The following is a 57,671-nucleotide window of genomic DNA, read 5'->3' as shown; positions in this document are numbered from 1 at the left end:
AACTGGCTGCAAGACTTGCAACAGTGCCTGCTGGATCAGCCGGTCCGTCACCGTCGGGATGCCGAGCTCGCGCTCACCTCCGTCCGATTTCGGAATTGTCACCCGCCGCACCGGGCTGGGCCGGTACGTCCCCTTCAGCAGCTGTTCGCGGATCGCAGGCCACGCCGTCACCAGATGGCGAGAGGTCTGGTCAATGTCCAGACCGTCCGCGCCAGCGGCACCCTTGTTAGCCCGTACCCGTTTGAACGCCTGCTTCAGATTCTCTCTTGTCAGCGCCGCTTCCAGCAGCGCTGACCCTATGTCCCCGGATTCATGTCGCGGGCCGCAGGCTTCGTCGCTAGCAGGTGTATGACGTGCGGCTTCACCGCGCGTGACTCCCACTCGCCCCGTTTGCACGGGCATCTGACGCATTGCCTGCCGCATCGACATGACGCTGGACACTCCTTCCCGTTTGGCCCTTCGTCACCAGCCTCAGCCTCACCGGCCTGTCCCGTGACTACTACGACCTCTGCTGACTTCTCGCTCCGGCTCGACGCCGTTGCCCTTTCAGGCATGAGGCGAGATCTCCCCAGGTAAGAACGCACTCCTTCACTGCACAACCGCCAGATCTACGTCACCGCCCCTTGATCACGAGAGCTTTGCGGTTTCTTGCCCGCTCGCCCTGGTCGGCAACGCCTTCTATCCGGTTCTTGTTCATCGGCTCGCAGTTTCGCTCCACGCTTCCTCCCCACACTCGGTCACCCTCATGCAGTTGCGCTTCGCTTCGCTCGCTGTGATCAACTTACGGTGGGACTTGCACTCACAGGAGTGCGCCCATGCTGGGCGCACAAAAGAAAATGCGCGGCTATCAGCCGCGCATCGAGAAACTTAAGACCTGTCCTCAGTAAACGATTCCCTGACGAAACACCGGTTTGACGCGCGCCGGCTTTTCGACTATTTCATCGAAGTCGACACATGGCTTGAAGCGCTCCGTAAGCAGTAGATTCACGAAGACCCGGCGCAGAGCGACTCCCTCAATGTCAGATTCGGCTTGTTGCTCGAGAATACCGGTCTGAGCCAAGGTTGCCATGCCATCCCAAATATGGTGCGCTGAAGGAGCGGCCCCGTTACGGAACTGTTCGTTGCGGTAAGCGCCTTGTGGAACTCCTGGTTTGAGAAACAACGAGTGCCCCGACTCTCCCGGCTCGCCTCGAACATTGAATTGAACCAAGGCTTGCTTTGCATGCCGCCATTTATCCATCGCAGCCCACACTTCAGGGTCCGTCATGTCAGTGAGCCAATAAATCTGCACGTTGTTCACCTGCACACGGATGCTCTGAACCAGACCTTGCCGTAGTCGGATGGTCCCAAATCCAAAATTAACTTGCCCTTGCTTCATTGCAAAGCAATTGGCATCGGAAGCTGCAACTGGGCACATCAGCACTGGCATGTCATCGGGCAGACCAATTGCCTGGTTGGGCCTGGACTCGAAAGATTGGAGAAGCTCCAGACGTCCAATCGCGATGAAACTGGGATTCATATCGAATACTTCGATGCCGTTCATTGTTACCTACCATGTTTGATTGACTCTCTGGCACGCGCTGCGTGCCACCACTGCATATCCAGCGTCAGCAGTTCGGTCACTCGAGACCGGGAACTGCTTTGACGACTGACTGCTTATTCGTATAGCTCGAAGAAGCGTGAATGAAATGGCGCAAAAACATGGCTGCTCGACTGGACATTTCGGAGTTGGATAGAAATGTCCGCGTGATGATCCGAGTTTTCGGTCCGGAAAGTTTCTTCAAGTTAGCCAAAATGTTCTATCTGACGGCGTCGTGTATAGACGGTTTTAGCCTCGTAGTCGGCTGTTATCGTAATAACAGATCAGCCTGACTGATTCTCGCTCCGTCGCCTCGCCCGCTGCTATGCCCTTCGATGGGTCGCAGAGACAAACCTCAATGGTTCGTTGCAAGCGTAGCCACCGGACCGGCAGCTTTGAGGCTCGATGCGGCATTGTGTACGATGTCCGGAGCATGGTCGACAACACGATCGGAAACAAGCGCGTCAGTGAATTCTTCTTAAATTCTGTCGTACTCACGAATCTACCAATCTACGCTATACAAAACCGTGTTACCGAATCTTCATTTAACTTCAATGTATGCGAAGCTGCGGTTGATCATAGTATCATTCGAGAAGATTGATATAGCACAAATTATGCATGAAATATCAATTGCAATAGTTAAAGATCGAACTGCCTTAATGACATGCACCTATTCAATTTGTCTATCTTTCCGCGAGCTTCATTCGGTCTTCCATTCGTTTCCACGAGTTTTCGCTAGCATGCCGTCAGAACATACTTCACTTATTTCCCATAGTTCAATTTTCCTAAGTTAACTTTTTGGCGACAGACACAAGTCGTGTTTCTCAGTCGTTCTATCTACCTGCACGTATAACATGTAATTAGCGATACGAATCATCATATTTATCAATTTCGATCTCTAAAAAATTCGAAGCAATTTCGAGCCAATACTTGAACACAAATCAACTGTCTGCTAAATTGAAATCACCACGCTTTTTGTTAGTTGCCTCGATTCTCATCTAATCCCTAGCCACCGGACCCCGGTGGACTCTCTCCTATTTATGAGAGGGTACTTCGGCGAGGATGCGATGCGGCAGCCAACGGAACTAACTGTTGTAAGTGGACCTAGATGTGCTGGGACTGTTCGCGGCGGTGCTTGGCATATCGAGATGAACCGGGCTGCTGTTTCGAGTCGGATGCGCGAGTCGCGCAGGCGGCAGTTTCAACCGCAACGGTGGTTGCGGGGTCCACTCCCGGCTGGCCACCTAGCAGAATCCTTGACTCGTGTGAGGTGTTCTGGCCCGAAAAAGCGGTCAGCGCCGCTTTCCTGCAGGAACGTACGCGGCCCAGGGATCGCCCTCCTTGCTCATCTCTGGCAATTTTCGCTTCCGTTAAGCGACCCAACGTCCCACCCCAGTCGTGAGGTCAGCCTCGACCTCAATGTGCAAAAGCTGCGATCGCGCTATCCCAGCATTCTTTGGCTTGCTTACCAGAACGATTCAATCGATCTCATAACCCAACGGCGCTTATCGGACGGCTGCCGCGGGCCTCGTTTTGACGACAGCGAGCGACTGCTCGGGCAATCCCGGAAAAACGGCCGGAGTCGGAGCTTGAGCCTGCGTCGCTTTTATCGTGGCTGCTGTCGCAGCCACGTCAAACTGCTCAACTTGCAAGCACATCGAACTCATCAAGCCGTCAGTGCGCCATCTCGCGTCATTCGCCCGCGCACCGAAACGAACGACCAAACCCGGGGTGCTCAAAGTGAGATTTGAAAAGCGGGCTGATGGACAGTACATCGGTTATTACACTGAGGCGTCCGGGAAGGTTCGACGCACTTTTCTTGGGACCATTTTCGATGAACCTGGCGACACTGAGAAATTTCTCGATGCGTTGGAAGATAAAATTTACAGGAGCAGCTGTTACAGAACCCACGGGCTTGAGTTGCACAGCCTACGAAAGTTGACTACCTACTTTCGTCAAATGAATGTGCGCAAATTACCACTCGACACGACTGAATGGCGATCCCTCATCAATAGCACCTACGAGTACCATTTCAATCAATTTGAAACGATCAAGCTCGAGCGCCTGACATCAGACTGGACATGCAAGCTTAAGCCTATTTTTTTCCATCTCCGCGAGATTGCCGGCCTCATCCCATCCGACGTCAAAATTCCGCCGAAGGAAAAATTCCGACTTGCGCAACGCTTCGGCGTCAAGCGAGAGACAATGATTGATGGAGCCTGGAGCAAGATCGTCGACGAAAACGATACGCAGGTATGCGCAAAACAGTTGCTCAATCTGGACACGAGCCGAACCGATGCAGAATACTTGGAGGGGTACCGAAACGCCTTAACTAGGGGGCGAGCTGCGCTTGAGGATGACGCTCGAGCATACTTAGAATCGATGGCTGCGCACTATGAATACGGTCAACATCTTCTCAAACTGTGCACCGATGCAGACGCAAAGAAGCTTGTTTCTGAATTTGCAGGAGGCGCCTCGGATGAGTCCTGTTATCACAAAATGCACGCGAAGTACGAGCCGGACACCGAGATTTGCGCCACTGACATCTCGCTTGCAAGAGTTCTACGCTTTTATCGTAGGGCTGGCACTTATACCGAAAGCATCCGAGACGATTTCAAACATAACACGTGGTTGCCAACGTGGCAGACAGTCAAGATTCCAGATACCTCCCTCCCAGTGCCGTCGCCCAACTTCTCGGTTTTCCATCGGTTTTGCTGGATGATGGGATATGTGAATCTTACCGACATGACTATGGTTCATCTGTACGTTTCCCTCAGAAATCCAGTATTCAATCCGATCCCCCTCAGCGACAGCACAATCGTGGACAAGTACGGAAGGTCCAATTTTTCGATAGTAGTGGACGGCGTTTCGTTTGTCGTCGACAAATGGCGAGCGCGTGCGAAAAAGCGGAGTTCGCTCGATGCAGAGAGCTTCTTTGCTATCGATCTTCTCTTGCGTATGACTCGTGAGCCGAGGAAAAAGATGGGCGATAACGATCCTATGAAGACCCGTTTATTTATTAAGCATGATCAACTGGGTCCCTCGTCGTCTCATTACACCTCGATGTATTTGTTTAGCTCGCATAGTCGCAACACTCTCACATACTTTCCGCGGGCGTTAGCAGAAGGGATTTTGGCCGAGCACATCTCGCCCATGCGGATCCGTCGATCGACAGCTGTGCTCGAATGGCTGAGGACAGGATCGGTAACAAAAGCAGCACGTAAGATCGGCAACACCACTAGGATTGTTATCCGCAACTACATCCCGGCCGCGCTACTGGCTGCGTGGAATGCCCGCTTGACACGCCGCTTCCAAAATCTGTCGCTGGTCGTCGCTGCAGGCAAAGAAGATTACCTGTTGGAAAGCACAGACTTTTCCTCGGAAGGTGAACTCAAAGCATTCATCGTTGATATGCTTAACGAACATCGCGCGTCCAGCAGTAGACTGGCTGCCATGTTGCACGAGTGCTTCGATCATCCAAACGGTCGCGATGAACAGAATGGGAGTGCGATTGATCCCAACAGTCTTATTGTCCCAGTATGCGCAAGTGGCTTGGGGGCTTTGTACGCATTCAGTGACTATCACTACGAATTCGGCATAGCTGACCCTGACCCAGTCGCACCTGAGTCAACGCTGGTCATACAGGATACCCATGTAGTAGATCTCGCAGACCTGCTTTTCACACGACTTTCTCAACACCACGATCCAACCTTTCGCGAAGCACACCGAGCCGCCGAAGAGTTTGCAGCAAGTCTAGCCGCTGAAATGCGATCCGGCTCCTATGTAATAAGTCATCCTATGTAACTTTCAGATAGTAATGTGGATCTTGAGTAAATCTATGATGAAACCAGCGGAGATCGTTCAAGAGATTCTTAAGGAAGTTCGCGAACCGGAAGATGTTGAACGAACGTGGACCGCAAGCTGGTTACTTTCGCCAATTCACTCAAATCGATGGGTGCTTCGTCTCGACGGTAGCGTCAATATTGATGGCCAATGGAAAAACGTCCTAGTCGTAAATTGGACCGATTCGTTGCCCGATGGAACAAGGCTGGACGATGACGTGAACAGGATTTATCTCGAACTCATCCAGAAAGCTGCATATCTGATCAGGGAAGAATCTTGCGACATCCGTTCCAGTAATTCCTTCCTCCTCTACATCGCCATTCTGAAAGGGCTGACGCAATGGATATTCAGCAACTCAAAGAGATTTCATCCGGCAACCGCAGGTCTAAGCCTAGTTGGCAGCCGAGCAACTCGAGAGTTCGTCAGGAAATATCTTTCGGGCGGAATGTTCGAGGCTGGGGGTTATGCCTATCGCTTTCTGAAAGCGGTCGATCCCGTCGGCTATCAGAATTGGCGCGATTCCTCGCGTAGGCAGTCTGTTTTCAATCTGCCGCCTTCTATCGTCACGTCAGTCTCTCAATGGCTTTCGAAGAGCGGCTTTTATCGGCTTACCAGCGGCATTGGCCCTACGCGAGGCCTGCGGTACGTCAGCCGTGGTGATGTTTCGGCTTTTTTGCAAGCTGATCTCACCATCTTCCGCGGGGAAAAATCGACTGTATTTCTTCGCCAGTTTGAGCCTGATTACATTGCGCAATTTCCTGGGTTGTCCGTTAGAGCATCTTCTATGAACCGACAGTGCATTTCTCAACGAACACGAATGATAGATGAGGTGATCGCCAGTAAAGCGAATAGTGCCCAGACCACGCACACAATTAGTGTCATAAATGCCCTGCAACAGATCAATGTAGTTCTGCCGCTGAGCCTACCTACTCTACCGAACGTGGCAGGAAAGTCGCCGCTCGGTAGCTTCCTGCAGGATGCAGGAAGCAGCAGTCGTACTCCTTGGATTCCCCTCGAAATTTCGCACCGTTACCTCAAGGAATCCTTACGGTGGGTTCTGCGATACGGTGGTCCGCTCGTATGTTTCTTTATCGGCGCCAATCTGTACTTCAAGAAACGAGGGTGGTTGATATCATTTCCTAGCGGCCTCGCCGCGACCGCTCGAAAGAGCCGAGAGGAGTGGACGCTTCGAAACCTACCCAAAGAGTTGGAGCCCCTCGGGCTAAGCGGATGGGCGAGGTGTACCCGCAATAAAGAAGAGGATGAGAACGTCTTTTCTGTCGCGCAGGCTATGACCGTATTGGTTGGGGCCTGCACGTATCTCATATCGAATCTTGCACCGTCGCGCATTGACGAGGTCTTATCGTTGGAGAAGCAGTGTCTTTCATTTAAGAATGGCGATGGCTTCTGGCTCGATAAACGTCGCGGCAAACACGTGGAATCAGATAAACACGGAACGTCGAACATTCCAGTTCCTCGCTCCCTGGCGCTCGCGATAGATCTGCTTGTTCGCATCGGGTTGAAAGCGAAAGAGTTCTCCGCTCGCTACCATCAAGCCCTTGCAAAGTACCTTTTCTATCTCCCGCAGTTCCATGATCTCACTACGATGCCGATGGAATTGAAGAATAAGAAATCACTTTGCTATGCCATAGACGTCTTCTGTGATTTTGTGGGGTTGGATCCCGACCAATACGGGCGCCGTTGGTATCCTCGCGTTCATGAAAACCGCAAGTCTTTTCTTTTAACGTTCGTCTGGTCATTCAAGTATGCAGCTTTGGATGCTGCGCGGATGCTGGCTGGACATACGGACATCAATCACATTCTTGCCTACATTAAGGCAAATTTTTCCGGGGAAGAGATCTCCGAACTCGAGGCGGACTATCTTGCTCAAGCTCTCTGGAACTTCGGCGTATCGCGTAAGCATGATAAAGAGGTGCGCAATCTTGACAGTTTGTACACGCGAGTATGCAGTCATTTTCGCGTACGAGAGATTAGCGAGGTCGCCCATGAAGACCTCAAGGATTGGCTGGAGCTATGTCTATCGGAGGGTAGTTACGTGATCGACGTAATTGATGTAGTAACTCGATTCAATCGTCACCGCATCGCTCTCATATTGCGGTTCAGGAAGGTGCAGAGAAGTTTTTCTCATTAGGGAGGGTTATCGTGGACGATCATTTGCCAACGAAGGCCGCGATAGATAGCGTCCGAAATCTTTGGTTCGAACTACTCGCCGCCGAACGTTCGCCCACGAGTGTGCCGCCCGATCTATTGGCAGCGTGTTCAACTCAAGAAAAACTTTCACGATATCGATGTTACGAGAAATCGATCCTACCACTCTCTCTGAACACGTTTAAAGCGGCAGCTCAGATTGCCGTTGAAAATGGCGGATGGGGTCGTCTCGACGATATTCGTCGGAAACTCTTCCGACGCTCCGAGCCCCATAACCTTGCGCGAAGGAAGAACAGCCGAAGGCTTGGATCTCGTTTAGCTGTTGCACAGCAAAACATTAATCATCTGGAGCAAAGCAATCAGCAACTTTTAAGAGGCAGAGCTGTTTTGCTTCATGCATACAGCGATGTACTGGCACTCCTGCGAAAACATCAATCGCTTTCTCCTCTTCTAAGCGAGCAACTTCGTGAGCATGAAGCCACATTCGACATCCGGAAACTATCTGAGGCAGAGACGACAAGTGTCCAAGCATAAGCCTACCGCCCGCGACATGTTTGCTGATACGAAAAGACAACTGTTCACGGTTGTCCGGGACATTATGGTCCCGTCCTCTCCCGAATTCGACAATGGCACCGGTAAATATTCAACCGGTTCCGGGGAAGAGCTACCCGCGATGGTTTTCATGCAATGGCCGAATGGCTTCCCATGCGTCGAGGTCGAGATGTATTTGATGTGGTTGGTGGAATCAGGCTGGAGAATAGACCGAAATGGAGGCTCAGTTCGTCAAGAGGCAGTGAAGCTTTCTCATCTCGTTAGGCGTTGCTATTCAAAAAGGCAAAATCTTTGGGAACTCAACACCGCAGAATTTCACGGATTTCTCTTTGATTTGCTCAAAGAAGCTTCTGACAATGGAAAAATTCTTCGCGAAGCAAATCAGGTTATAGAGATCTCAGATTCCTGTATCCGATTTTATCTTTGGCTACAAGAAGCGGTTCTTCCTCATCGGGCGATTGCAGATGTCGAGGGTAGGTTGCATCAAATCAAACTTGTACGTAGAAGCACTGTTGATCTTCGAGGTATCCGACATAGTTCTTCTCTTCATTTCATTAAAAATCCTGAGCCATCAATTCGGCAAGATAAGTTGCCCATGCCGAAGGAAAGTATCGACGGTCTCTTCCAAACGCTCTACGCGAAAAGCGACGCACTGAAGGCGCATCCAAGATTCGCGAGAAGGTTTTCTAGCAAGGAGCACTTGGAAAAGTATTTAGAGTTCCAGCGAATGACGTGGGAAGCCATTCTCACTGTCTGTCTTGCCATCGGCTGCCGCCCTGGAGAGCTCGCCGAAATGAAGATGAGTGAAAATTTGGAATCGATGACAAACCGCAAAAGCGTCGTACTTCCAACAGAGAAACGAGAGCATGGAGCTTCTCGAACGGTACCGATCGTAATGAGCCTTGTCATTCGGCTCAGCGTCTACGTAAAAAAACACCGCTCCTCAATGCTCGATTTCTTGCGCCGGTCTGGAAAGGCGCCCCAGCCGAACGATGCCATGTTTCTCAATTCATTTGGCTTTCCGTTGACGAAGGAAACCATCACGAGAGAGTTTGCGAGGCTTTGCACGCGTGCCAAGCTTTTGGAAAGAACTTGCTTAAGCATGTTTCGGCATCGCGCTATCACTTCACTTGTAGCGATTCACTTGAAGGAGTTCTGCAGTGGGCGTTCGGAGGTCGCGATCCATGCGATGAACGACAGTGACTATTCTACGATCCTAGCAAAGGTGGCTTCGATAACCGGACACAAAGATCCTGAAAGTCTTAGACCGTACATCCAGCTCGGGTGGAAAGAACTCGGATCATTCGACACTATCGCTGCAGCGATTAAGATGAATTCAATGATGCTGACCGTGCTTATAGAGTTGGCGCCAAACCTAGACAAAGTCATGCTCGCAGATACTCCTGACAAAGAGGAGTATTTGAACGAGCGGCTACGTTGGTTTAAGGCTATCACCGATGACATGAAGGATTCGGTGGAGGCCTTCCGGCACATGAAGCTTAACCCCAATCTTCAACGACAATTGATCCCCTGATCCCCATGCGATAAAGACGCGAATTTTTCTCCAAGGCTCCCTTGCTAGGTCTTTGTGCCTGCTAGAGCAATCACTACATCTTGATATCAACAGGAGTGGACTTTGTTAGTGGCAGTTGACGTAGTGCGGTAGGCGAGATGCGAGGTAGTAAGTAACGGTTGTTTCCTATCGCAGGCTATGGGGTCTTAAGGCTTAAGGCTTAAGGCTTAAGGCTTAAGGCGTTTTGGCTGCTCCGCTGATTGGAGGGACCATCGTGACTAGGCATCGTCCAGACGAACTTGAACGCCTGCGTCGAGTCAGCGCTGCTGACGTACTAAATGTCTTTGCTGTACACGCGAAGCGAGACTTAACTTTTCATCCGACGAAGTCGAAAGCTTCCGAACGATGGTATGCAAATGTCGACGGGAGAGAATACGAATTCCTGCTGACCGGACCAAAATTCTTCGATACGAGAACCAAAATGGGAGGGGAGGTGCAATAGATTTTGTGATCTATCTTTTTGCGCTGTCATTCAATGATGCGCTGACCCTTTTGCATGAGCGAGGACTGTAGCGGTACGTTGCCGCGTCGCAGCAAATCACATTTTTAAGCGAAAACCCAAAACCTGCTACTCGTCTTTCAAAGAAAGACTGCACACCGACACTTTCGTTGACGATTTTGTGTGTCAGTCCGGAAAACTACCGTTCGGGTTCAGATCTTCGGGCTTGACCCATTTGCGGGTGTGGAAATTCATTTGCGGTACCTCGCTTTCATTACCGCGCGCGTCACGGTGCAGAGAAATCGACGCGCGCAAGATTAGGGTTTTCCCTGATTATATCGAGATGAGGGTTAACCCGCAGAAAGCAAGGATAGAGCTGACAGGCTCAACCGAAAGCGAGCGCCCGCGCCGATCCGAGCGCGTGCCGGGCCTGCACGAGTGTCGCGCGGGCGGCGCGCGCGTCGGACGCGAGCCGCAAAAGCGCGCCCAGTTGCGCGGGATCGCGCAGCAATTCCCGCAGAATCGGGCCGATGGCCGTCGTGCCGTCATCGCGCAAACCGGCCGTCGCGGCGGGAGGCAGCGTGCGCCAGGCAGGATCGACGACCGCCCGGCACACCGCGAACGGCAAGCCGCGCGCCGTCGCGATCGCCCCGGCGATATGCGATTCCATATCGACGGCCAGCGCGCCGGTCGACGAATGCAGCGAGCGCTTCTCCGCCTCGCTCTTGACGGGAGCGGTGACGCCCGCCATCCTGCCGCGCCGCATGACGCGCTCGACGGGCGTGCCCGCGAACGCATCGACGATGCGCGCGGACCACGCCGCATCGGTGTGCAGCTCGCCGAACGGGCCGGACACGCTCTCGGCGACGATCAACTCGCCCGGTTCGAGATCCGGCGCGAGCCCGCCCGCCGTGCCGAAGCTGATGATGCCCGAGCAGCCGCGCGCGATCGCTTCGGACAACGCGCGCTCGAGCCAGTCCGCACGCGCCGCGAACACCACATCGACGCCGCGCCCGCGCACGATCTTCGCCTCGAACGCCATGCCGGTCACGGCGACGACGGGCGCGTTCACATGGCCACCGTCACGCGCGTGAGGCCGTCGCGTGTCAGGTTTCGGTAGCGCGCGAGCGCCCACAGCGGGAAGAACTTGCGATAGCCGTGGTAGCGCAGATAGAACACGCGCGGGAAACCCGTCGCCGTGAAGCGCGTTTCGTCCCACAGCCCGTGCGCCTGTTGCGTCTTCAGCAGATAGCCGACGCCGCGCGCAACCGCCGGATGCTCGACCAGACCGGCCGCCATCAGTCCGAGCAACGCCCACGCCGTCTGCGACGCGGTGCTCGGCGCCTGTTCGTAACCGCGATAGTCGAGCTTGTAGCTCTCGCCGTCCTCGCCCCAGCCGCCGTCACTGTTCTGGACGCCGATCAGCCAGTCGGCCGCGCGCGTCATGCGCGGATCGGTCGGCGCGACGCCGGCCGCGTTCAGCGCGCACATCGCCGACCAGGTGCCGTAGATGTAGTTCAGGCCCCAGCGTCCGTACCAGCTTCCATCGCGTTCCTGTCCTCTCACGATGTAGTCGAACGCGCGACGCGCCGGCTCGCTGTTCAGCGACGTCTCGCCGAGCTGCGCGAGCATCGACAGACAGCGCGCGGACACGTCGACCGTCGGCGGGTCGAGCAGCGCGCCGTGATCCGAGAACGGAATGTTGTTCAGGTAGTACTGCGTGTTTTCCGGCTCGAACGCGCCCCATCCGCCGTCGCTGCTCTGCATGCCGACGACCCACTCGCGCGCCCGCGCGATCGACTCGCCGTACAGCGCCGTGCCGTTCTCCCGATCCGCCCGCTCCATCGCCATCGCGACGACGGCCGTGTCGTCGACATCGGGATAATGCGGGTTCGCGAACTGGAACGCCCAGCCGCCCGGCCGCACGTTCGGACGGCGCGAGACCCAGTCGCCGCGCACATCGAGAATCTGCAGCGGCACGAGCCATTCGAGGCCGCGCGCCACCGCCGAGCGTGCCTTCGGCATGCCGGTTTCCAGCAGCGCGTGCGCCGCGAGCGACGTATCCCACACCGGCGACAGACACGGCTGGCAATACGCTTCGCCATCGTCGGCTTCGTCGATGATGAGGAGCTTGTCGAGCGACTTGCGCGCGATCGCGCGATTCGGATGCTCGGGCGGATAGCCGAGCACGTCGTACATCATGACCGAGTTGGCCATCGCCGGAAAAATCGCGCCGAGTCCGTCCTCGCCGTTCAGGCGCTCGTCGACGAAGCGCACGGCTTCATCGATCGCGCGTTCGCGGCCGGTTTTCGGCAACAAAGGATCGGCGACACGCAGGATCGAATCGACGACGCGAAAGAACGCGAACCAGCCGCGGCTCTGATGCCCCGAGCGCGTCGGCATGCCGGTATTGACCGGCGGATTCGTGAATACCTCGTCGATGCGCACGCCGCGAGGATTGCGCGCGCGCGGGCGCTTCGCGTTGAGCACGAGCATCGGCACGATCACCGTGCGCGCCCAGTACGACACCTTCGACAGATGGAACGGGAACCACATCGGCAGGCGCATGATTTCGACGGGCATCATCGGCACTGCGCGCCACGACACGACACCGAAGAGCGCGAGCAGGATGCGCGTGAACACGTTCACCTTCTCCGCGCCGCCCGCGGCGAGAATCGCGCGGCGAGCGCGCTGCATGTGTTCGGCGTCGGGCGAATCGCCGATCATCTTCAGCGCGAAATACGCCTTCACGGTCGCGGAGACGTCCATCGCGCCATCGGTGAAGAGCGGCCAGCCGCCGTCCTCGCGCTGGATGCGGCGCAGATAGCGGCCGATCTTCGCTTCGAGCTTCTCGTCGGCGGTCTCGCCGAGATAGTGAACGAGCAACACGTATTCAGCCGGAATAGTTGCGTCCGCTTCGAGTTCGTAGAGCCAGTAGCCGTCCGGATGTTGCGCCGCGAGCAGCGCGTCGGTGGCGTGATTGACGGCGGAATCGAGCGAGGCGCCCGACACTCGCGCGCCCACGGCCGACAGGGATAAATCGTTCATCAGCGTTCCATCGATGGGTTCAACAGCGCGTCCGCGGCCTTCTGGCCGGAACGGATCGCGCCTTCGATCGTCGCGGGCAGGCCGGTCGCCGTCCAGTCGCCCGCGAGCGTGAAATTGGGCCAGCGCGTGCGCGTGGCGGCCCGCAAGCCTTCCTGCGAAGGCACGGCGGCAAACGTCGCGTGTTCCTCGACGACGATCTGCCACGGCGGCGTCGGCGCGGCGGGCATGCGCATCGCCTTCGCCGTTTCCCGCCAGATCGCCTGCGCGAGTCCCTCGTGCGGCGTCGCGAGCCATCGGTTCGCGCTTGCGAGCGTGACCGAGAGCCTTCCGTCGGCGGCAAAGATCCAGTCCGACATGCCATTGACGATGCATGTCTGCGGCTGAAAGCCCGCTGGCGCATCGACGGCGAAATGCACGGTGACGATCGCGCGCGATGCATCCGGCGCGATCAGGTCCGGCACCAGCGCGCGCGCCGCATCGGGCGGCACGGCGAGCACGACGCCATCGCCTGCTCCGAGCGCGACAGGCTCCGCGCCTTCGAAAGCCAGCGAGCTTACACGCTCCGTCGAATCCGTGCCCGATATGCCGATACCGGTGACGCGCGAGCCGAGCCGGATCTCCGCGCCGCCGTACTGCAAATGCCGCAGCGCCGGCTCGACGAACGCGTGCGACAGCCCGCTTCTCGCGATGAGCGGACGGCACGCCTGGCCGCCCTGCGCGACCGTCTCGCGCAGCAAACCGGCCGCGAGCTCGGCGCTCGCTTCGGACGGATCGGCGTTGAGCATGGCGCGCAGCAGCGGGCGCACGAGAAGATTCCACACGCGATCCTTGCGGCGCACCGATTCCTCGATCGCGCGGCCCGGCTTCGCCCAGAAGAGCGGCAGGAACGGCAGGTAATCGGCGGGCTGCGTGCCCGGCACGCGCGCGGCGGCGTCGAAGATCCAGCGCGGCAAGCGCCCCGGCGACATGCGGATCGTCCAGGCGTCGCCGGTCGCGGCATCGAAGAACGGATACTCGGGCTGCGTCGGGCCGATCAGCGTGTCGGTTGCGCCGATCGCGCGCAGATAAGCCATCGTCGATTGATTGCCCGATAGCAGCAGATGATTGCCGTTATCGAGCGTGACACCGAGCTTGGCATCGAAGAAGGAGCGGCAACGGCCGCCCGCGTAGGGCGCCGCCTCGTGCAGCACGACGCGTGCGCCGCGCCGTTGCGCCTCGACCGCGGCGGCGAGGCCGGCGATGCCCGCTCCGACGACGATAACCCGCCGGGACATCAGATCAGGTTGCGCGCCACGATCCACAGCAGGCGCGCACGCGGCGTGCGCACGCGCGTGCGCGGCAGGTCGAAGCCGCGTTTGAGATTGGCGTCGAGCACGGCGCGATACGCCGCCGACATGATGCGTGGGGCGCGCACTTGGGCGCGCGGCGACGCCGCCATGATCGCATCGGACTGGGCGTAGTGGCCCTTCGCGCGCTCGGCGAGCACGGCGCAGACGCGCGGCAGGCGCGCATCGCCGACGATGCTTGCCGGATCGCTGGTGGAAATGCCTTCGCGCGCGAGCAGCTCGCGCGGCAGATACACACGGCCGATTTCCGCGTCCTCGTCGATGTCGCGCAGGATGTTGGTCAGTTGCAGCGCGCGGCCGAGATGGTGCGCGAGCCGCCGCCCGGCATCCTCGTGCATCCCGAATATTCTCACCGACAGCCGCCCGACCGCGCTCGCCACGCGATCGCAATAGAGATCGAGCGTGGCTTCGTCGGGCGCGACGATATCGCCGGCGGCGTCCATCGCCATGCCGTCGATCACGGCCTGGAAGTCGTCGCGGGAGAGGTGGAAAGCCTGGATGTGGCGCGTGAGCGCTTCGAGCGACTGCTTCGGCTTGCCGGCGTAGCAGGCGTCGATGTCCTCGCGCCACTGGTCGAGCGCGAGCGCGCGCTCGCGGCGCGGCAAGGTGCCTTCGTCGGCGATATCGTCGACCGCGCGGCAGAACGCGTAGATCTGATACATCGCGTCCCGCTGCTCGGCGGGAAGGATGCGCATCGCGAGATAAAACGAGCTTCCCGACGACGTTTTCGCGGCGTCTGGAGCAGGCTCTTCAGCGATGAAATTGGAAACGGCCAAGACGAACTCCGCTGTGGCGCCCCCAAGGGCAAATTTAGTAAGAGATCGCCGCCGGTCTCGATGCGATTCCGGCGCGCGCGGAACCATCTGGCGCTGAAAAAACGATCGAGGGAAAAAGCCGGCGCGAGCCGGCTGTGACTGCGCCGGAAGCGGCAAAGAGTATATCAATACTTTGCCCGATTGCGCCGGAGCCGCGCGGGGCAAGGCGTTGCGCGTCGGGCTGCGATTCAGGCGAAACCCACCGCCCGATTCCGCCCCTCGCGTTTCGCCGTATAAAGCGCCGCGTCGGCCTCGTTGATGAGCGCCTCGTACGACGACGTCACGCCGGTCCGCGCGCGCGCCGCCCCGACGCTCGCCGTGACCGGCACGCGCGCGCCCTGCACGTCGATGGGCGTCTCGCCGATCTCGCGGCGCACTTTCTCCGCGACGATCATCGCGTCCTCGAAATTCGTGCACGGCAGCAGCAGCGCGAATTCCTCGCCGCCGAAGCGCCCGAATACGTCCTGCACGCGCACGCTCTGCGCGACGCGCTCGGCCATCACGCGCAACACCGTGTCGCCGACGAGGTGGCCGAGATCGTCGTTGATGCGCTTGAAGTGGTCGAGATCGAAAAGCAGCATCGACAGTTCGCCGCCGTAGCGCTGCCAGCGCGAAAATTCATCGCGCAGGCGCAGTTCGAAGTAGCGCCGGTTCGCGATACCGGTCAGGCCGTCGCGATCCGCGAATTCCTGCAGCTTCGCCACCGCTTCGTCGCGGGCGCGCTGCATCATGCTCGCGTGGGTCGCGTCGGAAATCGTCACGCAGACCGCGCGCACCTCGCGCTCCAGCATGAGCGGCATGAAGGTGCAGTCCTGCTGCATGAAATCGACGCCGCCGGTGATCGGCCGGTCGTGATCGAACTTGAAGAGATACGGCCGCTGCTCCCACGAGCTGAACGCGAAACTGCCGAGCTGAAACACGCTCTCGACCTTTCGCGTGAACCACACGCGCGGCAGCTCCGGAAAGCTCGCGAAGATCGACTTGCCGATCACCTGCTCGGCCGTCCTGCCGCTGTGGTCCTGCATGAACCGGTTCCACATCAGCACGTTCAGGTCGCGATCGAGCACGAATATGCCGAAGCCCACGCGCTCGATCACGAGTTCGGATAGCGCGTGACGCAGTTCGTCCATGCTCACGATGGCGTCCCGTTCAGAGGCTCGACAGAAGCGCGTCGAGCGCTTCGTTCAGATGCGCGATGGCGTCTTCGGCCATCAGCATCACGAGATGCGCACGGAAGCTGTGATCTTCGAGCGCGAAATTCACTTCGAGCAGGAGCGCGGTCTTCCACGCGAGCATCGCGGGCTGAAAGACCTCGTCGAGCCCGATTTCCGTGCCGAGCATGCCCGGCGGCGAGAAGATCGGCGAGCGGCCGAGGCGGTCGAGGATGCACGACACGCACGCGCCCATCAGCACGGTGGCGACGTCGAAGACGAGTTCGGTGCGCGTTGTCGCCTCGTAGGTCGACTTGGTGTACGGATCGCTGACGAGCGCGCACAGCTGGTCGACGCTGCCGCTCTTGCACAGCACGATCGCCTCGCCCTTGATGTCGGAGCGAAAGCCCTGGCGCACGGCCGTGACGGTATCGGTGATGCCGGTCATCTCGGCGAGCGCCGCCGACGCCTCGGCCACGCTCACCACGCGCACGCGCGGCACCGATAGCTCGATGAACGTGCCGAGCAGCTTCGAGAGCCGCGTCGCGGCCTGGCCCATCGCCATGTTGGCGACTTCCTGCAGCGCGTCGCGCTGATCTTCGTTCAGGGCGGAATCAACCATGGAGTCCGTACTCCTTTAAAACGGGACGCAGCGCTTCGGGCGTCACCGGCTTCGGCAGAAACGCGATCGCGCCGAGCGCGCGCACCCGCTCCTGGGCCATCGGCTGCACGTCCGCGGACACGACGATCACGAACGTGTTCAGGTCCTCGTGCTGCAAGGCGTCGAGCACCTGATAGCCCGTCATGTCGGGCATCGTGAGATCGAGGAACATCACCGAGGCGCGGCCGGCCCGATAGTGTTCGAGCGCCTCGCGCCCGTTGGTCGCATAGGAAATCTCGACGTCCCAGTCCGGGGGCAGCGCACGCGTCATCACCTTGCGTGCGAGCAGGGAATCATCGGCAATGACAATCGGCAACGGCATGGTTGGCAGGATCTCTTGGGCTGTTTTCGGGCTGAGGATGGTCGTGTCGGCGGACACGGCAGGCACTCGTATGTGATTACGGCATCCGCGCGGCGATCTTTATGGCGATCTTCACGGCAGAACCGGCGTGAGCCCCTTGGCCCGGCGGGAATGCGGACGCTGTCGGAGATGCAGCTCGGCGGCGATGAGCCAGGCGCGGCGCCTGTGGACATAGGCGCGCCACCCCGCGGGCGAACGCTGGGTGATGAGCGTGCGCACAGCGCGCGATGCTTGCTGGCTCTCGATCGGCGTCATGTCGACTGCCCCGTGCATGATCCGGAAGAGGTTTCCGGACCGTGGCCTTCTTCTCCTCGTTCGGTCGCGCTGCCTGCCGGCGACTGGCCGGACAAGCGGTACTTCTCCCCGGCGCGCGCCGCGAGGCTGCTTGTGTCCTCCGGCCGGCGCTCTGAGCGGCGCATGTGGTCGGAGGATTGCATTGTCGGCCGATCAGAATGTCAAAGCAACTCGCCAGAGCGCCAAGCTAGAATTAATCTGATGAAAATAGCGCGCAATCGGGCACATTTCACTCGATGTATTCTGATGTGATACGTTGTCATACTTTTGTGTACGTTTGCGCTTCCGATAATCTCGCTAACTTCGCGGCGCGACCGAGGTTTTCCTCCAGATGTCGCGCGCCGCACATACTTTCGTCCGGCATGCTTCGTGCGTTCCAGTTGCGGTTGCACCGCTCAAACCCGGCAAGTCCCGCGCGCACGCCCGCCAGAGCGGACGCCGAGCGCGGGCGTCGAGTAAGTTTTCCAATTCGCTGCCAAAAATGACGCTCCAACGTGAGGAGTCCGACGCCGATCCTGCCGCGGAATCATGGCAGGAAGAACCGCCGTTTCCGGTGGTTCCCGAACGCAACTTCGCCGCGCAGCGCCTCACGCTCTACGCCCTCCTCGTCGCCGCGATCGTGCTGCCGTGCGTGTACGTCGCGGTCACCGCCTTCACCGATTACCACGCGCGCGTCGCCGATGCGTCCGATCTCGTCGCGCGCAATGCCCGCGTCGCCGAGGAGCATGCGCTCAAGGTCTTCGATCTGAACGTGACGCTCAACGAGCGCATCGTCGATCTGCTCGACGATCTCGACGCCGCCGCCATCGGCCGCGAGAGCGCAACGATCCACCAGCGTCTCAAGACGATCAGCAACACCTATCAGCAGGTCGCGGCGGCCTCCGTGTTCGGCGCCGACGGCAAGCTGCTCGCGACGAGCCGCGCCTGGCCGACGCCCGACATCTCCGTCGCGGACCGCGACGACTTCGGCGGTTTGCGCGCCGGCCAGCGGCTCGAGCAGATTTCCCGCGTGATGATTGGTCGCGTCGCCGGCGAGCAGGTGTTCAACACGGCGGTCGCGCGACGCACGGTGTCGGGCAAGTTCGACGGCATCGTGTCCATCGCGCTGCGGCCCGCGTATTTCGGCGCGTTCTACCGCGAACTCATCGGTGACAATCCGAGCGTCTCGCTCGGCCTGTCGCGCTCGGACGGCGAAGTGCTCGCCTGGTATCCGCCGCGCCCGCCCGAACGCATGGCGCTCGCGGCCAGCTCGCCGCTGCGCGAAGCGTACGCCGCGGGACGCAGGAGCGGCGTCGTGAAAATGGTGTCCGGCCTCGACGATCAGTTGAAGATCGTCGCGTTCCGGCGCGTCGGCACTTATCCGGTCTACGTGTCGAGCGGCTATCCGATCGCGACGATCTGGTCCGCCTGGTGGAAGCATCTGAGCGTGCTCGCGCTCTCGATCTTCGCGCCGTGCGTCGTGCTCTGGGGCGTGATCACGCAGTCGTTGCGGCGGCTCGCGACCGAAGAGGAAGCGTGGGAGCGCTGGCAGGCGGAAGCGTCGATGCGCCGTTCGATCGAATCCGCGTATCGCCAGGCGCGCAAGATGGAAGCGCTCGGCAATCTCGTCGGCAGCGTGGCGCACGATTTCAACAATCTGCTGATGATCGTCTCGACCAACGTGCAGATCGCGCGGCGGCGCGGCGCGCCCGGCCTCGACCGCGAACTGACCGCGATGGAACGCGCGTTGAAGAGCGGCCAGTCGCTGACGCGACAGTTGCTTGGCGTCGCGCGCAAGCAGCCGTTGAGAAGCGAAGTCATCGCCATCGGCAAATGGGTGCCGGCGGGGCGCGAATTGCTGCGCGCGTCGCTCGGCGCGAAGGTCGCGCTCAACGTCGAGGTCGCGCCGGACGTGTGGGCGATCCGCGTCGATCCGGCGGAGCTGGAACTCGCGCTCATCAATGTCGCAGTGAATGCGCGCGACGCGATGCCCAACGGCGGCACCTTCACCGTGCGCGCCAGCAACGTGCGCTTTCGCCACGAGGACGGCTTTCCGATCACCGGCGAATTCGTGCAGATCATGCTGGAAGACAACGGCTTCGGCATGAATTCCGACGTGCTCGGGCGCGCATTCGAACCGCTATTCACGACCAAGCCGAAAGGCATGGGCACGGGCCTCGGCCTGCCGCAGGTTTTTGCGTTCTGCGAGCGCGCGGGCGGGCTCGCCACCATCGACAGCGCGATCGGCGCGGGCACGGCCGTGCGCCTGTATCTGCCCCGTGCGGCGGCGGGCGCGCCGGGCGCATCCGTGACCGAGGAAGAGGCCGCGGCGAAGGAGGCGGACGGTTTGCGCGTGCTGCTCGTCGAAGACAACGAGGAAGTCGCCGCCGGCACCGAGGCGCTGCTCACGATGATGGGCCACCACGTCACCTACGTCTTCAACGCCGATACCGCCGCCACCGTGCTCGAAGCCGCGCGCGCCGACGCCGCGACCGGCTTTCCGTTCGACGTCGTGCTCTCCGACATCCACATGCCGGGGCAGATGAACGGCATCGATCTCGCGGAGATGCTGCAGCGCTTCGAGCCGCGCATCCCGGTGATTCTCGTCACGGGCTACGCGGAAGAGCTGGACCGCGCGCGACAGGTCGGCGCGCGCGTGCTGTCGAAGCCATTCGATATCGCGCTGCTCGATTCGCTCCTGCGCGCGATCCGCGAGCGCGCGGACGGCTCGGACGCAACGACGCGCGATGCGCGAGCGCGCGCTAACCCGATCATTTTTTTTGCACGTGCGTTTGTAAAAGCGCCGTCATCCTTCCAGACGCTTCCCTGTGCGCGACGGTCCGCAAGCATCCGGCACGCGAGTTGCGTGAGCGCTTCCATGTGCGGCGACGCCGTCGCCGATTTCCGGAATTCGCCCACCGCAGGAGGCGTACATGCGACACACCGTCATCGGAGTTTTCGATACTTATGCGCAAGCCGAGGACGCCCGTTCGGCGTTGATCGCCGCAGGTTTCCCGCGCGCGGATATCGAACTGCAAGCCAATCCGAAGCGCGACGACGCGGCCGCGCCGTCCGAGATGCCCGACGCCGTCACGCATCAGGAGCCGGGCATGCTCGCGAATATCGAGCGCTTCTTCAGCATGCTCTTCGGCGGGCGCGATCAGCCGCCGGAAGTCGCGCATTATTCGGAGGCCGTGCGGCGCGGCGCGATTCTCGTCGCTGTCGACACGCCGAGCGCCGAGCAAGCGGATGTCGCGCGCGCGACCTTGAGCGATCAGGGCGCAATCGATATCGACGAACGCGCGGCGAGCTGGTCGACGCTGGAACACGGCACGCCGGAAGTGTCCGCCGCTGCCGCCGACGAGCGCGATCATTCGGTGCTCGACGAACTGGGCCTCGGACGCGGCAGCGCCGTTCCGGGACGCGAGCCGGTGAATGATCCGGACATGACGCCTTTGCGCGCGCGCGCCTATCCGCACGCCGATGTCGGCGACCCGGCCGCGGTCGCTCCGCGCGATTACGTCAGCGACCCCGCCGACGATACGTTGATGCCGCGCGGCGGCATGCAGTCGCAATCGCAGTCGCAGACTCAATCGATGATGAGCGAAGCCGAGCGCACGGCACGCGACCCGCTAGCCGGACGCGATCCGGTAACGGGCCGCGATCCGTATGCGACGACCGGCATCGATCCGCTCGCCGACCCAATCGCCGGCGTGCCCGCCGACCCGCTCGCGGCGCGCGACGGACTCACGGGCGAATCGCTCTCGGAACGCGATGCGCTTGCCGGGCGCGATCCGCTTCGCACGACGGGCGCCGTTCCCGCCGAACGCGACCCGCTGCCGGGCGTACGCACGGACATGGCTTCTGAATGGCGCTCGGTAGAACCGCTCGGACCGCTCGACGAACCAGCCGCGCCGTATCAGGCCGGAGCGGCGCGCGCGGCGGGATCGTCACCTGATCCGGTGCTGGCTTCCGCAGGCACGCAAGGCGCGGGGCCGGTCGGTCCCGCTCCTACGACCACTGGGCCGGCAACGGTGCCCAACGAATACATGGAGTATGAAGAGGACTTCCGCGCCGATTACGACTCGAAGTATTCGGCGACGGGCGAGCCTTACGAGGACTATCAGGGTGCGTATCGCTACGGCGCGACGCTCGGCAACGACGATCGCTTCCGCAGCCGCGCGTGGGACGATCAGATGGAGTACGAGACGCGTCGCGACTGGGAAAGCAAGCATCCCGAAGGCGATACGTGGGACCGCTTCAAGGCGGCGATCCGCCACGGATGGGATCGCGTGACGGGACATCATCACGTTTGATTCCATCTTCGGTAGCAGCAGCACAATAAATACGGCCCGCTCAGCGGGCCGTATTTGCGTCAGGCAAGGTGAGCGCTCATGCCGCGCGATCGCGCACCCACGCAGCGTACTTGTCCATGAACGTCTGCAGATATTTGCGCGTGTCCTCGCTCACGATATTGCCGCTCGCATCGATGCGCGATTCGTCGTGCTTGATGTACATCTCCGGCTGATTCATCAGCACGATATCCAGATATGCGCACACGCCGCGCAGATGCGACTGCGCGATCGCCGTGCCGATCGCCCCGACCGACGTCCCGATGATCGCGCCCGGCTTGCCGCCCCACACGCTATGCCCCCACGGACGCGAGGCCCAGTCGAGCGCGTTCTTCAGCACGCCCGGAATCGAGCGGTTGTACTCCGGCGTGACGATCAGCAAGCCGTTCGCATCGGCGATCTTCTGCTTGAACGCGCGCGCGACTTCGGGAAAGTCGCTGTCGTAATCCTGGCTGTAGAGCGGCAGCGTGCCGATGTCGAGAAACTCGAAGGAAAAATCGCTCGGCGCAAGCGACACGAGCGCATGCGCGAGCTGCTTGTTGAACGAATCCCGCCGCAGGCTACCAACGACCACCGCAATCTTTAAGGCCATGAAATCTTCCCCGTGAAAGGATGAAAAGGTGGATGACCCGGACGATGATCGGTCCGGAAAACGCCGTCCTCGAAACGACGCGCGTGCACATGATAGGCGCATCGCAAGGTTATCGTCTTCGATGCCGTCTCGGCGCGTCGCGGACTATTTTTGCGACGAATCAAGCAATCTACCTTTCACCGCGACGGCGCGCGGTTCCCGATGAGCTATCCCCACGGTTATCCACAGTTTCTGTGGATAAGTCTGGAGTAACTTGTATTCCGTTTAGTTTTTGATTCGTAAACGAAACATGACGCTCGTTGGACGAGCCTGAAGCCTTCGCCAATGTCGTGACGACGGCCGCATTCAGGCGACGATTGCTTGCGAATCGCGGGCCAGCATTCATCCAGTCTCGACAACAATGTGTTGGCTCAATCGGTATTTTTGTCCAATAGGAATCCTCCTAGACTGCAATTCAAGCGTCGGGTCCGACGCACAGGCATCCAGGAGGCTTCAAATGAAAAACGCATTGATCGGCGGTCTGGTTCTGTCCGCGCTTCTCGCCACCGCGCCCGCTTTTGCTCAGTCGGCATCGGCGGGGAAATCGCGTGCTGAAGTGAAGGCGGAACTCGCGAGCGCGCGCCGCGCGGGCGATCTCGACGCCGTCAATTCGCTGAGCTACCCGCAGTTGCGCCCGTATCAGGAACGGCACGCGCAACTTCGCGCAGACGCCCGCGACGGCAGCACCACGCGATAAGCAGCAGCAACTTGCAGAACTCAGAGGAAGCAGTCTGAACTGGCCCTCCTCCACCGTCGAACAGAAGGTGGTTACGCCCGGTGCACTCGCGCCGGGCGTTTTTTTGCGTGCTCAAAGCATCAAGGTCAGACAGAGCGTGACCGTGATGAGCGAGACCACGGTTGAGAAAAGAATCGCGCTCGATGTCACCCCGCCCTCGCGTCGATAAAACTCGGCGAGCATGAAGGGGCCGGTGCCGGTCGGCAGCGCGCTCAGTATCACGGCGCTCTTCGCCCACAGCGGCGGCAGGCTGAACACATGAAAAGCCAGCCACCAGGTCAGGAGCGGCTGGGCGACGAGCTTCATCGTCACGAGCGCGCTCGTCGTCCCGACGGCGCGTGCCTCGCCTTTCGCGCCGAGAAAAAGACCGAGCGCGACAAGCGCACAAGGACTCGCCGCGCCGCCCAGCAACTTGAGCAACGCCTCGGCGCCTTCCGGCACATGCGCGCCCGAGCCGCTCAGCAATGCGCCCGCGACCGGCGCGATCAGCAACGGATTCTTCACCAGCGACTTCGCCACATGCCCGAGCGTCGCACCGATGTGCTTCTCGGTTTGCAATCCCAGCTCGATCAACACGATCGCGACCGCGAACATCACGCAGACGGTGATGATGGTCGCGATCACGGCCGGCGCGAGACTTTCCTTGCCGAACGCGAGCAGGCAAAGCGGCAAGCCGACGAATCCGGTATTCGGATACGCCGCGTTCAATCCGTCGATGCTCGCATCGGCGAGATGACGCGACTGCATCAGCCGCACGACGAGCGTCAGCAGAAAGATCACCGCCGCGCCGATGCCGAACGCAGCGATGAACGCGGGCTGATCGAGCATGCTCCACGGCGTCTTCGCCATGATGTCGAAGAGCAGCGCCGGCAGCGCTAGAAAGACGACGAAGCGATTCAGCTCGGACGCCGCGCCTGGTCCGAGCCTGTTCAGCTTGCGGCACGCGTAGCCCGCGAAGATGAGACCGAAGACCGGCAGGATAATCGTGACGAGCGGAGTAAGCAGCGAAGGCAGTGATGCGAATGCTTGAGGCAAGGAAACCGGCGAAGGCATGCTGCTTTGAGCGTTGGATGTGAAGAGCGAGAGAATACCCCGGACAACAAGGTGAGACGTTTCGGGAGCGTGGCGACGGTGAGCCGTTCGATGGATACGCAGCTCACTCTACATAGGATCATTCGGGATCGCGAAGCAACTTCGTTGCTCATTCCTTCTCTCAAGTGGACGATGCAAGCCATTGTTCTTTAACGTATTCGACATCTCGCTCGTTCGCGACGCGTTGCATCGGTCGCACTGTCGGGCAGGGCATGCAAAATCGGCGCGGCGGGCGATGAATCGCGTGTGTGCAGTCAAGGTGAGGTGATTCGGGAGCCGGAAGAACGTCGTATCGCCGGGGCCGCGGACGCCGAATAAAACCCAATCAGGACAGCCACTTGCGCCTCGCGCCGGATTCAGCGCGTGCCGTCGGACGGACCTGAAGGTGAGGAAATCCGGGAGACGCGCGCGGCGGAACGAAGCTTGCTGATCGATCTGCCTTCGCACTTCTCACCCAACCGGGCAACATGAAAATCAGTAGACCTTGGGCATACGGCGCCGCGGCGCTGGCTTTGATCGGCGGCATCGTCACGCTGGCCGCGTGCGCATCGAACGGGGCGCGCAAGAGCGGCAACGACAACGTGCCCGAACCATCGAAGGCCGTCGATCTCGACCGTTATCTCGGCCACTGGCATAAGTTCGCGCGCTACGAGAATCGCTTCGAACGCAACTGCGAAGCCGTCACCGCAAACTATGCGCGACGCGTGGACGGACTCGTGTCGGTCGTCAATGCGTGCAGACAAGGTGGCGTGAACGGTTCATACCGCTCGGCGGAGGGACGCGCGAAGATCGTCCCCGGATCGAACGGGACGAAGCTGAAGGTGTCGTTCTTCGGCCCGTTCTATGTCGGCGACTACTGGATTCTCGATCACGCCGACGATTACACATGGTCCATCGTCGGCGAGCCGACCGGGCGTTATCTGTGGATCCTGACGCGCGAGGCGAAGCCTTCCGCCGAATTGCGCCGCACGCTGATCGAGCGCACACGCGCGCTCGGTTACGACGTGACGATGCTGCGCGAGACGCAGCAAAGCTGACCGGCTAGCTTCCCTTGCAGGCGATAAGCAGCGCGTTCTGATTGTTCTCGGTCGATTGCCCGAGCACGTCGTAGCCGCTTGGACAGAGCGCCTTCGCGTTGTCGGTGCAGTTGCTCCAGCCGCTGTACGTGGGGCACTGGATCTGCTGCGTCGGGCGGCCATCGTTGGAAAAAAGCGGCGGCGCGCTGCTGCATCCGGCAAGCGCCCACGCGCTGCCCGCGAACATGGCCGAAAGGCCGATTGCCCTGCCGATTTTCATCCCGCGCTTCATGCCGTACCCCTTTGATTCTTGGTCGTTATTTTCGATTTCGGGAGTATGCCACGCGAAGCTTTCGCGTCGATCCGGCGTGTTCGCAAAAATCCGTCAGACGGCGATCCCCAGCGCCGCGATTTTCTTGTACAACGTCGCACGCCCAATGCCGATTTTCTCCGCCGCATCCGCGACGCGCCCGCCGCTCGCGCGCAACGCATCGGAGAGAAAACGCCGTTCGAAATCGGTCATGGCGTCCGCATATGAGAGGCTCGGCGGATCGCCATCTTCCTGCTCCGACGGCTCCGCCTGCGCCGCGATCGCGACCCGCCCCGCATCGATGAATGCGCTCAACGCGCGGGCATCGATATGCTCGGTCTCCGAGAGCATCAGCGCTCGCTCCAGCGTGTTGCGCAGCTCGCGGACATTGCCGGGCCAGGAATACGCCTCCAGCAGTTGCAGACCATCCTTGTGCAGCACGAAATGACCGCCGTGCCCCGGCCGCGTGTCGGCGGACAGGTCTTCGAGAATCGCGTAGGCGAGCGCCTCGATATCGCCCAGCCGGTCGCGCAACGGCGGTGCCTGAATCGTGAGCACGTTCAGGCGATAGAACAGGTCCGCGCGAAAGCGTCCCGCCGCGACGAGCGCGGAGAGATCAGCGGACGTCGCCGCGATGATCCTCACATCCGCGCGCACGATGCGATTCGAGCCGAGCGGCTCGAACTCCTTGTCCTGCAACACGCGCAGAAGTTTTCCCTGCAAGGGCAGCGGCATGTCGCCGATTTCGTCGAGAAAGAGCGTGCCGCCGTCGGCCAGCTCGAACTTGCCGACGCGGCCCTTTCGCTCCGCGCCGGTGTACGCGCCCGCCGCCGCGCCGAAGAATTCGACTTCGAGCAGCGTGTCCGGAATGGCCGCGACGTTGACCGTCACGAGCGGCTTGCCGGCGCGCGTCGATGCCCCGTGGATCGAATGCGCGAGCAGTTCCTTGCCGGTGCCGGTTTCGCCCAGCAAGAGCACCGGAGAATCGACGAGCGCCGCGCGTCGCGCCTGCCGCTTCACTTCGAGACTGACCGGACTCGTGCCGACGAAACTCGAAAACGTGTACTTCGCGCGCCGCGCCTGCGCGAGCGACTGGCGTGTCGCGATCAGTTCCTGCTGCACGCGCGAGTAGTGCGCGAAAAGCGGCGTGAGTGCCTTCATCTCGTCGAACAACGCGAAACCGATCGCGCCGATGATCACGCCCGCATCGTCCTTGAGCGGCAGACGCGTGACGACGAGCGGCTCGCGGTCCGTCTCCAGTACGTCGAGCAGGATCGGCTTGCCTGTCGCGACGACTTCGCGCATCAGGCTGTTCGGGATCACGGTTTCGCAGTCGAGGCCGATCGCGTCGAGCGGATCGTCGAATCCGAAACGCGCGGCGTAGCGCTTGTTGATCCACACGACGCGCGCGTCCGCATCGACGATGAAGGTGCCTTCGCTCAGATTCTCGAAGGTCTTGAAAAGCGACTCCATCGCGCGGCGCATCACGTCGCTGTAGTCCAGGGGCACGTTGATCCAGTCGTTGCGCATGGCGCCCAAAGTCTCCGTTTTCTCTATATTGAGACAAATATCTCAATCAGGAGACTCGCCGGCAATCCGCATCTGTACTAGTCTTGACAAGTCGCGTGATCGCGCGTGGTGCCGAAGATGTCTCTATTTTGAGACATCTGGGTGAAACGTTGCGATGGCATGCTCGTCCGATGCCCGCAGCGGCTTCGTTGTAACCGGCTGGCACGAAACCTGCATTCTGCCCGCGCGGTGCGTTACCGACGCGCCCGCAGCGCTTCCAGAAGAAGCGCGCACTATGCTTCAAAGAACAAACCACTCACGGAGACTCAATGTCGTTCATCATCGTGCTCGCCGCCCTGGCGTTCCTGATGCTCGCCGCCTACCGCGGCTACAGCGTCATTCTTTTCGCCCCGATCGCGGCGCTCGCTGCCGTCCTACTCACCGATCCCGCCGCCGTCGCGCCCGTGTTCTCCGGCATCTTCATGGAGAAGATGGTCGGCTTCGTGAAGCTCTACTTTCCGGTGTTTCTGCTCGGCGCGGTGTTCGGCAAGGTCATCGAGTTGTCGGGCTTCTCCGAGTCGATCGTCGCCGCGGCGATTCGCTACATCGGCAAGTCGCGCGTGAATGCGGTGATCGTCGCGGTGTGCGCGCTGCTCACCTATGGCGGCGTGTCGCTGTTCGTGGTCGTGTTCGCGGTGTATCCGTTCGCGGCGGAGATGTATCGCCAGAGCAATATTCCGAAGCGCCTGATGCCGGGCGCGATCGCGCTGGGCGCGTTCTCGTTCACGATGGATTCGCTGCCGGGCACGCCGCAGATCCAGAACATCATCCCCACGACGTTCTTCAAGACGACCGGCTGGGCCGCGCCGTGGCTCGGCGTGATCGGGTCGGTGTTCATCATCGTCGTGGGGCTGACGTTCCTCGAATGGCGCCGCCGCTCGGCGATGGCCAAGGGCGAAGGCTACGGCACGTCGCTCGTGAACGAGCCGGAGCGCGTGGAATCGACGTCGCTGCCGAATCCGTTGCTCGCGATCGCGCCGCTGATTCTCGTCGGCGTCGCGAATTTCGCGCTGACCAAGTGGATTCCGACGTGGTACGGCGCGAGCTATACCGTGCCGCCGGAAGTGCTGCCGGGCGTGCACGCGCCGGTTACCACGGCGGTCAAGACCGTTGTGGCGATCTGGGCGGTCGAAGGCGCGTTGTTGATGGGTATCGTGCTCGTCCTGCTGACGGCCTTCTCGCGCGTGAAAGAGCGCTTCGCCGTGGGCACGCGGGCGGCTGTCGCGGGCGCGCTGCTCGCGGCGATGAACACGGCTTCGGAGTATGGCTTCGGTGGTGTGATCGCCGCTTTGCCGGGCTTCCTCGTGGTCAGCGATGCGCTCAAGAGCATCCCGAATCCGCTCGTCAACGCGGCCATTTCCGTGAGCTCGCTCGCGGGCATCACCGGCTCGGCGTCGGGCGGCATGAGTATCGCGCTCGCGGCGATGTCCGATACGTTCATCGCCGGCGCGCAGGCCGCGCATATTCCGCTGGAAGTGCTGCATCGCGTGGTGGCGATGGCTTCGGGCGGCATGGATACGTTGCCGCACAACGGCGCGGTCATCACGCTGCTCGCGGTGACGGGGCTGACGCACCGCGAGTCGTATCGCGATATTTTCGCGGTGACGGTCATCAAGACGCTGGCCGTGTTCTTTGTTATCGCCGTCTACTACATGACGGGAATCGTTTGATGGGTTCTCTTTGAGACCTGTGCAGACCAACGCCCCTGCGGCCGAAAAAACCGCAGGGGCAAACGGCATTAAGCCGCCTTCAGCAGCCCGTGCGGATCGATGACGAACTTCCGCGGCGCGCCGCCATCGAACTTGCGATAGCCATCCGGCGCTTCATCGAGCGACACCACCGTCACGTTGACGATATCCGCGATCGGCAGACGGTCCCACAGAATCGCCTGCATCAGATTGCGGTTGTACTTCATGACCGGCGTCTGCCCGGTATGGAACGAGTGCGACTTCGCCCAGCCGAGGCCGAAGCGGATGCTCAGGCTGCCCTTCCTCGCGGCGGCATCGACGGCGCCCGGATCGTCGGTCACATAGAGACCCGGAATGCCGATCGCGCCCGCCGCCTTCGTGATTTCCATCAGCGAGTTGAGCACGGTCGCGGGCGCTTCGTGGCCGCTGTCGCTGCCGTGGCCGTGCGCCTCGAAGCCCACGCAATCGACCGCGCAGTCCACTTCCGGCTTGCCGAGTATCTGCTCGATCTGCTCGCCGAGCGTCGCGTCGTTCGACAGATTGATCGTCTCGAAGCCCATCGCGCGTGCGTGCGCGAGACGCTCCTCGTTCATGTCGCCGACGATCGTGCACGCCGCGCCCAGAATGCGCGCCGACGCGGCCGCCGCCATCCCGACAGGACCCGCGCCCGCGATATACACCGTAGAACCCGGCCCGACGCCCGCCATCACGGCGCCGTGATAACCCGTCGGAAGAATGTCGGAGAGGCAGGTGAGATCGCGAATCTTCGACATCGCCTGCGCCTTGTCGGGAAACTTCAGCAGATTGAAGTCCGCGTACGGGACCATCACGTATTCCGCCTGGCCACCGATCCAGCCGCCCATATCGACATAGCCATACGCGCCGCCCGCCCGCGACGGATTCACGTTCAGGCACACGCCCGTGTGCTGCGCCTTGCAAGTCGGACAGCGGCCGCACGCGACATTGAACGGCACCGAAACGAGATCGCCGACCGATAGCGTTTCCACGTCGCGCCCGACTTCGATGACCTCGCCCGTGATCTCATGGCCGAGCACGAGACCGACCTGCGCGGTCGTGCGGCCGCGCACCATGTGCTGGTCCGAGCCGCAGATATTGGTGCTGACGACTTTCAGAATGACGCCGTGACCGACGTCGCGGCCGCGTGGATCGACCATTTTCGGATAGTCGATGGATTGCACTTCGACCTTGCCCTGCCCCAGATAAACGACGCCGCGATTGCTGCTCATTGATCGTCTCCATGTTTCGTGGACGGCACGCGCGATGAGCCCGCCGCACTTCATCGGGTCATCGCGCCCGTGCAACGAGGGTAGCGCTCTCGCACAGTCGCGACTGTCACTCAATGCGACGCGCGTTTGACTGAAACCGACATCGCGCCCCGAAAGCCTTTCGACCCGGTTTTTATTGATTGACTGTTCAAAATAAAAAAACTAGTATCGGCGCAAATCATCGATTACAGAACCGCCATGCCCAAGCTCGGAATGCGCGAAATCCGCCGCGCGCAACTCATCGACGCGACGCTGCACACCATCGATCAATCCGGCCTCGCGGGCGCGACGCTCGCCTCGGTCGCGCAGCGCGCGAGCACATCGACGGGCATCGTCAGTCACTATTTCGGCGACAAGGACGGCCTGCTCGAAGCCACGATGCGTCATGTGCTGCGCTCGCTGTGGCAGGGCACGTCACGCCGGCGCAAGGCCGCGAAGCCCGATCCGCGGTCGAAGCTGCGCGCAGTCGTCGCGGCGAACTTCGATGTCGAACAGGTGAACGGACCGGTCATGAAAACCTGGCTCGCGTTCTGGTCGGAGAGCATGCACAAGCCGGAATTGCGGCGGCTGCAACGCGTGAACACGCGGCGCCTGAACTCGAACCTGTGCGCGGATTTCGCGCGAGCATTGACGAAGCCGGCCGCGCGCCGCGCCGCAAGCGGCCTCGCCGCGTTGATCGACGGCCTGTGGCTGCGCGGCGCGCTCGCGGGCGAACCATTCGATACGAAGGGCGCGCTGCGACTCGCCTACGACTACATCGACCTCGTGCTGGAAGCGCGCGGCTGATCACCCACATTCAAGCAGAGGAGCGCGACATGTCCGCATTCGGAGAGCAACGGCTTTATATCGGCGGCGAATACGTCGATGCGACGAGCGGCGAAACCTTCGACACGCTCGATCCCGCAACGGGCGAAACGCTCGCGCGCGTGCAGCAGGCGTCGGAGGCGGATATCGATCGCGCGGTGCGATCGGCGCGTGAAGGCCAGCGCGAATGGGCCGCGATGACCGCGATGCAGCGCTCGCGCATCCTGCGCCGCGCGGTCGACCTGCTTCGCGCGCGCAACGACGAACTCGCCGCGATCGAAACGCGCGATACCGGCAAGCCGATCGCGGAGACGCGCGCCGTCGATATCGTCACGGGCGCGGATGTCATCGAGTACTACGCGGGCCTCGCGACGGCCATCGAAGGCGAGCAGATCCCGCTGCGGGAAACGTCGTTCGTCTATACGCGGCGCGAACCGCTCGGCGTGTGCGCGGGCATCGGCGCGTGGAATTACCCGATTCAGATCGCATGCTGGAAGTCCGCGCCCGCGCTCGCCGCGGGCAACGCCATGATCTTCAAGCCGAGCGAAGTCACGCCGTTGACTGCGCTTAAGCTCGCCGAGATCTACACCGAAGCGGGCGTGCCCGCGGGCGTCTTCAACGTCGTGCAGGGCGATGGCCGCGTCGGCGCGATGCTCGCCGAACATGCCGGCATCGAGAAGATTTCGTTCACAGGCGGCGTCGAGACGGGAAAGAAAGTGATGGCGCGCGCGGGCGGCTCGACGCTCAAGGAAGTGACGATGGAACTCGGCGGCAAGTCGCCGCTCATCGTCTTCAACGATGCGAACCTCGAACGCGCCGCCGATATCGCGATGAGCGCGAACTTCTTCAGTTCGGGACAGGTGTGCACGAACGGCACGCGCGTGTTCGTGGAGCGCGGCGTCATCGACAGGTTCGAAGCGCTGGTTCTGGAGCGCGTGAAGCGCATTCGCATCGGCGCACCCGATGACCCCAGCACGAACTTCGGGCCGCTCGTGAGCGCGGCGCAATTGCAGAAGGTGCTCGGCTTCATCGAGAGCGGCAAGCGCGAAGGCGCACGGCTCGTCGCGGGCGGCGCGCGCATGACCGATGGCGTCTTCGCTCGCGGCCAGTATGTCGAGCCGACCGTGTTCGCCGATTGCCGCGACGACATGCGCATCGTGCGCGAGGAAATATTCGGCCCCGTGATGAGCATTCTTGCATTCGATGACGAAGACGAAGTCATCGCGCGCGCCAACGATACGGACTACGGTCTTGCGGCGGGCGTCGTGACGGAGAACCTGTCGCGTGCGCATCGCGTGATTCATCGGCTCGAAGCGGGGATTTGCTGGATCAATACGTGGGGAGAATCGCCGGCGGAAATGCCCGTGGGCGGCTACAAGCAATCGGGCATCGGTCGCGAGAACGGCATCGTCACGTTGCACGCCTATACGCGCGTCAAGTCCGTGCAGGTCGAGCTCGGCCCTTATCAGCCCGTGTTTTAAGGAGTATTGCGATGAGCGCGAACGAATACGACTACATCATCGTCGGCGCGGGATCGGCGGGCAACGTGCTCGCATCGCGTCTCACCGAAGACGAGGATGTGACCGTGCTGCTGCTCGAAGCGGGCGGGCCGGACTATCGCTTCGACTTCCGCACGCAAATGCCTGCGGCGCTGGCTTATCCGCTTCAGGGACGACGCTATAACTGGGCGTATGAATCCGAGCCCGAACCGCATATGAACAACCGTCGCATGGAGTGCGGGCGGGGCAAGGGGCTGGGCGGATCGTCGCTCATCAATGGCATGTGCTATATCCGCGGCAATGCGCTCGATTACGATAACTGGGCGTCGATGCCGGGGCTCGATGACTGGAGCTATCTCGACTGTCTGCCGTATTTCCGGAAGGCGGAGACACGCGATATCGGCCCGAATGCGTATCACGGCGGCGATGGTCCCGTGCATGTGACGACGAGCAAGCCCGGCAACAATCCGCTGTTCGCCGCGATGGTCGAGGCCGGCGTGCAGGCGGGTTATCCGCGCACCGAGGATCTGAACGGATATCAGCAGGAAGGATTCGGCCCGATGGATCGCACCGTGACCGCGAACGGACGACGTGCAAGTACGGCGCGCGGATATCTGGATCGCGCGAAGCATCGCGGCAATCTCACAATCGTCACGCATGCAACGACTGACCGCGTGCTGTTCTCGGGCAAGCGTGCGATCGGAGTCGCGTATCTGCATGGCGGGCAGCGCGTCACGGCGCATGTGCGGCGCGAGGTGCTCGTGTGCAGCGGTGCGATCGCTTCGCCGCAGTTGCTGCAGCGCTCGGGCGTCGGGCGTGCGGACTGGCTGAAGGAACTTGAGATTCCGGTCGTGCACGATCTGCCGGGTGTCGGTGAGAACTTACAGGATCATCTGGAGATGTACATGCAATACGAATGCAAGGAGCCTGTGTCCTTGTATCCGGCGTTGCAGTGGTGGAATCAGCCGGGGATCGGGCTCGAGTGGATGCTGAACGGTACGGGCATCGGCGCGAGCAATCAGTTCGAAGCGGGCGGCTTCATCCGCACGCGCGACGATGACCTCTGGCCCAACATCCAGTATCACTTTCTGCCGGTGGCCATCAACTACAACGGCTCGAACCCGATCAGGATGCACGGGTTCCAGGCGCATGTCGGATCGATGCGCTCGCCGAGTCGCGGACACGTGAAGCTCAAGTCGCGCGATCCGAATGCGCATCCCGCCATCCTTTTCAACTATATGGCCGATCCGCTCGACTGGCGCGAATTCCGCGACGCGATTCGCATCACGCGGGAGATCATGCATCAGCCTGCGCTTGGGCGTTATCGCGGTCGCGAGCTTCATCCTTCCGACGATCTGAAAAGCGATGCGGAACTCGATGCGTTCGTAAGAGCGAAAGCGGAGACGGCATTTCATCCTTCTTGCTCGTGCAAGATGGGTTATGACGATATGGCTGTCGTCGATGGGGAAGGACGCGTGCATGGGATGGAAGGACTGCGCGTCGTCGATGCTTCGATCATGCCGCAGATCACGACGGGTAATCTCAATGCGCCGACGATCATGTTGGCGGAGAAGATCGCGGATCGGGTTCGGGGGAGGGAGGCGTTGGGGCGGGTGGATACGCCGTACTTCGTGGCGGAGGGGAAACGGGCGCGGAAGGAGTCGGTGGCGCGCGTCACGCGAGAGTTCGGAGAGGTGAAGGGTTAAGAGCGCCAGGCTGCGATCAAAAAAAGGCCGCGCAAGCGCGGCCTCGAATCGCCCTACCTCATACCCCTTCGGAATTCATCCAACGCACGTCACGCACCAAACCGCGCACGCGCCGCTGCCGCGATCTGCATCAATACTTCCACACTCAACCGCGACGCAATCACCTTCACATACTCATGATGCCGCGCTTCCAACGGCGCATCGAGATACTGCGCGTGCAGATATCGAATCAACGCAATCCGCCGATGCTTCAGCGCAATACTCCGATCGAGCAACGCGAGCGCAGCATCCGCGTCATGCCTCTTGCACGCACGCTCGGAGAGTCGCGCGGCGGCATCGCGCGACGCATTCATCGCACTGACATGTGATGCGCGGAAGCGCTCAACCGCCACGCTTCGAAATCCGCACGCCGCCAGTCGAGTTCGAGCCCCAGCCGCTTCGTGCCTTCGCGAATTTTCGGCTTGTGCAGCACGAGCGTGAGCGCATCGAGCGCAGGCCATTCCTCGAACGAAAGCGCCGCGATCTCGACCGCGAGCGTCTCCAGCAAACGCGTATGCCCCTTCGTCTCAAGGAACGCACTCACGCGATTGCACCACGCTTCGTAATCGATCAGACCATCGTCCGATTCATGCGGCATGCCGCGATACCTCAGGCTCGCATCGATGCACACGGGCTGCGGCCCTTCATGCTCATGCTCGTACAGGCCGACGCGCGTTTTCACGATCAACTCATCGACGATCACGCGCCAGCCCTGCCCACCTGCTTCGAGCGGTTCGAACGGCTTCATGAGAGCAGCGGCTCGGCGGCGTCGAGCATCATCTTCACGAAGTAATCGGCGAAGCTGCGGCGCACGATCATCTCGAAGCGATCGCCGCCGAGCGGCACGAGCGTCAAAGATGCCTTGAAATAGTGGCTCTGTGCGCACTGTCCCTCACCAAACATCTTCGGATGCAGATCGAGCGGACAGCCGCGCGAGAGCACTTCACGCGTCTTCGGACCATCGATGTCGAGCACCGTATAACCGCTGCCGATATCCACCGCCGCCGAGAACTGACCGACGAACGCGTCGCGCAGCTTCGCTTCGAGCGGCGCGGGACGCGATGCGTCGTGGGCCGTATCCGAATGCACGAGCCATTCATCGGGGCCGAGCCACAGCATCGTGTAGCCGTTGCCGCGCGCGATGGTGTTCGCCTTCTCGGGCGGCGTGCAGCCGATCACGTTCTGCACCGCCTTGACGAATGCGGGATCGCGCGTGTCGCCACGCACGTTCACGAGTTCGAGGAACGGCCGCTCCGTCAGACGAAACGCCTTCGGCGAGCCGCTCTGATGCGATTTCATCAACGCATCGGCGCCGACGAGCGGAGACTCCTGCCACGTGCCGCTCAGAGCCTGTCCGCTGATTGCGCGATCGACGACCGTCGAGGAACCTTTGATCTCATTCAACATGCTGACGTGCTCCTTCGCTGTCGTAGAACACCGAACTGGTGATTTTTGCGTTGATGCGCTTGCCGTTCGCGAGCGGAATCATGACCGATTCGCCGACCTTCTCGAGGCCGCCCTTCACGACGGCCAATGCAATCGAACGCTTCAAAATAGGGCTGTAATAGCTCGACGTGACGTGACCGAGCATCGGCGCGGTGTCGCCCTGGAACGGACCCGCGACAATCTGCGCGCCTTCCGGAAGCACGAACGAAGGATCATCGGTCAGAAGGCCGACGAACTGCTTGCGCCCGGCCTTCGCCGTGTCCGAACGCGTCAGCGAACGCTTGCCGATGAAGTCCTTCGACTTCGCGACCAGCCCGCCCATGCCGAGGTCGTAAGGCGTCATCGAACCGTCCGTATCCTGACCGACGATGATGTAGCCCTTCTCCGCGCGCAGCACGTGCATCGTTTCCGTGCCGTACGGCGTGATGTCGAATTCCGCGCCCGCCAGCATGAGCGCTTCCCACACCGCGCGTCCGACGTTGGCCGGCACGTTTACTTCGTACGCGAGTTCGCCCGAGAAGCTGATGCGCATCACGCGCGCCGCGGCGCCCGCCACCGTGCCGTCGCGATAGCTCATGAACGGGAACGATGCGTTCGCGAAGTCGATGTCGTGGCACACCTTCTGCAGAACCTTACGGCTGTTCGGGCCGACGACCGCAAAAGTTGCCCAGTGATCCGTCACCGATGCGAGACGCACGCGCATGTCGGGCCATTCGGTCTGCAGCCAGCGTTCGAGCCACGTCAAAACGCGCGCCGCGCCGCCGGTGGTCGTCGTCATCATGTAGTGCTGTTCGCCGAGGCGCACCGTCACGCCGTCGTCGAAGATCATGCCGTTCTCGTCGAGCATCAGGCCGTAACGGCACTTGCCGACTTCGAGCTTGCTCCACGGATTCGTGTACATCCAGTTCAAGAGCTTCGCGGAATCCGGGCCCTGGATGTCGATCTTGCCGAGCGTCGATGCATCGAGAATGCCGACGCTCTGACGCACCGCGAGCGATTCACGCGCGACCGCCGCGTGCATGTCCTCACCGGCTTTCGGGTAATACCACGGACGCTTCCAGTTGCCGACGTCCTCGAACATCGCGCCGTTCTCGACGTGCCATTCGTGAATCGCGGTCTTGCGCACCGGATCGAGAAACTCGCCGAGCTCGCGGCCCGCGAACGTGCCGAACGTGACAGGCGTGTAGTTCGGGCGGAAGGTCGTCGTGCCGGTCTCGGGAATCGTCTTGCCGAGCGCCTGCGCGAGAATCGCCATGCCGTTGATGTTGCCGAGCTTGCCCTGGTCGGTGCCGAAGCCCATCGCCGTATAGCGCTTCACGTGCTCGACGGATTCGAAGCCTTCACGCGCCGCCAGATAGATGTCCGCCGCGGACACGTCGTTCTGGAAGTCGACGAACTGCTTCGGGCCGCGCGTGGACATGTCCCGGTTGCCGACGATCCACAGCGGCATCATCGGTGCTTCGACGATTTCAGCGACCTGCACGGGATTCGGCTTCACGACGATATGACCCGCCGCGCGCGCCGCTTCCGCACCGGCATCGCCGCCGAAGCGGATGCCGCGCGCCAGCGAGAACTCGCCCGCGCATGCGCCGACGCTGCTTTCCAGTTGCATCGCCTTGCCCGGCACGAAGCACGCCTTCTCGTCGTGCCAGTGCGCCTTGCCGCCCGATTGCGCGAAGAGGTGCAGCACCGGGCTCCAGCCGCCCGACATCGCGACGAGGTCGCATTGCAGATCGGTCTGCTTCGGGCCGACCTCGCCCTTCGCATACGAAGCCACTTCCACCGACGCCACGCGCAGCTTGCCGCGCGCAACGGTGATCACCGCGTTGTTCAGCACGCGCACGCCGTAGCGGCGGGCCGCTGCGGGCAAGGCGCCTTTCGATTCGGCCGGACGCGGATCGACGACGGTCACCTCGGCGCCTGCCGCCTTCAGATCGAGCGCGCATTGATAGGCGTCGTCGTTGTTCGTGAAGACGACGGCCTGACGGCCCGGCAGCACCGCATAGCGATGCAGGTACGTCGACACCGCGGAGGCCAGCATCACGCCCGGCAGATCGTTGTTGCCGAAGACGATGGGACGCTCGTGCGCGCCCGTCGCGAGCACCACGCGCTTCGCACGCACCTTCCACATCAGTTCGCGCGTGCCCTTGCGCCGCGATACGGGCAGATGATCCGTCAGGCGCTGCGTGATCGTGACGAGGTTGTGATCCTGATAGCCGAACGCCGTGCTGCGCGAAAGAATCTTCACGTCAGGCATCCTGCGCAGTTCGGCTTCGAGCTTCTGCACCCATTGCAGCGCGGGCTTGCCGTCGATCTCCGCGCGGCACGACAACAGCGAGCCGCCGAGTTCGCGCTGATCGTCGACCAGAATCACGCGCGCGCCCGACAGACCCGCCGCATGCGCCGCCGCGAGACCCGACGGGCCGCCGCCGACCACGAGCACATCGCAGTGGGCGAAGCACTTGTCGTAGCGATCGGCATCGAGATGCTTCGGCGCTTCGCCGAGACCCGCCGCATCGCGGATCACTTCTTCGTACTTCGGCCAGAACTTGCGCGGCCACATGAACGTCTTGTAGTAGAAGCCCGCGGGAATGAAGCGCGCGATCTTCTGATTGACCGCCATGCGGTCGTTCTCGATGTTCGGCTTCGCGTTCACGCTCGCGGCGACCAGACCCTGGTACAACTCGACTTCCGTGGCGCGCGCATTCGGCACCGTGTACGCGCCGGTTTCGAGCTGCACGATTGCATTCGGTTCTTCCACGCCCGCGGTGATGATCCCGCGCGGACGGTGATATTTCCAGCTCCGCGCGACGAAGCGCTCGCCGTTCGCGAGCAACGCGGACGCAAGCGTATCGCCTTCAAAACCGTGATAAGTCTTGCCGTTGAACGTGAAGGTCACGGGGATCGCGCGATTGATGCGCCCGCCCATGCCGAGTCGGTCTTTCTGGCTCATTTCGACGTGCCTCCGTTGTCTTGCATCACAGCCAGCGGACGGTCGAACGTCTCGTAGCCCTGGATTTCATAACTCACCGTATCGCGCTGCGCCTTGAACCAGCGCCGGCAGCCCTGCGCATGCATCCATTGCTCGCGATGCACGCCGCGCGGATTCTTGCGCATGAAGAGGTAGTCGCCCCATTCCTTGTCGGTGAGCTTTTCCGTGTCGAGCGGACGCGCGATATCCGCTTCGCCGCCGCAGGAGAATTCGGTTTCGGCGCGCGGCCCGCACCAGGGGCATTCGATCAGCAACATGTTTCTTTTCCTCGATGCGGTTAGTGAGCCACGGCAGCCGCGCCGTGTTCGTCGATGAGATGACCGGTATAGAAGCGATCCAGCGAGAACGGCGCGTTCAACGCATGCGGCTCGTCCTTCGCGATCGTGTGCGCATAGGCCCAGCCCGAGCCCGGCGTCGCCTTGAAGCCGCCCGTGCCCCAGCCGCAGTTGAAGTAGAGTCCCTTCACGTCGGTCTTGGAGATGATCGGGCATGCATCCGGCGAGACATCGACGATGCCGCCCCACTGGCGATTCATGCGCACGCGCGAGAACACCGGGAACATCTCGACGATCGCTTCCAGCGTGCCTTCGATGATGTGGAAGCTGCCGCGCTGCCCGTAACCCGCGTACTGGTCGACGCCCGCGCCGATCACGAGATCGCCCTTGTCGGACTGGCTGATGTACGCGTGCACCGCGTTCGACATGATCACCGTGTTCACGACCGGCTTGATCGGCTCGGAAACGAGCGCCTGAAGCGGATGACTTTCGATCGGCAGACGCACGCCGGCCATGTCGGCGAGCGTCGTCGTGCTGCCTGCCGTGACGACCGCGACCTTCTTCGCCTTGATGAAGCCCTTCGTCGTATCGACGCCCGTCACCTGGCTTCCATCGCGGCGAATGCCGACGACCTGGCAGTTCTGAATGATGTCGACGCCCGCACGGTCCGCGCCGCGCGCGAAGCCCCAGGCCACCGCATCGTGACGCGCGACGCCGCCGCGACGCTGAATCGACGCGCCCAGCACCGGATAGCGGCTGTTGAGGTTGATCGTCGGCTCGATTTCCTTGATCTGCTGCGGCGTGAGGAACTCGGCATCGACGCCATTCAGGCGGTTCGCGTTCACGCGGCGTTCCGTATCGCGCACGTCCTGCAGCGTATGCGCGAGGTTCATCACGCCGCGCTGCGAGAACATCACGTTGTAGTTGAGGTCTTGCGAGAGGCCTTCCCACAGCTTCATCGCTTTCTCGTACAGCGCGGCCGATTCGTCCCACAGATAGTTCGAGCGCACGATGGTCGTGTTGCGCGCGGTATTGCCGCCGCCGATCCATCCCTTCTCGAGAATCGCGACGTTCGTGATGCCGTGCTCTTTCGCGAGGTAATACGCGGTCGCGAGACCATGACCGCCGCCGCCGACGATCACCACGTCGTACTCGCGCTTCGGCTCGGGACTTCGCCACTGGCGCTCCCAGTTCTCGTGATACGACATGCCGTTGCGCAAGAGGCTGAAGATGGAATAGCGGCTCATGGTGTTTCTCTTCCTTCGTGGGGTCCTGAATTCAGCATTCGATGACGTTGACGGCGAGGCCACCGCGCGACGTCTCCTTGTATTTCGTCTTCATGTCGGCGCCGGTTTCGCGCATCGTCTTGATGACCGAATCGAGCGACACGTAGTGCGTGCCGTCGCCCTTCATCGCCATGCGCGCGGCGTTGATCGCCTTGATCGCGCCCATCGCGTTGCGTTCGATGCACGGAATCTGCACGAGGCCGCCGACGGGATCGCAGGTCATGCCGAGGTTATGTTCCATGCCGATTTCCGCGGCGTTTTCCACTTGCGCGGGCGTGCCGTTCATCACGGCGGCGAGCGCGGCCGCGGCCATCGAGCACGCGACGCCGACTTCGCCCTGACAGCCGACTTCCGCGCCGGAGATCGAAGCCGTTTCCTTGTAGATGATGCCGATGGCGGCCGCGGTGAGCAGGAAGCGCACGATGCCGTCGTCGTTCGAGCCGTGCATGAACTTCACGTAGTAGTGCAGCACCGCGGGAATCACACCGGCGGCGCCATTGGTCGGCGCGGTGACGACGCGGCCGCCCGCCGCGTTTTCTTCGTTGACGGCCATCGCATAGAGATTGACCCAGTCGAGCATCGACAACGGATCGCGCAGCGACTCTTCGGAACGCGAACGCAGCGAAGCACTCAAATCGGCTGCGCGGCGCTTCACATGCATCGGGCCGGGCAATTCGCCGCGCTCCTTGCAGCCGCGCTCGACGCACGCGGCCATCACGCGCCACACGGCGAGCAGGCCTTCGCGCACTTCGGCTTCGGTGCGATTCGCGCATTCGTTCTGCATCGTCACTTCGGCGATAGACAGACCTGTCTCCCGGCAAACGCGCATCAGATCGTCGCCGGTGCGAAACGGATGCGGCACCGGGTTGGCCGCCCGCAGACCGTTCACGCGATCGCCTTCGCGATTCACGACGAAGCCGCCGCCGACCGAGTAATACTCTTTCTCGACGAGCAACTGGCCGTTCTCGTCGAACGCCTGAAAGCGCATGCCGTTCGGATGCACGATGCTCGACCCCGGCGCGCCCGGCATCAGCTTGCGATAGAAACCGATGTGCTCGCGTTCCTCGAACACGACTTCATGCTTGCCGAGGAGCTTCAGGCGCTTCGTCGCGCGGATGTCGGCGAGGCGCGGCGCGATCATGTCGGGATCGATCAGGTCGGGCAGATTGCCTTCGAGACCGAGCAGCACGGCCTTGTCGGTGCCGTGGCCCTTGCCGGTCGCACCGAGCGAGCCGAACAGCTCGGCGCGCACGCGCGTGACGAAGGCGAGCAGATTGGCGTCCTCGATATGCGACGCGAAACGGCACGCCGCGATCATCGGCCCGACGGTATGCGAGCTTGACGGTCCGATGCCGATCTTGAACAGATCGAAGACGCTGACATTCATGGGTGTGTCCCTGGTTGGCGTTGCGCACGAGCGCGACCGTGGTTTCGGTATGGCGCTCATTGCACCAAACCCTGAAGAGACCCGATAGAACAAAAGCGCCATCGAAATGGGACCGCGGCGTCAGGGCTCGATTCGCCGCAAGCCGGGCGATGTTTTCGCGACGATATTTCGGGCGTTCGCTGCTTCGCGACACCTATCAATGCCGGTCCCGCTAACAGAGCATTTCGCATCTGGCGCGTTTTTGCGCATCTTCGTTGCACTTTCCGCTTTTTTGAGACTGATCCGAATCGTCGCGCGAACGCTCATCGGTATATTCCCCAAGTTCCCGGATGAGCCGCGCCAGGCGGCTTCACTCCACGTTCCGCCTTCTCTCGCTTCTCTGGTTTGCATCGATGGAAACTCACGCCTTACCCGATCAGTTCTTCAAATCCTGGGCTTTCGCATTCGTCGTCGGCGTTGCTGTCGTCGGCACGCTCGAAGCACTCGATCTCCTTACCGCCGATCGCTTGCTCGCGCGTGAGGCGCCCGTCTGGGCCGCGCTGACGCTGCTCTGCTCGATCGATCCCGTGCTGCGCTACTTCGGCGTGTTGCAGGCCGAAGTCGAGCAGCGCTGGGGCGATTACGCGGTCGCGAGCGTGCTCGGCCGCTCGACCGGCGCGCTCGTCGGCTGCATCTTTGCGTGGGGGTTCGCCGTGCTCGGCGGCTGAAGCGCCTCTCGCTTTTCTCCGTTCGCAATCGCGCGGCCGCCGTCTCACGACGCCGGCCGCGTTCTCTTTCTGACACGCGCCCGAGGCTCGCGGGCGAGTGTTATGCTCGCTGGATAACGTCCAGCCGCATGTCTCCCGCATGAATGCCGCAGAGCCTCTCCCGCCGTCTTCCGTCGACGGTCAATCGAAATCGCGTATCCGCTTCGGCATCATCCTGTTGCCGAACTTCACGCTGACCGCGTTCGCCGGTTTCGTCGATCTGTTGCGTCTGTCCGCCGACGAAGGCGATTTCAGCCGTCCGGTGCGCTGCTCATGGAGCGTGATCGGCGAAACGCTCGCGCCGGTGCGCGCAAGCTGCGGCATCCAGATCACGCCGTGGGAAACCTACGATCAGGCCGAGCCGTTCGACTACGTCGTGGTGGTCGGCGGCCTGCTGCATTCGGGCCCCGCCACCAGCGACGCGACGCTGCAGTTCATCCGCCGCGCGGCCTCCGCGAACGCGACGATGGTCGGCATGTGCACGGGCGTGTTTTCGCTGATGCGCGCGGGCGTGCTCGAAGGGCATCGCATCTGCGTGAGCTGGTTTCACTACTGGGACTTCATCGAGCGATTCCCGCACGCCGACGAGAAATCGCTCGTCGCGGACCGCCTGTTCGTGATCGACAGAAGGCGCATCACGTGTTCGGGCGGGCGTGCATCGATCGATGTCGCCGCCGCCATTCTTCTGCGTCACTTCGAAACGGCGACGGTGCAAAAGGCCCTGCGCATCCTGCTCGTCGATGACATGCAGAAGGGCAATGCGCCGCAGCCGCATCCGCCGGGCCTCGCGCCCGCGACGCATCCGAAGGTGAAACGTGCGATCCTGCTGATGGAGCAGCACGTCGGGCGCTCGCTCACGCTCGATGAACTCGCGCACAAGCTGGATCTGTCGACGCGGCAACTCGAACGCCTCTTCAAGGCGGAGACGGGTAAGGCGCCGCAGGCGTACGCGAAGCAGGTGCGGCTGCGCACGGCGGCGTGGCTTCTGACGAGTTCGGACAAGACGGTGGCGGATATCGCATCGAGCTGCGGCTTCTCCGATGCATCGCATCTCGGCCGCGAATTCCGCAAGCAATTCGGCCTGCCGCCGATGATGTATCGCGAGCAAGGCGGCGCGCCGGATGCGCAGGAAGCCGCTCAGGCAATGGACTACGACGAGACTTTCCCGGGCCGCGCCCAGGCGATCTAGCAGGATCTGTTCACGTTTTCCGCGGCTCATCAATCCAAGGAGGAACGGCATGGAGACTCACGGATATTCGCAGGAAGAATGGAAGGTGCGTTGCGAACTGGCGGCGCTTTATCGCGTGATCGGGCACTTCCGCTGGACCGACATGATCTTCACGCACATCAGCGCGCGCGTGCCGGGACCGGATCATCACTTCCTGATCAACCGCTATGGCGTGCTGTTCGACGAGATGCGCGCATCGGATCTGGTGCGCATCGACAGCGAGGGACGTCCGGTCGAAGCGGGCGCAAGCGATGATCCCGGGCGCTATCGCGTGAATCCGGCGGGCTTCACGATTCATTCCGCCGTTCATATGGCGCGACCCGATGTGTTTTGCGTCGTGCATACGCATACGGCGGCGGGCGCGGCGGTGTCGGCGCAGAAGCAGGGCCTGCTGCCGATCAGTCAGCACGCGTTGAAGTACTACGGGCACCTCGCGTATCACGATTACGAAGGGATCGCGCTGGATCTCGCGGAGCGGGATCGGCTCGTCAACGATCTCGGATCGCATAACGCGATGATCCTGAAAAATCACGGCTTGCTGACCTGCGGAAAGTCGATTCCGGAGGCGTTTCAGGAGATGTATTTTCTTGAAAGGGCCTGCGAGATTCAGATTCGCGCGCTGGCGGGCAATGCGGAATTGAATCTGCCGTCGCAGAAGGTTTGCGAGGTGACGGCGGAGCAATATCGGCGGGACGAGTCCGACGGGATCATGGCGCTGCAGTGGGAAGCGGCGTTGAGGATGATCGAAGGCGCGAAGCCCGATTACCGGAGCTGACGCACCCTCTTCGCATCATTGCGTTCAGTTGCCGGCGACGTAAGCCTTCACCGCCGGCAACCCATCCTTCCCGTCGAACGTCTTCACGCCCGCCAGCCATTTATCGAGCACCGCCGGGTTCGCCTTGAGCCACTCGCGCGCCGCCTTGTTGGCATCGGTCTTGTTCATGATCGGCAGCATCACGTGGTTCTCGATGTCCGTCGTGAACTGCAGGTTCGACACGAGCTTCGCGACATTCGGGCAACGCGTGTCGTAGTCCGTCGGCGTGACGGTCAGCACCTTCGCTTCGCCGTAGTTGGGACCGAACACATCGTCGCCGCCGGCGAGATAGTCGATCTTCATCTGCACGTTCATCGGATGCGGCTCCCAGCCCAGGAACACGATCGGCTTCTTGTCGCGAACCGCGCGATTCACCTCGACGAGCATGCCCGCCTCGCTCGACTCCACGAGCTTGAACTTGCCGAGCCCGTACATGTTGTTGTCGATCATCTTCTTGATGAGCGCGTTGCCATCGTTGCCGGGCTCGATGCCGTAGATCTTGCCATCCAGCTTGTCGTAGTTCTTCGCGATGTCGTTGAAGTTCTTGATGCCCGCCTGATACGCATAATCGGGCACCGCGAGCGTGTACTTCGCGCCCGTCAGATTCGGCGTCGGCAGAATTTTGACTTGATTAGCTTTCCTGAACGAATCGATCATCGGGTCCATCGTCGGCGACCAGTAACCGAGGAACACGTCGATCTGCTTGCTCTTCACGCCCGCGAACGTGATCGGCACGGAAGCGATCGTCTTCGTCGGGTTATAGCCCAGTCCCTGAAGAACGGTCGATGCAAGTCCGGTCGTCGCGGCGATATCCGTCCATCCGACATCGGCGAAGCGCACGTTCCTGCACGCAGCGGGCTCGGCGGCATTCGCGGCGTAGGCACCCGACAGCATCGCTGCAACCATCGACGCGATCCACAAGCGTTTCATGTATCTCTCTCCCATTTTTTTGAAGGCATGGCGCGGCCCGCGCGCGCGACTCGAAAGCCCGCACGAACCGAAGAAAACAGACCAGAAAGACCTCAGGCCGACAAGCGACGCTCCACGCTCGGCGCGTGCCCGAACTGCGCGCGATACGCCTTGCTGAAGTGACAAGGCGAGTGGAATCCGCAGATGCTCGTCACACGCGCGATCGATGCATCCGTGTTGCGCAACAGTTCGCGGGCGCGGCGCAAACGCAGCGTCAGGTAGTAATGCGTCGGCGATACGTTGAGGAACATCTTGAACATGCGCTGCAGATGCCGCTGCGACAGATGCACGAGGCGCGCAAGCTCTTCGAGCGATAACGGCTCTTCGATGTTCGCCTCCATCAGCCGCACCACTTCGACAAGCTCGGCACGCGAAAAACCGACGCGCGCATCGACGGGAATGTGCTGATAGTCCGTCGATCCGCGTATGCGCTCGACGATGAACTGCTCCGACACCTGCGCCGCGTGCGCCTGCCCGAGCCGCATGCCGACGAGATTGAGCATCAGATCGAGCGGCGCGGTGCCGCCCGTGCACGTCAGCCGATCGCGATCGATCACGAAGAGCTCGTCCGCGAATCGCACATGCGGGAAGCGCTTGTTGACCGGCGACATGTCTTCCCAGTGCAGCGTGCAGCGATAACCATCGAGCAGCTTCGCCGCGAGCAGCGCATACGGCCCCGTGCAGATGCCGCCGAGCGGAATGCCCGCTTCATGCGCGCGGCGCAGCAGTTCGATCACCTTGTCGTCGACATAATCGGCGACATGCCACCCCGCGCACACGATCAGCACGTCCGGCATGCCCGCCTCGTCGAGCGTCACTGTCGGCTTCACGGCGATGCCGTTGCTCGCGCGCGCCGGCTCGCCCTCCGGCGTGATGATCGACCATCGATAGTGCTGCTCACGGCCCACGTAATTGGCCATGCGCAGCACCTCGACCGCGCTCGTGAACGCGATCATCGAGAAGTTCGGCAGCGTGAGAAAGCCGAAGTGCGCGAGATTGGACAACGGTGAATCGGTAACCGCTGGGACGATCGCGTCGCGCTTCATGGGTCGGACCTTGTCAGCTTTGTTGCGTCGCCGGTTCGCGGCGCACTTTCATCACGCTCTTCAGACCGGAGAACAGCGGGGCGCGCGCCATGCCGGGCGAACGTCCGAAGCTCTCGGTGATGCGGTCGAGAATGATCGCCAGCAACACCACCGACAAGCCGCTCTCGAAGCCGAGGCCGATATCCAGACGCTGAATCGATGCGAGCACGTCGTTGCCCAGGCCGCCCGCGCCGACCATCGACGCGATGATCACCATCGACAACGCCATCATGATCGTCTGGTTCACGCCGGTCATGATCGAAGGCAGCGCGTTCGGAATCTGCACCTTGTAGAGCAATTGCCACGGCGTGCAGCCGAACGCCTGACCCGCTTCCACGATCTCGCGATTCACCTGCTTGATGCCGAGCGCGGTGAGACGCACGGCCGGCGGCATCGCGAAGATGACGGTGGCCAGAATGCCCGGCACGCGTCCGAGGCCGAACAGCATCGCGGCCGGAATCAGATAGACGAAGGCGGGCATCGTCTGCATCAGATCGAGGACCGGACGCACGCCCATTTCGACGTACTTGCTCTTCGAGGTCCAGATGCCGAGCGGAATGCCGAGCAACAGGCTGATGAACGTCGACGACAACGTGAGGCCCAGCGTGATGACCATCTGGTCCCAGAAGTTCGTCGCGTAGATGAGCAACAGCGACGCCAGCACGAATGCGGCGAATCGCCAGCCGACGCGCCACAAGCCGATGCCGACGAAGATCGCCATCAACAGCCACATCGGAATGGCCTGCAGGCCGTGCTCGATCGCCGCGGCGAACGTTTCGATGACCTTGCCGATGGAGTCGAAGGTCTTCGCGTCGTGATCGAGGAGATAGTGGACGCCGTGGTCCACCCAAGTGCCAAGCGGAATGATTTCAGACATGGGAACCTCGATGGTGCGTAAGAACCTTCAGGACATTGGCCTTGTTGATCGAGCCGCAATACGAACCGTCTGCTTCGACGACCGGCAGCGGCGCCGGACTGGCGACCACGCGATTCACGACGTCATCGAGCGCCATGCTGCGCTGGACGCATTCGATGGGATTCACCTGCGACGCGGCGTTGCCGTTCGCATCGCGTCCGACGAAGCCGCGGATACGGCGCTGTGCATCCAGCACGAAGGCGTAGTCGGCGCTGCCGTTGAGCGTCGCGGCGACGCTCGACGCGTCGATCTGCGGCGCGTGCTTCATGAGCGGCACGGCATCCGTCTGCATCAGGTCGCCCGCGGTCAGATAGCGGCTCGTGTCGATGCCTTCGAAGAACGCTTCCACGTAATCGTCGGCCGGATTGGTGATGATTTCCTGCGGCGTGCCGATCTGCACCACGCGGCCGCCTTCCATGATCGCGATGCGTGTGCCGATGCGCATCGCCTCTTCCAGATCGTGCGACACGAAAAGAATCGTGCGGCGCTGCTCGCGTTGCAGATCGAGCAGCACGTTCTGCATTTCCTTGCGCTTGAGCGGATCGAGCGCGGAGAACGCCTCGTCCATGATCATCAACGATGGATTCACGGCCAGCGCGCGCGCGAGACCCACACGCTGCTGCATACCGCCCGATAGTTGCGCGGGCAGCTTCTGCGCGAATGGCGCCAGGCCGACCTGTTCGAGCACGGTCATCGCGCGCGCCTCGCGCTCTTTCTTGCCGACGCCCGCGACCTCGAGGCCGAACGCGGCGTTCGAAATAACGGTGCGCTGCGGCATCAGCGCGAAGGACTGGAACACCATGCTCATGTCCTTGCGACGCAGCGACGTGAGTTCCGAGCGCGGCACGGAGGCCACGTCACGGCCGTCGATCAGCACCTTGCCGGCAGTCGGTTCGACCAGCCGGTTGATAAGCCGGATCAGCGTGGATTTCCCCGAGCCGGACAGGCCCATGAGCACGAAAATCTCGCCTTCCTTGACGTCGAAGGAGACGTTATGGACGCCGACGATCTGTCCGGTGCGCTTGAAGACTTCTTCCTTCGTCGCGCCTCCGGCCAGCATGTCCAGCGCCTGTTTGGGACTATTGCCGAATACTTTGCATAGTCCTTCGACTACGACCTTGGGGGAATTCATCGAATATCTCCTGGCGTGGGCGGACGCTCGTCCGCCCTGTGCATACATAGTTGCCAGAAAAAAGTCACATCAGCCGACTATTTGCGACAACCACATGTGGAAATACGACACCGGAATAAGGACGAAAGTGCCAATCCGGAAGCGGAGCCTTGCTGGACAAGGGTTTGCGGGGAATGAAGTGAACGATCTTGCGATTTTCGACGTGTCGCGCAGATACAAGTCGCGAGGTCATTTTGCGATGCAGGCGGCTTGCGATGCAGCCGTCAGCAAGACGAAAGGAAAGAGAAACTGGCGTCGCGCGCGAATCGCGGGAGCGGGAAGCGTCCGGCAAGAAAGCCGAAGCTGTATAAAACTGCTAGAAAAACTACAACAACAGGAGAAACTGGCGGGCGGGTCGTACGGCGTGTGCCGTCGTGTATTGCTTGTGTTCTGTTTCCCGCGCCGCCTCAGCTACGCATTACAGACGGATGCCGAAAGCGGTGCCGCGTGCCTTGCGTTGACGCTCGGATTCACGGAAACGTGCTTGATACGAGTAGTCTTTGTCCATCGGCAGGTGAGCCGATTCGAACATCGAAGCGAATTTTTGCAGCAGGGCGAAGAGGTAGCTCATGACTGACTCCGGTTAGTGATAGAGGGTTTTCCCTTACAGAGAATTATAGGGTTACCCCTAAGCAATTTCTAGTGCAATGCAACATTTCTTGGAAGAAAACTGGTAGTTTTTCTACCAAATTGCCGATTTGGGCTATCCGAAAAAGAGGGACGGGCCGGAAAAGGCCGTGTGGCGGACATCGAATGACAAGGCGAACGAAGCCGCGACACGCCGCCGCAGAGCGGGGTGTCGCGGGAATGTGACAGCGGGGATTAGCGTGCGGAGGAAATCACGTGGTGATGCGCGTGCCGAACGTGCTTTTTCGGCGCGGAATCAGGCTGTGCGGCGCTGACTGGTTGCATCGGCGAGGCGTCTTCGGGATCGCGCGCAATTCCGGGCGCGCGTTGCATGCCGACGGTCGCGGAATCGGTATCGAACAGCGAAGCGAGCGTCGCCTGCTGGTTGAGCATCAACTGCTCCGTGCGGTCCTGCTGCAGCTTGCCGTCGCGGCTCATGCGCAGCAGCACGGCCGTCTGCGCGATGCCGGTCGCCACCGTGACAAGCATCACGCAGACGATGATCGTCAGCATCGTCTTCATGCGACGCGAGTGGGCCGCGGCGGACGTGCGCTGCTCGGCAATCACCGCGTGAAGCGCGTCGATGGTGTCCGCGAACGCCGTCGCGCGGGCGCGATCGAGTTCCGGCGCGACGACATCGCGGGCGCTGGCCTTCGCGAGCGGCTCGGCGGCGTTGCGTTCCCCACGATCTCCGCGATCACGTCGATCGCTCGCAATCAGCGCGGACGCGAGCACAGCCGGCGACGGCGCTGCGCTCTCCGGCGCGACACAAGTGCTGATGCTCGCCGATCGCGTCGCGGCAGCGGCCATCGCGCCGGTCTTCCCGGCGGCTCTGCTTTCGGCCGGCGGCGGCCCATCGACATCGGGCAAATCGTCCTGAAACAGGCCCTGCGCCGGCGCGAGCGCGGTCACGCTTGCGCGCGCCGTGCGTTTCGCGACAGTGGAATCGGCCGAATTACCGCCCGGCGACGCCGTTCCTCCGTTCGATTGCACCGCCGCGAGAAACACGTCCGGCAACTCGAAACCTTCGAAGGTGCCCTGGCGGATATCGGTGTTCATCGCCTGAAGATGCGCACGTTCGGCGTCTTCGGCGAACAGGTCGAGCGTTTCGCCGCCGCGCGCGCCTTCGCTCAACTGCGCGAGACGCTGCGCCGAGCGCGCGGCGCGGGCAAGCTTCTTTTCGGTATCGACACTGACTTGCGTGACCTGCACTTCATGCGTTTGCGCTGCGCGCCGGCGACGGGACGGTGCGGCCGAGTCGCCCCGGCGCGCGTCGGGATCTCTCTTTACTGCGGAATCTGGCATAGGTTCGAAAGGCGGCAGCCGCTATGGCCGGCGCACAAGGCACACCGGCGCTTCGGCGATTATTTCGAGAGGCCGCATTGTCGCATGGCCGCGCGCGCAAACCAGCATCCTGACGGCGATTTCAGGTCGCATCGTCCTCGCGAAACTCGCGCACCACGTCGAGTTGCCGCAAACGTTCGCAGATCGCCTGATATTCCATCGCCGATGCGCGCGACAATTCCACCCGCACCTCGTCCAGATCGGGCGAATCGTCGCTTTGCTGCACGACGAACTGCTTTACGCGCACGCTGCCGGGCCCGAGCGCCTCGTGCAGCGCATGAAACGAGAGCGAGCCGCGATCGACGAGCATCGTCAGTTGCCGGCGCTGCTTCACGCTGATGAAGCGGCGTTCGAGCGGCTTGATGCCCGCGAGGATGATCAGGATGATGGCCGTCGCCGCGATCGACGCCGTGTAGAGCCCGCCGCCGACCGCCAGCCCGATCGCCGCGACCGACCAGAGGCTCGCGGCCGTCGTCAGCCCGCGGACGATTTCCCCGCGCAGCAGGATCGAGCCTGCACCGAGAAAGCCGATGCCCGACACGACCTGCGCCGCGACCCGCGACGGATCGAGCACGACGTGGTCGTACTTCAGCGCATCCGCGAAACCGTACGCCGACACGATCATGATGAGCGCCGAACCGACGCACACGAGCATGTGCGTCCGCAACCCGGCCGCCCATGAGAGGCGCTCGCGCTCGAAGCCGATCACGCTGCCGAGCGCGGCGGCCATCACGAGTCGCGACACCAGTTCCATATTTCCCAACATGTTTTAGTCCTCCTCGCGGTGAGAAGCCCAAAGACGCGTCGCGCTTCGGGCCGCGTTTGCTATTCTTTCCAGTTGCGTGTGCCGCGCAAGGCTGCGCGCCCCTCGAAACAATAAGAGTGTTCTCATGCAGGATCAGCAATCGAACGCTTCGTCGTCCATGCAATCGACGAACCCGGACTCCGCCGCGCAGTTGCGCGCGCATTACGCGAACATCGTGCTGCCCATATGGCGCGGGCCCGGTTTCAACGCGACGCTCGGCCTCGCGTACGAAGCGGTCGCGCCGGGCGATCATGCGCCGCTGCCGCCGAAGCGTTATCGCGCGATGGCCTGCGCGCGTCAGCTATTCGTGTTCTCGGAAGCCGGCGATCTCGCGCACGCCGCGACGCTCTTCGAGTCGCTACGGCACTATTTTCAGGACAAGCAAAACGGCGGATGGTTCTACAGCGTGGATGCAAGCGGCGCGCCGCTGGAGCGTCAAAAGGATCTCTACACGCATGCGTTCGTCGTTTTCGCGTGTGCGCATTACGCGAAGAAGAGCGGTTCCGCCGACGCCTTCGCGCTGCTCGATGAAACGTCGCGGCTCGTCGAAGTGCGCTTTTCGAGCGGCGGCGATCTGCTGAACGCGGTGCTTGCCGAGGATTTCGGCGCGACGATCGAAACGCCGTTGCAGAATCCGCTCATGCATCTCGCCGAAGCGTGGCTCGCCGCGCGCGACGCAACCGGCGACGCCGCCTACGACCGGCGTCTCGCGCTGCTCGCGCAATCCGTCGCGGACGCGTTCGTGCACGCGCCGAGCGGTTCCATCGCCGAATTGCCGATGGGCACGGCGGGCAACCGGCTGGAGCCGGGTCATCAGTTCGAGTGGTACTTTCTGGCGCTCGGCAGCGGACATCCCGCGTTCGAGGCGGCAGGGCTCAACGAAGGACTTGCGCGTGCGTTCGATTTCGCCCGGCAGCACGGCGTCGATAACGAAACAGGCGGCGTGGTGGCCGCCATCGACGAAGCCGGCCATGTGATCGACGGCACGCAGCGTATCTGGGCGCAGACCGAGTATCTGCGCGCGCTGGCCACGCGCGGCGATGCCGTCGGTGCGCAGATCGAGCGTTTTCGCGCGCGCTTTCTCCATGAAACCGGCTGGGTCGAATGCCGCTCGGCTCAGGGCGAGATCAGCCGCGCCGAAATGCCGTCGACGACGCCGTATCACCTCGCGACGTCGTACGCGGCGCTGCCGCTCTGAACCCGCTCAGGCGAGCTGGAACACCGACACAGCCGCCTTCAGTTGCCGCGTCTGCTCGTGCAGCGACGACGCGGCCGCCGCGGCCTGTTCGACGAGCGCCGCGTTCTGCTGAGTCATTTCGTCCATCTGCGTGACGGCCTGATTGACCTGCTCGATGCCCACGCTCTGCTCCAATGACGACGCGCTGATCTCCGCCATCATCTGCGTGACGCGCGAAATCGACGCCGATACTTCACGCATCGCCGCGCCCGCGCGCTCGACGAGCACGGAGCCGTCGCTCACCTGCGCGACCGATTCGCCGATCAGTTCCTTGATTTCCTTCGCCGATTGCGCCGAGCGCTGCGCGAGGCCGCGCACTTCGCCCGCCACGACCGCAAAGCCGCGCCCTTGCTCGCCCGCGCGCGCCGCCTCGACGGCCGCGTTCAATGCGAGGATGTTGGTCTGGAACGCGATGCCGTCGATGACCGAGATGATCTCCGCGATCTTGTCCGAACTCGACGCGATGCCGCGCATCTTCTCGACGACATCGTCCACCACGCTCGAACCGCGCGAAGTCGCGTTCAGCGCTTCGCCCGCGAGCGTGTTCGCCTCGCGCGCGTGCTCCGCGTTCTGACGCACCGTCGCGGTCAGCTCTTCCATGCTCGATGCGGTTTCTTCGAGCGAAGCCGCCTGATTCTCCGTGCGCGCGGACAGATCCGCATTGCCGCTCGCGATTTCATCGGCGCCGAAGTTGATGGAATCGGACGTCTCGCGCACGGTCTTCACGGTGCTCGCGACGCTTGCCTGCATGGTCGCGAGTCCCGCGAACAGGCGGCCGATCTCGTTCGTGCCGCGATCTTCGATGCGCTCGTCCAGACGCCCGTTCGAAATGCGCTCGAAATGGCGGCCCGCTTCCTCCAGCGGCTGAATCACGCCACGGCGCAGCGCGACGTGCACGAGCGCGATCCCCGCGACGAGCGCCACCAGAATCACGATGCCCACCGCGCGGAACCACGCATAACGCGTGTCGATCGACGAGAGATAGCCGCGGCCCGCTTCATCGCCGAAATTGACGAAGTTCTGCTGTTCCGCGAGATAGCGGTCCTGGAAACCCTGCGTTGGCTGATCGAGGAACGCCTGGATATTGCCGGCGTCGAGATACTGGACAAGCTCGCTCAGCGCCTTCGAATATTCGGCGTATTTCGCCTGCAGCGCGGTCGTGCGCGCGGTGTTTTCCTCGCCGGTCTTCGGCGCGTTCAGGAACGCGGTGAACGACTTGTCGGCCGCTGCGATCTGCTCGCGCGCGTGCTGAACGATTTCCGTCGGCTCGGTGCCGCCCCGCACCATGCGCGTGCCCGCGCGCGAAAGGTTGATGCGCGCATCCATCAGATGCTGCGTGGTCTTGTTGACCGCGTTGACCTGCTTGAGGGCGATATCGGACAGGCTGCCGACATCGTCATGCGTACGCGAGAGCGACCAGAAGCCGAGCCCTTCGGTCACCAGTTGAAAGAGACAGAACACCACCAGTACTGCGAGCAAACCCGATGAAACCTTGATCTTTCCGAACATCACTTGCACCCACGCTTTCCGAAATGAGGCCCGCCAGTGCGGGGACAGTGCGGGTTTACGGCAGTCGCGCCGAAAAGCTTGAATCGTTTGCCCGAAGGCGGGTCTATGCGGATGCATCCAATGCGAAGCCCTTCGCGCGACTTCATCGGCGCGGCGTGCAGGTCAGCCGAAACGCACCATTGCACATTTTTTGCGTGACTTCCTTGCAGTGCGCGCGAACGCTTCCTATTGTCTTTGCAGGACGGCACCGAACCCACCCAAGGAGTGTCCGAATGGCCGAAATCGTCGATATCGCGCGCGGTGCGCTGAATGCGCAACCGTTCAGCGCCTTGCTCGGAACCAAGCTGATGCAGGTCGATTCAGCGAGTCTCACGCTGTGCCTGACCATCAGGGATGAGCTAAGGCAACAACACGGCTTCGTACACGGCGGGGTGGTGAGTTATCTCGTGGACAACGCGCTGACCTTCGCGGGCGCGCTGCGGCTCGGGCCGAAGGTCGTAACGGGCGAGTACAAGATCAACTATCTGCGTCCGGCCGTGTCGGGCACGCTGATGGCCCGCGCCCGCGTCGTCCATGCGGGCATGACGCAGGCGACCTGCCAGTGCGACGTCTTCGTCACCGACGGCGGCGCCGAGCGGCTCGTCGCGGTCGCGCAGGGCACGATCACGCGCATCAGCGAAGGCGTCTCCGCCGAACCGGTATTTCACGCCTGATTCCTCAATCTCCGTCCTCCAACGCAAAAAACCTCGCCGCGGCGAGGTTTTTTGTTGGCTCGCGCGTGCGCGTTACTGCGCGGCGACGGTCTTCTGCGTCTGCTCGCCGAGGCCCTGAATGCCCAGGCGCACCGTCTGGCCGGCCTTCAGATACACCGCGTTCGGCTTCACGCCCATGCCGACGCCCGGCGGCGTGCCCGTCGAAATGACGTCGCCCGGCTGCAGGCTCATCACTTTCGACAAATACGCGACCAGTTGCGCGACCGTGAAGACCATCGTCTTCGTGTTGCCGTTCTGATAGCGCTTGCCGTCGACTTCGAGCCACAGATCGAGCTTCTGCGGATCGGCGACTTCGTCCTTCGTGACGAGCCATGGGCCGATCGGGCCGAACGTGTCGAAGCCTTTGCCCTTGTCCCATTGCGTGCCGTGCTCGAGCTGCCATTCGCGCTCGGAGACATCGTTGATCACGCAATAGCCCGCGACGTAATCGAGCGCGTTCGCTTCGTCGACGTACTTCGCTTCCTTGCCGATCACGACGCCCAGCTCGACTTCCCAGTCCGTCTTGACCGAATTGCGCGGAATTTCGACGTCGTCGTCCGGGCCGTTGATCGCGCTCGTCCATTTGTTGAAGATGACCGGCTCGGTCGGCACCGGCAGATTCGATTCGGCGGCGTGATCCGCATAGTTCAGCCCGATGCACACGAACTTGCCGACACGCCCCACGCACGGTCCGATACGCGGCTTGCCGTCGACCACGGGCAGCGACGCGATATCGGTTGCGCGCAGTTTCGCCAGGCCCGCTTCGGTCAGCGTCGCGCCGGCGATGTCATCGACGACCTTCGACAGGTCGCGAATCTGGCCCTCGGCGTCCAGCAGACCCGGTTTTTCCTGACCCTTGGGGCCGTAACGAAGCAGTTTCATCTGGTTTGATCCTCCTGGTTCGGAAAAAGAATGAGGGCGGTCAGTTCGACCAGCCGCCATCGATGACATGAATCTGGCCCGTCGTGAACGACGATTCGTCCGATCCGAGATAGAGCGCCAGCGCCGCGATCTCTTCGGCGCGGCCGACGCGGCCCATCGGCTGGCGCGCGACGAACGCCGCCTGAATCTGATCGACGCTCGCGCCCTGCGCCTTCGCCTGCTCCGCGATGCGGTCTTTAAGCGACGGCGATTCCACCGTGCCGGGACAGATCGCGTTGCAGCGGATGCCGCGCGTGACGAAATCGGCGGCGACGGACTTCGTCAGCCCGATCACGGCCGCCTTCGACGCGCCGTACACGAAGCGGTTCGGCACGCCCTTCACGCTCGACGCCGCCGACGACATGTTGATGATCGAGCCGCAGCCCTTTTCCAGCATCTTCGGCAGGAACGCGCGAATCGTACGATACATCGCCTTTGCGTTCAGATCGAAGGCGAAATCCCAGTCGTCCTCGCTGGCTTCGAGAATCGAGCCGGCGTGCACGTAGCCCGCGCAGTTGAAGAGGACGTCGATCGCGCCGATTTCGTCGGCCAGCGCGTTGATCGCCTGCGGATCGCGCACGTCGAGCCGGTGTAAGTCGAAAGACTTCCCTTCGAGCGACTCCGTGCGGATATCCGTCGCGATCACGCGCGCGCCCTGCGCCGCGAAAAGCTCGGCCGTCGCGAGCCCGATGCCTTGTCCCGCCGCCGTGATCAGCGCCGTCTTGCCTGCCAGTCTTTGTACCATCTACTGCTCCAGTCGAAAGTGTTTTTGAGACATGCCGGGTATATCAGCCGTTTCAGAGACGGTAGAACGCGCGGGCGTTCGCGCCGAAAATCGCGGCCTGATCGGCTTTTTCGAGATGCGACGTGAGGTTTTGGGCCGTGCTGTGCCATGCAGTGTAACTGCCGTTCATGTCGAGCACGGGCCAGTCGCTGCCCCACATCAGACGCTCGGCACCGAATTGTTCGAGAAGATGCGCGACGTAGGGTTTCAAGGTTTCGTCGGTCCAGTTTTCGCCGGATTCGGTCGCGAGGCCAGAGAGCTTGCAATGAAGTCTTTGCGGCAAGGCGGCGAGTTGCGCGATGCCATCGGCCCAGGGTTGCCAGCCTGACGGAAGACCATCGCGGATCGGCGGCTTCGCGCCATGATCGACCACGACGCGCAAGCTCGGATATCGCTCCACGAATTCGATCAACGAGGGCACATGCCGCGCGAAGATCAACGCGTCGAAGGTGAGATCGAGGTCGATGAGGCGCTCGATCGCGTCTTCGCGCGGCGCGTGTGCGATCCACGAATCGTCGGGCAGGTCCTGCAACATCGGGCGTACGGCCTTGAACTTCGGTTCGCGTGCGAATTCGTCGATGAACTTCGGTGCATCGGGCGAATCGAGCGGAACCCAGCCGACGACACCCGCGATCGATTCGTCATCGCGCGCGAGGTCGAGCAGATAGCGCGTTTCGTCGAGCGTCGGCGCAGCCTGAACGACGACGGTTCGTTGAACACCGACCGCCTCGCGAAGCGGCGCGAGATCGTTCGGGCCGAATACGCGAAAGAGCGGCTTCATGTCCGGCGTGAGCCATCCATAGTCGCCGCGCGATGGATCCCAGTAATGCTGATGCGAG

At 61.8% G+C, this 57,671-nt stretch carries 49 protein-coding genes and 1 pseudogene (2 of these 50 only partly in view); 17 read left to right on the top strand and 33 right to left on the bottom strand.

The window, feature by feature from the left end; all coding sequences use genetic code 11:
• Positions 1–429, bottom strand: the start of a protein-coding gene (gene ltrA, locus ACEN42_RS23690) for a group II intron reverse transcriptase/maturase (RefSeq protein ID WP_371881672.1). 942 nt of this gene lie to the left of the window's left edge; 429 of the gene's 1,371 nt are visible here — the first part of the coding sequence; it begins with the start codon at positions 427–429; its stop codon lies beyond the left edge, outside the window.
• 451 nt (positions 430–880) lie between these two features.
• Positions 881–1,543, bottom strand: a complete 663-nt coding sequence (locus ACEN42_RS23685) for a hypothetical protein (protein ID WP_371881671.1) — start codon at positions 1,541–1,543, stop codon at positions 881–883.
• 1,647 nt (positions 1,544–3,190) lie between these two features.
• On the opposite strand from ACEN42_RS23685, the gene ACEN42_RS23680 reads away from it, so the two are divergent.
• Genes ACEN42_RS23680 through ACEN42_RS23665 form a run of 4 tightly spaced genes read left to right on the top strand, consistent with a single transcriptional unit; the run spans position 3,191 to position 9,677 of the window.
• Positions 3,191–5,383, top strand: a complete 2,193-nt coding sequence (locus ACEN42_RS23680; protein WP_374191190.1) for a hypothetical protein — start codon at positions 3,191–3,193, stop codon at positions 5,381–5,383.
• A 34-nt stretch (positions 5,384–5,417) separates the two neighbouring features.
• A complete protein-coding gene (locus ACEN42_RS23675) occupies positions 5,418–7,574 on the top strand; it encodes a hypothetical protein (RefSeq protein ID WP_371881669.1) in 2,157 nt (718 codons plus the stop codon).
• 11 nt (positions 7,575–7,585) lie between these two features.
• On the top strand, positions 7,586–8,125 hold the full coding sequence (locus ACEN42_RS23670; RefSeq protein ID WP_371881668.1) for a hypothetical protein: 540 nt from the start codon (positions 7,586–7,588) through the stop codon (positions 8,123–8,125).
• Positions 8,112–9,677, top strand: a complete 1,566-nt coding sequence (locus ACEN42_RS23665) for a tyrosine-type recombinase/integrase (protein ID WP_371881667.1) — start codon at positions 8,112–8,114, stop codon at positions 9,675–9,677. The genes ACEN42_RS23670 and ACEN42_RS23665 overlap by 14 nt, the downstream gene beginning before the upstream one ends.
• A gap of 863 nt (positions 9,678–10,540) precedes the next feature.
• On the opposite strand, the gene ACEN42_RS23660 is transcribed toward ACEN42_RS23665, so the two are convergent.
• From ACEN42_RS23660 to ACEN42_RS23625, 8 genes are all read right to left on the bottom strand, one after another.
• Complete coding sequence (locus ACEN42_RS23660; RefSeq protein WP_371882286.1) at positions 10,541–11,197, bottom strand: phosphorylase; 657 nt, start codon at positions 11,195–11,197, stop codon at positions 10,541–10,543.
• Positions 11,198–11,223: 26 nt separating this feature from the next.
• On the bottom strand, positions 11,224–13,203 hold the full coding sequence (gene shc, locus ACEN42_RS23655) for a squalene--hopene cyclase (protein ID WP_371881666.1): 1,980 nt from the start codon (positions 13,201–13,203) through the stop codon (positions 11,224–11,226).
• Positions 13,203–14,477, bottom strand: coding sequence for a hydroxysqualene dehydroxylase HpnE (hpnE, locus tag ACEN42_RS23650; protein ID WP_371881665.1), 1,275 nt, complete (start codon positions 14,475–14,477; stop codon positions 13,203–13,205). Before hpnE ends, shc begins: the two co-directional genes overlap by 1 nt.
• Positions 14,477–15,325, bottom strand: a complete 849-nt coding sequence (gene hpnD, locus ACEN42_RS23645) for a presqualene diphosphate synthase HpnD (protein ID WP_187605370.1) — start codon at positions 15,323–15,325, stop codon at positions 14,477–14,479. Before hpnD ends, hpnE begins: the two co-directional genes overlap by 1 nt.
• Positions 15,326–15,552: 227 nt before the next feature.
• Positions 15,553–16,494 (bottom strand): GGDEF domain-containing protein, encoded by a 942-nt coding sequence (locus ACEN42_RS23640; RefSeq protein WP_187605619.1) that lies wholly within the window; start codon positions 16,492–16,494, stop codon positions 15,553–15,555.
• Positions 16,495–16,513: 19 nt separating this feature from the next.
• Positions 16,514–17,137 carry a chemotaxis protein CheC gene (locus tag ACEN42_RS23635; protein ID WP_035502602.1) on the bottom strand — a complete coding sequence of 208 codons (624 nt, stop codon included), beginning with the start codon at positions 17,135–17,137 and terminating at the stop codon, positions 16,514–16,516.
• A complete protein-coding gene (locus ACEN42_RS23630; protein ID WP_035502605.1) occupies positions 17,130–17,498 on the bottom strand; it encodes a response regulator in 369 nt (122 codons plus the stop codon). The genes ACEN42_RS23635 and ACEN42_RS23630 overlap by 8 nt, the downstream gene beginning before the upstream one ends.
• Positions 17,499–17,609: 111 nt before the next feature.
• Positions 17,610–17,792 (bottom strand): hypothetical protein, encoded by a 183-nt coding sequence (locus ACEN42_RS23625; RefSeq protein WP_371881664.1) that lies wholly within the window; start codon positions 17,790–17,792, stop codon positions 17,610–17,612.
• A 520-nt stretch (positions 17,793–18,312) separates the two neighbouring features.
• Here ACEN42_RS23625 and ACEN42_RS23620 point away from each other — a divergent pair.
• Together ACEN42_RS23620 and ACEN42_RS23615 are read left to right on the top strand one after the other, a co-directional pair.
• A pseudogene (locus ACEN42_RS23620) lies at positions 18,313–20,562 on the top strand (response regulator); the annotation flags it as partial.
• Positions 20,563–21,076: 514 nt separating this feature from the next.
• On the top strand, positions 21,077–22,126 hold the full coding sequence (locus ACEN42_RS23615) for a hypothetical protein (protein WP_371881663.1): 1,050 nt from the start codon (positions 21,077–21,079) through the stop codon (positions 22,124–22,126).
• A 76-nt stretch (positions 22,127–22,202) separates the two neighbouring features.
• Here the strand turns inward: ACEN42_RS23615 and ACEN42_RS23610 are convergent, their stop codons facing one another.
• The gene (locus ACEN42_RS23610) at positions 22,203–22,754 is read right to left on the bottom strand and encodes an NADPH-dependent FMN reductase (protein WP_035502617.1); all 552 of its coding nucleotides are present in this window, start codon (positions 22,752–22,754) and stop codon (positions 22,203–22,205) included.
• A 496-nt stretch (positions 22,755–23,250) separates the two neighbouring features.
• Here ACEN42_RS23610 and ACEN42_RS23605 point away from each other — a divergent pair, with 496 nt between their 5' ends.
• Positions 23,251–23,490 (top strand): DUF4148 domain-containing protein, encoded by a 240-nt coding sequence (locus tag ACEN42_RS23605; protein ID WP_035502619.1) that lies wholly within the window; start codon positions 23,251–23,253, stop codon positions 23,488–23,490.
• 111 nt (positions 23,491–23,601) lie between these two features.
• Here the strand turns inward: ACEN42_RS23605 and ACEN42_RS23600 are convergent, their stop codons facing one another.
• Positions 23,602–24,582 carry an AEC family transporter gene (locus ACEN42_RS23600; protein WP_371881662.1) on the bottom strand — a complete coding sequence of 327 codons (981 nt, stop codon included), beginning with the start codon at positions 24,580–24,582 and terminating at the stop codon, positions 23,602–23,604.
• A gap of 506 nt (positions 24,583–25,088) precedes the next feature.
• On the opposite strand from ACEN42_RS23600, the gene ACEN42_RS23595 reads away from it, so the two are divergent.
• A complete protein-coding gene (locus ACEN42_RS23595; RefSeq protein ID WP_371881661.1) occupies positions 25,089–25,658 on the top strand; it encodes a lipocalin family protein in 570 nt (189 codons plus the stop codon).
• Positions 25,659–25,662: 4 nt separating this feature from the next.
• On the opposite strand, the gene ACEN42_RS23590 is transcribed toward ACEN42_RS23595, so the two are convergent.
• Together ACEN42_RS23590 and ACEN42_RS23585 are read right to left on the bottom strand one after the other, a co-directional pair.
• Positions 25,663–25,917, bottom strand: coding sequence for a hypothetical protein (locus tag ACEN42_RS23590; protein ID WP_371881660.1), 255 nt, complete (start codon positions 25,915–25,917; stop codon positions 25,663–25,665).
• Positions 25,918–26,022: 105 nt separating this feature from the next.
• Positions 26,023–27,477, bottom strand: a complete 1,455-nt coding sequence (locus tag ACEN42_RS23585; RefSeq protein ID WP_187605377.1) for a sigma-54-dependent Fis family transcriptional regulator — start codon at positions 27,475–27,477, stop codon at positions 26,023–26,025.
• Positions 27,478–27,785: 308 nt separating this feature from the next.
• Between ACEN42_RS23585 and ACEN42_RS23580 the strand changes: the two genes are divergently transcribed.
• Positions 27,786–29,186 carry a GntP family permease gene (locus ACEN42_RS23580; RefSeq protein ID WP_035502627.1) on the top strand — a complete coding sequence of 467 codons (1,401 nt, stop codon included), beginning with the start codon at positions 27,786–27,788 and terminating at the stop codon, positions 29,184–29,186.
• Between the two features lie 68 nt (positions 29,187–29,254).
• Here the strand turns inward: ACEN42_RS23580 and fdhA are convergent, their stop codons facing one another.
• Positions 29,255–30,451: a formaldehyde dehydrogenase, glutathione-independent gene (fdhA, locus tag ACEN42_RS23575; protein ID WP_371881659.1), complete on the bottom strand. Its 1,197-nt coding sequence runs from the start codon at positions 30,449–30,451 to the stop codon at positions 29,255–29,257.
• A 237-nt stretch (positions 30,452–30,688) separates the two neighbouring features.
• Between fdhA and betI the strand changes: the two genes are divergently transcribed.
• From betI to betA, 3 genes are read left to right on the top strand one after another with little or no spacing between them, the layout of a single operon-like run.
• Entirely contained in the window at positions 30,689–31,276 is a 588-nt protein-coding gene (gene betI, locus ACEN42_RS23570; protein ID WP_035502635.1) for a transcriptional regulator BetI, read from the top strand.
• A gap of 29 nt (positions 31,277–31,305) precedes the next feature.
• Positions 31,306–32,775 (top strand): betaine-aldehyde dehydrogenase, encoded by a 1,470-nt coding sequence (betB, locus tag ACEN42_RS23565; protein WP_371881658.1) that lies wholly within the window; start codon positions 31,306–31,308, stop codon positions 32,773–32,775.
• 11 nt (positions 32,776–32,786) lie between these two features.
• Entirely contained in the window at positions 32,787–34,499 is a 1,713-nt protein-coding gene (gene betA / locus ACEN42_RS23560; protein ID WP_371881657.1) for a choline dehydrogenase, read from the top strand.
• An 89-nt stretch (positions 34,500–34,588) separates the two neighbouring features.
• Here the strand turns inward: betA and ACEN42_RS23555 are convergent, their stop codons facing one another.
• From ACEN42_RS23555 to ACEN42_RS23525, 7 genes are read right to left on the bottom strand one after another with little or no spacing between them, the layout of a single operon-like run.
• The gene (locus ACEN42_RS23555) at positions 34,589–34,852 is read right to left on the bottom strand and encodes a hypothetical protein (RefSeq protein WP_238214442.1); all 264 of its coding nucleotides are present in this window, start codon (positions 34,850–34,852) and stop codon (positions 34,589–34,591) included.
• Positions 34,849–35,286: a dihydroneopterin aldolase gene (locus tag ACEN42_RS23550; RefSeq protein ID WP_371881656.1), complete on the bottom strand. Its 438-nt coding sequence runs from the start codon at positions 35,284–35,286 to the stop codon at positions 34,849–34,851. Before ACEN42_RS23550 ends, ACEN42_RS23555 begins: the two co-directional genes overlap by 4 nt.
• The gene (locus ACEN42_RS23545) at positions 35,283–35,945 is read right to left on the bottom strand and encodes a sarcosine oxidase subunit gamma (protein ID WP_371881655.1); all 663 of its coding nucleotides are present in this window, start codon (positions 35,943–35,945) and stop codon (positions 35,283–35,285) included. Before ACEN42_RS23545 ends, ACEN42_RS23550 begins: the two co-directional genes overlap by 4 nt.
• A complete protein-coding gene (locus ACEN42_RS23540; RefSeq protein WP_371881654.1) occupies positions 35,935–38,937 on the bottom strand; it encodes a sarcosine oxidase subunit alpha family protein in 3,003 nt (1,000 codons plus the stop codon). Before ACEN42_RS23540 ends, ACEN42_RS23545 begins: the two co-directional genes overlap by 11 nt.
• The gene (locus ACEN42_RS23535; protein WP_035502661.1) at positions 38,934–39,233 is read right to left on the bottom strand and encodes a sarcosine oxidase subunit delta; all 300 of its coding nucleotides are present in this window, start codon (positions 39,231–39,233) and stop codon (positions 38,934–38,936) included. The genes ACEN42_RS23540 and ACEN42_RS23535 overlap by 4 nt, the downstream gene beginning before the upstream one ends.
• A 20-nt stretch (positions 39,234–39,253) precedes the next feature.
• Positions 39,254–40,498: a sarcosine oxidase subunit beta family protein gene (locus ACEN42_RS23530; protein ID WP_035502665.1), complete on the bottom strand. Its 1,245-nt coding sequence runs from the start codon at positions 40,496–40,498 to the stop codon at positions 39,254–39,256.
• A gap of 31 nt (positions 40,499–40,529) precedes the next feature.
• The gene (locus tag ACEN42_RS23525) at positions 40,530–41,924 is read right to left on the bottom strand and encodes an L-serine ammonia-lyase (RefSeq protein WP_238293510.1); all 1,395 of its coding nucleotides are present in this window, start codon (positions 41,922–41,924) and stop codon (positions 40,530–40,532) included.
• A gap of 392 nt (positions 41,925–42,316) precedes the next feature.
• Between ACEN42_RS23525 and ACEN42_RS23520 the strand changes: the two genes are divergently transcribed.
• The 3 genes from ACEN42_RS23520 (at position 42,317) to ACEN42_RS23510 (ending at position 44,673) form a co-directional block, all read left to right on the top strand.
• Positions 42,317–42,631: a hypothetical protein gene (locus tag ACEN42_RS23520; protein WP_187605387.1), complete on the top strand. Its 315-nt coding sequence runs from the start codon at positions 42,317–42,319 to the stop codon at positions 42,629–42,631.
• Between the two features lie 139 nt (positions 42,632–42,770).
• Positions 42,771–43,859, top strand: a complete 1,089-nt coding sequence (locus tag ACEN42_RS23515) for a GlxA family transcriptional regulator (RefSeq protein WP_187605388.1) — start codon at positions 42,771–42,773, stop codon at positions 43,857–43,859.
• Between the two features lie 49 nt (positions 43,860–43,908).
• Complete coding sequence (locus tag ACEN42_RS23510) at positions 43,909–44,673, top strand: class II aldolase/adducin family protein (RefSeq protein ID WP_371881653.1); 765 nt, start codon at positions 43,909–43,911, stop codon at positions 44,671–44,673.
• Positions 44,674–44,697: 24 nt separating this feature from the next.
• Here ACEN42_RS23510 and ACEN42_RS23505 read toward each other — a convergent pair whose 3' ends face one another.
• The 7 genes from ACEN42_RS23505 to ACEN42_RS23475 all read right to left on the bottom strand — a co-directional run bounded on the left by ACEN42_RS23505 (position 44,698) and on the right by ACEN42_RS23475 (position 51,590).
• Positions 44,698–45,642 (bottom strand): choline ABC transporter substrate-binding protein, encoded by a 945-nt coding sequence (locus tag ACEN42_RS23505; RefSeq protein ID WP_371881652.1) that lies wholly within the window; start codon positions 45,640–45,642, stop codon positions 44,698–44,700.
• 92 nt (positions 45,643–45,734) lie between these two features.
• Complete coding sequence (locus tag ACEN42_RS23500) at positions 45,735–46,727, bottom strand: GlxA family transcriptional regulator (RefSeq protein ID WP_371881651.1); 993 nt, start codon at positions 46,725–46,727, stop codon at positions 45,735–45,737.
• 13 nt (positions 46,728–46,740) lie between these two features.
• A complete protein-coding gene (gene choW, locus ACEN42_RS23495) occupies positions 46,741–47,643 on the bottom strand; it encodes a choline ABC transporter permease subunit (RefSeq protein WP_035502690.1) in 903 nt (300 codons plus the stop codon).
• A complete protein-coding gene (locus ACEN42_RS23490) occupies positions 47,636–48,814 on the bottom strand; it encodes a glycine betaine/L-proline ABC transporter ATP-binding protein (protein WP_035502693.1) in 1,179 nt (392 codons plus the stop codon). The genes choW and ACEN42_RS23490 overlap by 8 nt, the downstream gene beginning before the upstream one ends.
• Positions 48,815–49,271: 457 nt before the next feature.
• Positions 49,272–49,424: a hypothetical protein gene (locus ACEN42_RS23485; protein WP_167357790.1), complete on the bottom strand. Its 153-nt coding sequence runs from the start codon at positions 49,422–49,424 to the stop codon at positions 49,272–49,274.
• Positions 49,425–49,675: 251 nt separating this feature from the next.
• On the bottom strand, positions 49,676–50,692 hold the full coding sequence (locus ACEN42_RS23480) for a hypothetical protein (RefSeq protein ID WP_371881650.1): 1,017 nt from the start codon (positions 50,690–50,692) through the stop codon (positions 49,676–49,678).
• A 214-nt stretch (positions 50,693–50,906) separates the two neighbouring features.
• The gene (locus ACEN42_RS23475) at positions 50,907–51,590 is read right to left on the bottom strand and encodes an MgtC/SapB family protein (RefSeq protein WP_371881649.1); all 684 of its coding nucleotides are present in this window, start codon (positions 51,588–51,590) and stop codon (positions 50,907–50,909) included.
• Positions 51,591–51,714: 124 nt separating this feature from the next.
• Between ACEN42_RS23475 and ACEN42_RS23470 the strand changes: the two genes are divergently transcribed.
• Positions 51,715–52,827, top strand: coding sequence for an AGE family epimerase/isomerase (locus ACEN42_RS23470; protein ID WP_371881648.1), 1,113 nt, complete (start codon positions 51,715–51,717; stop codon positions 52,825–52,827).
• Between the two features lie 6 nt (positions 52,828–52,833).
• On the opposite strand, the gene ACEN42_RS23465 is transcribed toward ACEN42_RS23470, so the two are convergent.
• On the bottom strand, positions 52,834–54,375 hold the full coding sequence (locus tag ACEN42_RS23465) for a methyl-accepting chemotaxis protein (RefSeq protein WP_250485270.1): 1,542 nt from the start codon (positions 54,373–54,375) through the stop codon (positions 52,834–52,836).
• Between the two features lie 272 nt (positions 54,376–54,647).
• Between ACEN42_RS23465 and ACEN42_RS23460 the strand changes: the two genes are divergently transcribed.
• Positions 54,648–55,088 (top strand): PaaI family thioesterase, encoded by a 441-nt coding sequence (locus ACEN42_RS23460; protein WP_035502707.1) that lies wholly within the window; start codon positions 54,648–54,650, stop codon positions 55,086–55,088.
• 72 nt (positions 55,089–55,160) lie between these two features.
• Here ACEN42_RS23460 and ACEN42_RS23455 read toward each other — a convergent pair whose 3' ends face one another.
• The 3 genes in view from ACEN42_RS23455 to ACEN42_RS23445 are tightly spaced (at most 52 nt apart) and all read right to left on the bottom strand, a layout consistent with a single transcriptional unit that may run on beyond the window.
• Complete coding sequence (locus tag ACEN42_RS23455) at positions 55,161–56,009, bottom strand: ureidoglycolate lyase (protein ID WP_035502710.1); 849 nt, start codon at positions 56,007–56,009, stop codon at positions 55,161–55,163.
• 40 nt (positions 56,010–56,049) lie between these two features.
• The gene (locus tag ACEN42_RS23450; protein ID WP_371881647.1) at positions 56,050–56,793 is read right to left on the bottom strand and encodes an SDR family oxidoreductase; all 744 of its coding nucleotides are present in this window, start codon (positions 56,791–56,793) and stop codon (positions 56,050–56,052) included.
• Between the two features lie 52 nt (positions 56,794–56,845).
• Positions 56,846–57,671, bottom strand: partial view of an amidohydrolase gene (locus ACEN42_RS23445; RefSeq protein ID WP_371881646.1) — the 3' portion only. 11 nt of this gene lie beyond the right edge of the window; only the last 826 of its 837 coding nucleotides appear in the window; its start codon lies off the right edge, out of view — the gene reads right to left on this strand; its stop codon occupies positions 56,846–56,848.

Origin of the sequence: Caballeronia sp. S22 (assembly GCF_964261745.1) — a bacterium.
Taxonomy (GTDB): Bacteria; Pseudomonadota; Gammaproteobacteria; order Burkholderiales; family Burkholderiaceae; genus Caballeronia; species Caballeronia jiangsuensis.
Note: the sequence above shows the minus strand (reverse complement) of the source record. Positions and strands in the feature narration are given on the sequence as shown.

Coding starts and splice junctions, on each gene's coding strand:
- ACEN42_RS23685 (WP_371881671.1), bottom strand. CDS start 1,543: ATGAACGGCATCGAAGTATTCGATATGAATCCCAGTTTCATCGCGATT.
- ACEN42_RS23675 (WP_371881669.1), top strand. CDS start 5,418: ATGATGAAACCAGCGGAGATCGTTCAAGAGATTCTTAAGGAAGTTCGC.
- ACEN42_RS23660 (WP_371882286.1), bottom strand. CDS start 11,197: ATGGCGTTCGAGGCGAAGATCGTGCGCGGGCGCGGCGTCGATGTGGTG.
- shc (WP_371881666.1), bottom strand. CDS start 13,203: ATGAACGATTTATCCCTGTCGGCCGTGGGCGCGCGAGTGTCGGGCGCC.
- hpnE (WP_371881665.1), bottom strand. CDS start 14,477: ATGTCCCGGCGGGTTATCGTCGTCGGAGCGGGCATCGCCGGCCTCGCC.
- ACEN42_RS23640 (WP_187605619.1), bottom strand. CDS start 16,494: ATGGACGAACTGCGTCACGCGCTATCCGAACTCGTGATCGAGCGCGTG.
- ACEN42_RS23635 (WP_035502602.1), bottom strand. CDS start 17,137: ATGGTTGATTCCGCCCTGAACGAAGATCAGCGCGACGCGCTGCAGGAA.
- ACEN42_RS23630 (WP_035502605.1), bottom strand. CDS start 17,498: ATGCCGTTGCCGATTGTCATTGCCGATGATTCCCTGCTCGCACGCAAG.
- ACEN42_RS23625 (WP_371881664.1), bottom strand. CDS start 17,792: ATGACGCCGATCGAGAGCCAGCAAGCATCGCGCGCTGTGCGCACGCTC.
- ACEN42_RS23610 (WP_035502617.1), bottom strand. CDS start 22,754: ATGGCCTTAAAGATTGCGGTGGTCGTTGGTAGCCTGCGGCGGGATTCG.
- ACEN42_RS23605 (WP_035502619.1), top strand. CDS start 23,251: ATGAAAAACGCATTGATCGGCGGTCTGGTTCTGTCCGCGCTTCTCGCC.
- ACEN42_RS23600 (WP_371881662.1), bottom strand. CDS start 24,582: ATGCCTTCGCCGGTTTCCTTGCCTCAAGCATTCGCATCACTGCCTTCG.
- ACEN42_RS23595 (WP_371881661.1), top strand. CDS start 25,089: ATGAAAATCAGTAGACCTTGGGCATACGGCGCCGCGGCGCTGGCTTTG.
- ACEN42_RS23590 (WP_371881660.1), bottom strand. CDS start 25,917: ATGAAAATCGGCAGGGCAATCGGCCTTTCGGCCATGTTCGCGGGCAGC.
- ACEN42_RS23585 (WP_187605377.1), bottom strand. CDS start 27,477: ATGCGCAACGACTGGATCAACGTGCCCCTGGACTACAGCGACGTGATG.
- ACEN42_RS23580 (WP_035502627.1), top strand. CDS start 27,786: ATGTCGTTCATCATCGTGCTCGCCGCCCTGGCGTTCCTGATGCTCGCC.
- fdhA (WP_371881659.1), bottom strand. CDS start 30,451: ATGAGCAGCAATCGCGGCGTCGTTTATCTGGGGCAGGGCAAGGTCGAA.
- betI (WP_035502635.1), top strand. CDS start 30,689: ATGCCCAAGCTCGGAATGCGCGAAATCCGCCGCGCGCAACTCATCGAC.
- betB (WP_371881658.1), top strand. CDS start 31,306: ATGTCCGCATTCGGAGAGCAACGGCTTTATATCGGCGGCGAATACGTC.
- betA (WP_371881657.1), top strand. CDS start 32,787: ATGAGCGCGAACGAATACGACTACATCATCGTCGGCGCGGGATCGGCG.
- ACEN42_RS23555 (WP_238214442.1), bottom strand. CDS start 34,852: ATGAATGCGTCGCGCGATGCCGCCGCGCGACTCTCCGAGCGTGCGTGC.
- ACEN42_RS23550 (WP_371881656.1), bottom strand. CDS start 35,286: ATGAAGCCGTTCGAACCGCTCGAAGCAGGTGGGCAGGGCTGGCGCGTG.
- ACEN42_RS23545 (WP_371881655.1), bottom strand. CDS start 35,945: ATGTTGAATGAGATCAAAGGTTCCTCGACGGTCGTCGATCGCGCAATC.
- ACEN42_RS23540 (WP_371881654.1), bottom strand. CDS start 38,937: ATGAGCCAGAAAGACCGACTCGGCATGGGCGGGCGCATCAATCGCGCG.
- ACEN42_RS23535 (WP_035502661.1), bottom strand. CDS start 39,233: ATGTTGCTGATCGAATGCCCCTGGTGCGGGCCGCGCGCCGAAACCGAA.
- ACEN42_RS23530 (WP_035502665.1), bottom strand. CDS start 40,498: ATGAGCCGCTATTCCATCTTCAGCCTCTTGCGCAACGGCATGTCGTAT.
- ACEN42_RS23525 (WP_238293510.1), bottom strand. CDS start 41,924: ATGAATGTCAGCGTCTTCGATCTGTTCAAGATCGGCATCGGACCGTCA.
- ACEN42_RS23520 (WP_187605387.1), top strand. CDS start 42,317: ATGGAAACTCACGCCTTACCCGATCAGTTCTTCAAATCCTGGGCTTTC.
- ACEN42_RS23515 (WP_187605388.1), top strand. CDS start 42,771: ATGAATGCCGCAGAGCCTCTCCCGCCGTCTTCCGTCGACGGTCAATCG.
- ACEN42_RS23510 (WP_371881653.1), top strand. CDS start 43,909: ATGGAGACTCACGGATATTCGCAGGAAGAATGGAAGGTGCGTTGCGAA.
- ACEN42_RS23505 (WP_371881652.1), bottom strand. CDS start 45,642: ATGAAACGCTTGTGGATCGCGTCGATGGTTGCAGCGATGCTGTCGGGT.
- ACEN42_RS23500 (WP_371881651.1), bottom strand. CDS start 46,727: ATGAAGCGCGACGCGATCGTCCCAGCGGTTACCGATTCACCGTTGTCC.
- choW (WP_035502690.1), bottom strand. CDS start 47,643: ATGTCTGAAATCATTCCGCTTGGCACTTGGGTGGACCACGGCGTCCAC.
- ACEN42_RS23490 (WP_035502693.1), bottom strand. CDS start 48,814: ATGAATTCCCCCAAGGTCGTAGTCGAAGGACTATGCAAAGTATTCGGC.
- ACEN42_RS23485 (WP_167357790.1), bottom strand. CDS start 49,424: ATGAGCTACCTCTTCGCCCTGCTGCAAAAATTCGCTTCGATGTTCGAA.
- ACEN42_RS23475 (WP_371881649.1), bottom strand. CDS start 51,590: ATGTTGGGAAATATGGAACTGGTGTCGCGACTCGTGATGGCCGCCGCG.
- ACEN42_RS23470 (WP_371881648.1), top strand. CDS start 51,715: ATGCAGGATCAGCAATCGAACGCTTCGTCGTCCATGCAATCGACGAAC.
- ACEN42_RS23465 (WP_250485270.1), bottom strand. CDS start 54,375: ATGTTCGGAAAGATCAAGGTTTCATCGGGTTTGCTCGCAGTACTGGTG.
- ACEN42_RS23460 (WP_035502707.1), top strand. CDS start 54,648: ATGGCCGAAATCGTCGATATCGCGCGCGGTGCGCTGAATGCGCAACCG.
- ACEN42_RS23455 (WP_035502710.1), bottom strand. CDS start 56,009: ATGAAACTGCTTCGTTACGGCCCCAAGGGTCAGGAAAAACCGGGTCTG.
- ACEN42_RS23450 (WP_371881647.1), bottom strand. CDS start 56,793: ATGGTACAAAGACTGGCAGGCAAGACGGCGCTGATCACGGCGGCGGGA.